At 72.5% G+C, this 56,357-nt stretch carries 51 protein-coding genes (2 of these 51 running past the window's edge); 24 read left to right on the top strand and 27 right to left on the bottom strand.

What is annotated here, in order from left to right; genetic code table 11:
• The 3 genes in view from ABD999_RS11705 to ABD999_RS11695 are tightly spaced (at most 12 nt apart) and all read left to right on the top strand, a layout consistent with a single transcriptional unit that may run on beyond the window.
• Positions 1-163, top strand: partial view of an RNA-guided endonuclease InsQ/TnpB family protein gene (locus ABD999_RS11705; RefSeq protein WP_345482684.1) — the final stretch only. It extends 1,133 nt beyond the left edge of the window; only the last 163 of its 1,296 coding nucleotides appear in the window; its start codon lies beyond the left edge, outside the window; its stop codon occupies positions 161-163.
• Positions 163-711, top strand: a complete 549-nt coding sequence (locus tag ABD999_RS11700; protein ID WP_271275117.1) for a cupin domain-containing protein — start codon at positions 163-165, stop codon at positions 709-711. Before ABD999_RS11705 ends, ABD999_RS11700 begins: the two co-directional genes overlap by 1 nt.
• Positions 712-723: 12 nt before the next feature.
• Positions 724-1,314 carry an HD domain-containing protein gene (locus tag ABD999_RS11695; protein WP_271275118.1) on the top strand — a complete coding sequence of 197 codons (591 nt, stop codon included), beginning with the start codon at positions 724-726 and terminating at the stop codon, positions 1,312-1,314.
• An 8-nt stretch (positions 1,315-1,322) separates the two neighbouring features.
• Here the strand turns inward: ABD999_RS11695 and ABD999_RS11690 are convergent, their stop codons facing one another.
• Positions 1,323-3,152, bottom strand: a complete 1,830-nt coding sequence (locus ABD999_RS11690) for a glycoside hydrolase family 15 protein (protein WP_271275119.1) — start codon at positions 3,150-3,152, stop codon at positions 1,323-1,325.
• A 218-nt stretch (positions 3,153-3,370) separates the two neighbouring features.
• Here ABD999_RS11690 and ABD999_RS11685 point away from each other — a divergent pair, with 218 nt between their 5' ends.
• From ABD999_RS11685 to ABD999_RS11670, 4 genes are read left to right on the top strand one after another with little or no spacing between them, the layout of a single operon-like run.
• Positions 3,371-3,784: a TOBE domain-containing protein gene (locus tag ABD999_RS11685; protein WP_271275120.1), complete on the top strand. Its 414-nt coding sequence runs from the start codon at positions 3,371-3,373 to the stop codon at positions 3,782-3,784.
• 9 nt (positions 3,785-3,793) lie between these two features.
• Complete coding sequence (gene modA, locus ABD999_RS11680; protein WP_271275121.1) at positions 3,794-4,582, top strand: molybdate ABC transporter substrate-binding protein; 789 nt, start codon at positions 3,794-3,796, stop codon at positions 4,580-4,582.
• 6 nt (positions 4,583-4,588) lie between these two features.
• On the top strand, positions 4,589-5,422 hold the full coding sequence (locus ABD999_RS11675; RefSeq protein ID WP_148030922.1) for an ABC transporter permease: 834 nt from the start codon (positions 4,589-4,591) through the stop codon (positions 5,420-5,422).
• Positions 5,419-6,450: an ABC transporter ATP-binding protein gene (locus ABD999_RS11670; protein ID WP_271275136.1), complete on the top strand. Its 1,032-nt coding sequence runs from the start codon at positions 5,419-5,421 to the stop codon at positions 6,448-6,450. Before ABD999_RS11675 ends, ABD999_RS11670 begins: the two co-directional genes overlap by 4 nt.
• Positions 6,451-6,544: 94 nt before the next feature.
• Here the strand turns inward: ABD999_RS11670 and ABD999_RS11665 are convergent, their stop codons facing one another.
• From ABD999_RS11665 to ABD999_RS11650, 4 genes are all read right to left on the bottom strand, one after another.
• Complete coding sequence (locus ABD999_RS11665; RefSeq protein WP_271275122.1) at positions 6,545-7,300, bottom strand: hemerythrin domain-containing protein; 756 nt, start codon at positions 7,298-7,300, stop codon at positions 6,545-6,547.
• A 152-nt stretch (positions 7,301-7,452) separates the two neighbouring features.
• Positions 7,453-8,694, bottom strand: coding sequence for an MFS transporter (locus ABD999_RS11660; RefSeq protein ID WP_271275123.1), 1,242 nt, complete (start codon positions 8,692-8,694; stop codon positions 7,453-7,455).
• Positions 8,691-9,782 carry a PLP-dependent cysteine synthase family protein gene (locus tag ABD999_RS11655; RefSeq protein ID WP_271275124.1) on the bottom strand — a complete coding sequence of 364 codons (1,092 nt, stop codon included), beginning with the start codon at positions 9,780-9,782 and terminating at the stop codon, positions 8,691-8,693. The genes ABD999_RS11660 and ABD999_RS11655 overlap by 4 nt, the downstream gene beginning before the upstream one ends.
• Before the next feature lie 56 nt (positions 9,783-9,838).
• On the bottom strand, positions 9,839-10,276 hold the full coding sequence (locus ABD999_RS11650; protein WP_271275125.1) for a hypothetical protein: 438 nt from the start codon (positions 10,274-10,276) through the stop codon (positions 9,839-9,841).
• Positions 10,277-10,519: 243 nt separating this feature from the next.
• Here ABD999_RS11650 and ABD999_RS11645 point away from each other — a divergent pair, with 243 nt between their 5' ends.
• A complete protein-coding gene (locus tag ABD999_RS11645; protein ID WP_271275126.1) occupies positions 10,520-11,830 on the top strand; it encodes an aminotransferase class V-fold PLP-dependent enzyme in 1,311 nt (436 codons plus the stop codon).
• A gap of 80 nt (positions 11,831-11,910) precedes the next feature.
• Here the strand turns inward: ABD999_RS11645 and ABD999_RS11640 are convergent, their stop codons facing one another.
• From ABD999_RS11640 to ABD999_RS11625, 4 genes are all read right to left on the bottom strand, one after another.
• Positions 11,911-12,789 carry a universal stress protein gene (locus ABD999_RS11640; RefSeq protein WP_148030927.1) on the bottom strand — a complete coding sequence of 293 codons (879 nt, stop codon included), beginning with the start codon at positions 12,787-12,789 and terminating at the stop codon, positions 11,911-11,913.
• Entirely contained in the window at positions 12,786-15,482 is a 2,697-nt protein-coding gene (gene fdhF / locus ABD999_RS11635; RefSeq protein ID WP_271275127.1) for a formate dehydrogenase subunit alpha, read from the bottom strand. Before fdhF ends, ABD999_RS11640 begins: the two co-directional genes overlap by 4 nt.
• Positions 15,479-17,086, bottom strand: a complete 1,608-nt coding sequence (locus ABD999_RS11630) for an NAD(P)H-dependent oxidoreductase subunit E (protein ID WP_271275128.1) — start codon at positions 17,084-17,086, stop codon at positions 15,479-15,481. Before ABD999_RS11630 ends, fdhF begins: the two co-directional genes overlap by 4 nt.
• Before the next feature lie 155 nt (positions 17,087-17,241).
• Complete coding sequence (locus ABD999_RS11625; protein WP_271275129.1) at positions 17,242-19,965, bottom strand: cation-translocating P-type ATPase; 2,724 nt, start codon at positions 19,963-19,965, stop codon at positions 17,242-17,244.
• Between the two features lie 202 nt (positions 19,966-20,167).
• Between ABD999_RS11625 and ABD999_RS11620 the strand changes: the two genes are divergently transcribed.
• Positions 20,168-21,016, top strand: coding sequence for a universal stress protein (locus tag ABD999_RS11620; RefSeq protein ID WP_271275130.1), 849 nt, complete (start codon positions 20,168-20,170; stop codon positions 21,014-21,016).
• Positions 21,017-21,531: 515 nt separating this feature from the next.
• On the top strand, positions 21,532-21,843 hold the full coding sequence (locus tag ABD999_RS11615; protein WP_148030932.1) for a hypothetical protein: 312 nt from the start codon (positions 21,532-21,534) through the stop codon (positions 21,841-21,843).
• A gap of 12 nt (positions 21,844-21,855) precedes the next feature.
• Here ABD999_RS11615 and ABD999_RS11610 read toward each other — a convergent pair whose 3' ends face one another.
• Positions 21,856-24,369 carry a cation-translocating P-type ATPase gene (locus ABD999_RS11610; RefSeq protein WP_271275131.1) on the bottom strand — a complete coding sequence of 838 codons (2,514 nt, stop codon included), beginning with the start codon at positions 24,367-24,369 and terminating at the stop codon, positions 21,856-21,858.
• Between the two features lie 179 nt (positions 24,370-24,548).
• Between ABD999_RS11610 and ABD999_RS11605 the strand changes: the two genes are divergently transcribed.
• The 8 genes from ABD999_RS11605 to ABD999_RS11570 all read left to right on the top strand — a co-directional run bounded on the left by ABD999_RS11605 (position 24,549) and on the right by ABD999_RS11570 (position 32,230).
• Positions 24,549-24,818: a metal-sensitive transcriptional regulator gene (locus ABD999_RS11605; protein ID WP_148030934.1), complete on the top strand. Its 270-nt coding sequence runs from the start codon at positions 24,549-24,551 to the stop codon at positions 24,816-24,818.
• Positions 24,819-24,895: 77 nt separating this feature from the next.
• Complete coding sequence (locus ABD999_RS11600) at positions 24,896-26,230, top strand: MBL fold metallo-hydrolase (RefSeq protein WP_271280315.1); 1,335 nt, start codon at positions 24,896-24,898, stop codon at positions 26,228-26,230.
• Positions 26,231-26,254: 24 nt separating this feature from the next.
• Positions 26,255-26,824: a rhodanese-like domain-containing protein gene (locus ABD999_RS11595; protein WP_271280314.1), complete on the top strand. Its 570-nt coding sequence runs from the start codon at positions 26,255-26,257 to the stop codon at positions 26,822-26,824.
• 43 nt (positions 26,825-26,867) lie between these two features.
• The gene (locus ABD999_RS11590; RefSeq protein ID WP_271280313.1) at positions 26,868-27,611 is read left to right on the top strand and encodes a sulfite exporter TauE/SafE family protein; all 744 of its coding nucleotides are present in this window, start codon (positions 26,868-26,870) and stop codon (positions 27,609-27,611) included.
• A 186-nt stretch (positions 27,612-27,797) separates the two neighbouring features.
• Complete coding sequence (locus ABD999_RS11585; RefSeq protein WP_148030938.1) at positions 27,798-28,481, top strand: GntR family transcriptional regulator; 684 nt, start codon at positions 27,798-27,800, stop codon at positions 28,479-28,481.
• Between the two features lie 148 nt (positions 28,482-28,629).
• Positions 28,630-29,808: a CaiB/BaiF CoA transferase family protein gene (locus ABD999_RS11580; protein ID WP_271280312.1), complete on the top strand. Its 1,179-nt coding sequence runs from the start codon at positions 28,630-28,632 to the stop codon at positions 29,806-29,808.
• Between the two features lie 37 nt (positions 29,809-29,845).
• Complete coding sequence (locus tag ABD999_RS11575; protein ID WP_219547145.1) at positions 29,846-31,000, top strand: acyl-CoA dehydrogenase family protein; 1,155 nt, start codon at positions 29,846-29,848, stop codon at positions 30,998-31,000.
• An 81-nt stretch (positions 31,001-31,081) separates the two neighbouring features.
• On the top strand, positions 31,082-32,230 hold the full coding sequence (locus tag ABD999_RS11570; RefSeq protein ID WP_148030941.1) for an acetyl-CoA C-acetyltransferase: 1,149 nt from the start codon (positions 31,082-31,084) through the stop codon (positions 32,228-32,230).
• An 80-nt stretch (positions 32,231-32,310) separates the two neighbouring features.
• Here ABD999_RS11570 and ABD999_RS11565 read toward each other — a convergent pair whose 3' ends face one another.
• The 9 genes from ABD999_RS11565 to ABD999_RS11525 form a co-directional block, all read right to left on the bottom strand.
• Complete coding sequence (locus tag ABD999_RS11565; RefSeq protein WP_148030942.1) at positions 32,311-33,006, bottom strand: ABC transporter ATP-binding protein; 696 nt, start codon at positions 33,004-33,006, stop codon at positions 32,311-32,313.
• The gene (locus ABD999_RS11560) at positions 32,993-33,781 is read right to left on the bottom strand and encodes an ABC transporter ATP-binding protein (protein ID WP_148030943.1); all 789 of its coding nucleotides are present in this window, start codon (positions 33,779-33,781) and stop codon (positions 32,993-32,995) included. Before ABD999_RS11560 ends, ABD999_RS11565 begins: the two co-directional genes overlap by 14 nt.
• Complete coding sequence (locus ABD999_RS11555) at positions 33,778-34,686, bottom strand: branched-chain amino acid ABC transporter permease (protein ID WP_219547143.1); 909 nt, start codon at positions 34,684-34,686, stop codon at positions 33,778-33,780. Before ABD999_RS11555 ends, ABD999_RS11560 begins: the two co-directional genes overlap by 4 nt.
• Positions 34,679-35,530: a branched-chain amino acid ABC transporter permease gene (locus ABD999_RS11550; RefSeq protein ID WP_271280497.1), complete on the bottom strand. Its 852-nt coding sequence runs from the start codon at positions 35,528-35,530 to the stop codon at positions 34,679-34,681. The genes ABD999_RS11555 and ABD999_RS11550 overlap by 8 nt, the downstream gene beginning before the upstream one ends.
• Before the next feature lie 137 nt (positions 35,531-35,667).
• Positions 35,668-36,153 (bottom strand): VOC family protein, encoded by a 486-nt coding sequence (locus ABD999_RS11545; protein WP_271280498.1) that lies wholly within the window; start codon positions 36,151-36,153, stop codon positions 35,668-35,670.
• An 87-nt stretch (positions 36,154-36,240) separates the two neighbouring features.
• Positions 36,241-37,422 carry an ABC transporter substrate-binding protein gene (locus ABD999_RS11540; protein WP_148030947.1) on the bottom strand — a complete coding sequence of 394 codons (1,182 nt, stop codon included), beginning with the start codon at positions 37,420-37,422 and terminating at the stop codon, positions 36,241-36,243.
• Positions 37,423-37,549: 127 nt separating this feature from the next.
• Entirely contained in the window at positions 37,550-38,539 is a 990-nt protein-coding gene (locus ABD999_RS11535; protein ID WP_271279678.1) for an aldo/keto reductase, read from the bottom strand.
• 26 nt (positions 38,540-38,565) lie between these two features.
• Positions 38,566-38,976 carry a MaoC/PaaZ C-terminal domain-containing protein gene (locus ABD999_RS11530; RefSeq protein ID WP_219548170.1) on the bottom strand — a complete coding sequence of 137 codons (411 nt, stop codon included), beginning with the start codon at positions 38,974-38,976 and terminating at the stop codon, positions 38,566-38,568.
• Positions 38,973-39,443: an FAS1-like dehydratase domain-containing protein gene (locus ABD999_RS11525; RefSeq protein WP_271279677.1), complete on the bottom strand. Its 471-nt coding sequence runs from the start codon at positions 39,441-39,443 to the stop codon at positions 38,973-38,975. Before ABD999_RS11525 ends, ABD999_RS11530 begins: the two co-directional genes overlap by 4 nt.
• A gap of 152 nt (positions 39,444-39,595) precedes the next feature.
• On the opposite strand from ABD999_RS11525, the gene ABD999_RS11520 reads away from it, so the two are divergent.
• Positions 39,596-40,534, top strand: a complete 939-nt coding sequence (locus tag ABD999_RS11520; RefSeq protein ID WP_271279676.1) for an LLM class flavin-dependent oxidoreductase — start codon at positions 39,596-39,598, stop codon at positions 40,532-40,534.
• Here the strand turns inward: ABD999_RS11520 and ABD999_RS11515 are convergent.
• Positions 40,531-40,992 (bottom strand): pyridoxamine 5'-phosphate oxidase family protein, encoded by a 462-nt coding sequence (locus ABD999_RS11515; protein WP_271279675.1) that lies wholly within the window; start codon positions 40,990-40,992, stop codon positions 40,531-40,533. The genes ABD999_RS11520 and ABD999_RS11515 overlap by 4 nt on opposite strands.
• Positions 40,993-41,182: 190 nt before the next feature.
• On the opposite strand from ABD999_RS11515, the gene ABD999_RS11510 reads away from it, so the two are divergent.
• Genes ABD999_RS11510 through ABD999_RS11500 form a run of 3 tightly spaced genes read left to right on the top strand, consistent with a single transcriptional unit; the run spans position 41,183 to position 43,886 of the window.
• Positions 41,183-42,124 (top strand): alpha/beta hydrolase, encoded by a 942-nt coding sequence (locus ABD999_RS11510; protein ID WP_271279674.1) that lies wholly within the window; start codon positions 41,183-41,185, stop codon positions 42,122-42,124.
• Positions 42,121-42,897: an SDR family NAD(P)-dependent oxidoreductase gene (locus tag ABD999_RS11505; RefSeq protein ID WP_271279673.1), complete on the top strand. Its 777-nt coding sequence runs from the start codon at positions 42,121-42,123 to the stop codon at positions 42,895-42,897. Before ABD999_RS11510 ends, ABD999_RS11505 begins: the two co-directional genes overlap by 4 nt.
• Positions 42,898-42,953: 56 nt before the next feature.
• Complete coding sequence (locus ABD999_RS11500; RefSeq protein WP_148030955.1) at positions 42,954-43,886, top strand: NAD-dependent epimerase/dehydratase family protein; 933 nt, start codon at positions 42,954-42,956, stop codon at positions 43,884-43,886.
• A 66-nt stretch (positions 43,887-43,952) separates the two neighbouring features.
• On the opposite strand, the gene ABD999_RS11495 is transcribed toward ABD999_RS11500, so the two are convergent.
• The 3 genes from ABD999_RS11495 to ABD999_RS11485 are packed head-to-tail and all read right to left on the bottom strand — an operon-like array spanning position 43,953 to position 48,098.
• Positions 43,953-45,911, bottom strand: coding sequence for an AMP-binding protein (locus ABD999_RS11495; protein WP_271279672.1), 1,959 nt, complete (start codon positions 45,909-45,911; stop codon positions 43,953-43,955).
• Between the two features lie 25 nt (positions 45,912-45,936).
• On the bottom strand, positions 45,937-46,932 hold the full coding sequence (locus ABD999_RS11490; protein ID WP_271279671.1) for a cyclase family protein: 996 nt from the start codon (positions 46,930-46,932) through the stop codon (positions 45,937-45,939).
• A gap of 32 nt (positions 46,933-46,964) precedes the next feature.
• The gene (locus ABD999_RS11485; RefSeq protein ID WP_271279670.1) at positions 46,965-48,098 is read right to left on the bottom strand and encodes an alpha/beta hydrolase family protein; all 1,134 of its coding nucleotides are present in this window, start codon (positions 48,096-48,098) and stop codon (positions 46,965-46,967) included.
• A gap of 327 nt (positions 48,099-48,425) precedes the next feature.
• On the opposite strand from ABD999_RS11485, the gene ABD999_RS11480 reads away from it, so the two are divergent.
• Positions 48,426-51,422: an AfsR/SARP family transcriptional regulator gene (locus ABD999_RS11480; protein ID WP_345482681.1), complete on the top strand. Its 2,997-nt coding sequence runs from the start codon at positions 48,426-48,428 to the stop codon at positions 51,420-51,422.
• Positions 51,423-51,491: 69 nt separating this feature from the next.
• Here the strand turns inward: ABD999_RS11480 and ABD999_RS11475 are convergent, their stop codons facing one another.
• From ABD999_RS11475 to ABD999_RS11460, 4 genes are all read right to left on the bottom strand, one after another.
• Positions 51,492-52,640: an amidohydrolase family protein gene (locus tag ABD999_RS11475; protein WP_148030959.1), complete on the bottom strand. Its 1,149-nt coding sequence runs from the start codon at positions 52,638-52,640 to the stop codon at positions 51,492-51,494.
• An 87-nt stretch (positions 52,641-52,727) separates the two neighbouring features.
• The gene (locus ABD999_RS11470; protein WP_271279429.1) at positions 52,728-53,915 is read right to left on the bottom strand and encodes an alpha/beta hydrolase family protein; all 1,188 of its coding nucleotides are present in this window, start codon (positions 53,913-53,915) and stop codon (positions 52,728-52,730) included.
• A 44-nt stretch (positions 53,916-53,959) separates the two neighbouring features.
• The gene (locus ABD999_RS11465) at positions 53,960-54,442 is read right to left on the bottom strand and encodes a flavin reductase family protein (RefSeq protein WP_261808478.1); all 483 of its coding nucleotides are present in this window, start codon (positions 54,440-54,442) and stop codon (positions 53,960-53,962) included.
• Complete coding sequence (locus tag ABD999_RS11460) at positions 54,439-55,590, bottom strand: acyl-CoA dehydrogenase family protein (protein ID WP_271279430.1); 1,152 nt, start codon at positions 55,588-55,590, stop codon at positions 54,439-54,441. Before ABD999_RS11460 ends, ABD999_RS11465 begins: the two co-directional genes overlap by 4 nt.
• 138 nt (positions 55,591-55,728) lie before the next feature.
• On the opposite strand from ABD999_RS11460, the gene ABD999_RS11455 reads away from it, so the two are divergent.
• Positions 55,729-56,357 carry the 5' portion of an SDR family NAD(P)-dependent oxidoreductase gene (locus ABD999_RS11455; RefSeq protein ID WP_271279431.1) on the top strand. The gene runs 265 nt beyond the window's last position, so 629 of the gene's 894 nt are visible here — the first part of the coding sequence; its start codon is at positions 55,729-55,731; the stop codon falls past the right edge of the window.

The following is a 56,357-nucleotide window of genomic DNA, read 5'->3' as shown; positions in this document are numbered from 1 at the left end:
GCGGGGAGGCTTGCCGTTGGGCGAGCCGGTGAACCGCGAACCTCAACCTGTCTCCTCTCAGCGTGAGACGGGTTGGAATCCCACGCCTTCAGGCGGGGGAGGATGTCAATCCTCCTGCCCGATCCCCGCTTCGTACGTGCGAAGCAGGACAGGAGAGCCGTGATGATCCGCGTACTGTCCGCCGGTGGGCTTCTGGCCGCGTCCGTCGCGTGCGCGCCCGCGGTGGAGCGCGCGACCGCCCAGCCGCCGGTGGCCGCCACGGTTTCGCGGCCGCCGTCCGAGACGCTGTCGCCCCTCCTGGAGCAGCCGCTGCCCAACGTCGAGGGCAAGACGTTCACCTCGGCGATCGTGGACTTCCCGCCCGCCGCACGCGCGGCGCCGCATCGGCACGGCCAGGCTTTCGTCTACGCGTACGTACTCGAGGGCACGGTGCGCAGCCGGCTCGGCGGCGAGCCGGTGCGTACGTACCGCCGGGGCGAGAACTGGGTCGAGCCGCCGGGCGCCCACCATGTGCTCACGGAGAACACCAGCCGGACGCGGCCGGCGAAGCTGCTGGTCGTCTTCGTCTCCGACACGGGAGACAAGCTCAAGGTCGACGACCCGCCAAGATGGGGCATCGGCCGGGCGGGCTCGGTCAGCGCGGTCCCCGCATCGCGTACCGACCGCCGCATGCGGCCGAGGCCGGACCTCGGCGGCCTGACGACCGGATGACAAGCTGGGCCCATGTTCCCGGAGACTCCCGCCGCCGTGGCGGCGCTGTCGGTGGCCAGGCGCTTCTACTCGCCCGCGCTGCTCAACCACTGCGTCCGCTCCTACCTCTGGGGGACGATGTACGGCACGGCGCACGGGATCGCCTTCGACGACGAGCTCTACTGCGTCTCGGCCCTGCTCCACGACATCGGGCTGACGGAGCCTTTCGACAGCCACAGGGCGCCGTTCGAGGAGGCCGGAGGACATCTGGCCTGGGTCTTCGGCGTGGCGGCCGGCTGGCCGGCGGAGCGGGCCGCCAGGGTCGGCGAGATCATCGTGCTGCACATGCGCGACGACGTGTCCCCGGCGACCGACCCCGAGTCCCACCTGCTGCAGGTCGCCACGAGCTGGGAGGTGGTGGGACGGCGGCCGGAGGAGTTCTCGCCGGAGGCCAGGGCGGAGATGCTCGCCCGCCATCCCCGGCTGGGATTCGGCGCGGAGTTCCTGGCGTGCTTCGAGGACCAGGCGAGGCGCAAGCCGGACAGCGCCACCGCCGCGTCGGTCGGGAACGACGTCGCGGGGCGGATCGCCGCCAACCCCCTCGAAGACCGCCGGCCCGCCTGACCTCGCCGTCAGCCGAGGGCGTGGTCGAGGTTGAAGGCCGCGCTGATGAGCGCGAGGTGGGTGATGGCCTGCGGGAAGTTGCCGAGCTGCTCGCCGGTGTGGCCGATCTCCTCGGCGTACAGGCCCAGATGGTTGGCGTACGTGAGCATCTTCTCGAAGGCCAGGCGGGCCTCGTCGACGCGGCCGGCGCGGGCCAGGGCCTCGACGTACCAGAAGGAGCAGATGGAGAACGTGCCCTCCGAGCCCCGCAACCCGTCGGAGCTGACCGCGGGGTCGTAGCGGTATACCAGAGAGTCGGAGACCAGCCCGTCGCCGAGCACGTCGAGGGTGGACAGCCACTTGGGGTCGGTCGGGGAGACGAACTTGGCCAGCGGCATCATCAGCAGGGAGGCGTCCAGCACGTCCTCGTCGAAGTGCTGGACGAACGCCCGCAGCTTGGCCGACCAGCCGCGCCGCATGATCTCCTGGTAGATCGCGTCGCGTGCCTCGCGCCAGCGCGGGATGTCGGCGGGCAGCCCGCGCTGGATCGCCACCCGCATGGCGCGCTCGATGGCCACCCAGCACATCAGCCGTGAGTAGACGAAGTTCTTACGGCCGCCGCGGGTCTCCCAGATGCCCTCGTCGGGCTGGTCCCAGTGCAGACAGACCCAGTCGACCAGGGTGCAGAGCTCGTCCCAGCGGTCGCTGGCGATCGGGTCGCCCCACTTGTTGTAGAGGTAGATGGAGTCGATGAGCGCTCCGTAGATGTCGAGCTGGAGCTGGTCGGCGGCGGCGTTGCCGATCCGCACCGGGGCGGAGCCCCGATAGCCCTCCAGATGGCCGAGTTCATGCTCGGGCAGGTCGCTGCGCCCGTCGATGCCGTACATGATCTGCAGCGGGCCGGTGCCGCTGTCGCTGCTGAGCGGCACGTGCGTGGACAGGAAGCCCATGAAGGCCTCCGCCTCCTTGGTGAAGCCCAGCCTGAGCAGCGCGTACACGCAGAACGCGGCGTCGCGGATCCACACGTAGCGGTAGTCCCAGTTGCGCTCGCCGCCGAGCTGCTCGGGCAGGCTGGTCGTCGGCGCGGCGACGATCCCGCCGGTCGGGGCGTAGGTGAGCAGCTTGAGCGTGAGCGCGGAGCGGTGGACCACCTCGCGCCACCGGCCGCGGTAGCGCGAGGACGACAGCCAGTGCCGCCAGTAGCGGACCGTGGCGGTGAACTCGTCCTCGGCCTCCGCGATCGGGCAGCCGCGCGCCGCCAGGTCGCCGCCGACCCGGTCGAGCGCGAACACCGCCTGCTCTCCCTCGCTGAGCTCGAACTTCGCCCACGCGTCCTGCCCGTCGGTCTCCATCGGCACGCTGGCGGTCAGGGACAGCGACAGCGACGCCGACTCGAACAGCACGCGATCCTCCTGCGGGATCACGGTGTGCGGCTGCCTCGCGTAGTCGAAGCGGGGCGCGACCCGGGCGCGGAACGGGAGCGAGCCGCGGACGCAGGACACCCGGCGGATCATCCGGTGCCGGTCGGCCTCGCGCGAGTCGTCCGCGATGGGCATGAAGTCCTGGATCTCGCCCACCCCGTCGTCGGCGAAGAAGCGGGTGATGAGGACGTTGGTGTCGGGGAAGTAGAACTGTTTGGTCCTGGCCGGGGTGTCGGCGGCCAGCTCGAACGAGCCGCCCCGGTCGGCGTCGAGGATCGCGGCGAACACGCTGGGCGCGTCGAAGCGCGGGCAGCAGTACCAGTCGATGGTGCCGTTGGTGCCCACGAGCGCGACCGTCCGCAGGTCGCCGATGAGACCGTGGTCTCCGATCGGCAGGTAGCGGGAGTCGCCTGAGTGACCGGGTTCTCCAGCAGTCATGGCCGCCCTTTCTCCCTGTCTGTCCCTCAAGGTAGACATGTTGGGTTCGTGACGGCCTCTGAGGTTCGCCAAGGGGCGGCAGATCTTCCTCGGGTGTTCTCGCCGGCCCGGTCACGCCGGGGATCTCGTGGATGCCATGGCAGATCCGTAGAGAGCGCCGCTGTTGCGGTGGAAGACCGGTATTCAGGTTGGCATGTGCGAAGGGTATGGTGAGGGCTGTGACGACGTTCCGGATCAGTGAGGCCGCGGCGCTGCTCGGGGTCAGCTCCGACACGGTCCGCCGGTGGGTGGACGCGGGCCGGCTGCGGGCGGAGCGCGACGAGCACGGCCACCGGAGGGTGAACGGCGCCGATCTGGCCGCCTTCGCCCGCGCCCAGGTCGAGTCGGTCGGCGACGGCGGCCGCACGTCGGCGCGCAACCGTTTCCGCGGGATCGTCACCGAGGTGGTCCGCGACGCGGTGATGGCGCAGGTGGAGATCGCCGCGGGGCCGTTCCGGGTGGTGTCGCTGATGAGCCGCCAGGCCGCCGACGAGCTGGGCCTGGAGCCGGGGGTGGTGGCGGTCGCCGTGATCAAGTCCACCAACGTCGTCGTGGAGATCCCCGGTCACGAGCGCGTGGCCAGTCATCTGTGAGGAGCCCCCTTGGTCTTTCGTCTTTCCCGGTGGGCGGTCGCCCTGCCCGTCGCGCTCGCGCTGGGGTTGTCGGGGTGCGGCTCCGGCGCCACGTCCTCCGCTTCGGAGGCGGCGTCCGGCGGCGACGCGAAAGAGGTGACGGTGTTCGCGGCGGCGTCGCTGACCGGGACCTTCACCGAGCTGGGCAAGGCCTTCGAAGCCGCGCATCCGGGCACGACGGTCCGGTTCAACTTCGGCTCCAGCGCCACGCTGGCCCAGCAGCTCGTCCAGGGCGCCCCGGCCGACGTGTTCGCGGCGGCGAGCCCGGCCACGATGAAGACCGTCACCGACGCCGCGCTGGCCGGTGCGCCGGTCACGTTCGTGCGCAACAAGCTGCGGATCGCCGTCCCCGCCGACAACCCCGCGCAGGTGGACGAGCTCAAGGACCTGGCCGACCCCGAGGTGAAGGTGGCCCTCTGCGCGGAGCAGGTGCCGTGCGGGACGGCGGCCGCCAAGGCGCTGGACGCGGCCGGGCTGAAGGTCACCCCCGTCACCCTGGAGCAGGACGTCAAGGCCACGCTGACCAAGGTGCGGCTGGGTGAGGTGGACGCGGCGCTGGTCTACGCGACCGACGTGATCGCCTCGGACGGCAAGGTGACCGGCATCGAGTTCCCGGAAGCGGACCAGGCGATCAACGACTATCCGATCGCCACCCTGGCCAAGGCGCCGGCCGGTGAGGCGGCCCGGCAGTTCGTCGACCTGGTGCTGTCGCGGCAGGGCAGGGACGTGCTGACCGAGGCCGGCTTCGAGGCGCCCTGATCAAGGATGAGTTCTTCCGCGCCGGAGCGCCTCGACCTGCCGGGCCCGCGCCGTGAGGTCTCCGGGCGGCTGCCGTGGATGCTGGTGCTGCCCGCCGTGGTGGGGCTGGTCTTCCTGGTGCTGCCGCTGGCCGGGCTGCTGATCCGTGCCCCGTGGCCGACGCTGCTGGAGCGGCTGGCCGAGCCGCAGGTGCTGGAGGCGCTGCGGCTGTCGCTGGTGTCGGCCACCGTCGCCACCGTCGTGTGCCTGCTGCTCGGGGTGCCGCTGGCCTGGCTGCTGGCCCGGGTGGAGTTCCCGGGCCGGAGGCTGGTGCGGGCGCTGGTCACCGTGCCGCTGGTGCTGCCGCCGGTGGTGGGCGGTGTCGCGTTGCTGCTGGTGCTGGGGCGGCGCGGGCTGGTCGGGCAGTGGCTGGAGGCGAGCTTCGGGATCACGCTGCCGTTCACCACCGCGGGGGTGATCGTGGCCGAGGCGTTCGTCGCGATGCCGTTCCTGGTGATCAGTGTCGAGGGCGCCTTGCGCGGCGCCGACCGGCGCTTCGAGGAGGCCGCCGCCACGCTCGGCGCCTCCCGCTGGACGGTGTTCCGGCGGGTGACGCTGCCGATGGTCATGCCGGGGGTGGTGGCCGGGGCGGTGCTGTGCTGGGCGCGGGCGCTGGGCGAGTTCGGCGCGACGATCACGTTCGCCGGTAACTTCCCCGGCACCACCCGCACCATGCCGCTGGCCGTCTACCTGGCCCTGGAGACCGAGCCGGAGGCCGCGATCGTGCTCAGTCTCGTGCTGCTGGCCGTCTCCGTGGTCATCCTGGCCAGCCTGCGCGACCGGTGGGTGAGCGCGCCATGACCCTGCGCGCCCGCCTGGTCGTCAACCGGCCCGCGTTCACCCTCGACCTCGACCTCCATGTCGCCGCCGGGGAGGTGGTCGCGCTGCTCGGCCCCAACGGCGCGGGCAAGACCACCGCGCTGCGTGCCCTGGCCGGGCTCACCCGCATGTCCGGCGGGCAGATCAGCCTGCGCGGCCGGCCGCTGCACACCCTGCCCGCCGAGAGCCGCCCGATCGGCATGGTCTTCCAGGACTACCTGCTCTTCCCCCATCTGTCGGCGCTGGACAACGTCGCCTTCGGGCCGCGCTGCCAGGGCGTCTCCAAGGCCGAGTCGCGCCGTGCCGCCGCCGCCCTGCTGGAGCGGGTCGGCCTGGCCGACCGCGCGAGCGCCAGACCGGCGCAGCTGTCCGGCGGGCAGGCCCAGCGGGTCGCGCTGGCGCGGGCGCTGGCCGTGCGGCCGGAGCTGCTGCTGCTGGACGAGCCGCTGGCCGCGCTCGACGCCCACACCCGGCTGGAGGTCCGCTCCCGGCTCCGACGCCACCTGGCCGACTTCGACGGCGCGACGGTCCTGGTCACCCACGACCCGCTCGACGCGATGGTGCTGGCCGACCGGCTGATCGTGATCGAGCACGGCGCGATCGTCCAGCAGGGCGCCCCGGGCGAGGTCGCCCGGCGTCCGCGCACCGACTACGTGGCCCGGCTGGTCGGGCTCAACCTGTATCGCGGCGCCGCCGACGCGGGCCGGGTCAAGGTCGGCGAGCTGCTGCTGCACACCTGCGAGCAGCTCGACGGGCCCGCGTTCGTCGCCTTCCCGCCCGCCGCCGTGGCGCTCTACCGCTCCCGCCCGGACGGCAGCCCGCGCAACCTGTGGCGGGCCACGATCGACGGCATCGAACGGCACGGCGACAACGTCCGGGTGCACCTCGACGGGCCCGTCACCGCGTTCGCCGACATCACCCCCGCGGCCGTGGCCGACCTCGACCTGACCCCGGGCCAGCGGATCTGGGCCTCGGTCAAGGCCACCGAGACCCACGCCTACCCGGCATGAACGACCACGCGCGCCACGACTGCGACGGGGGTTCGCCCTCACGGGCGTGCCGACTCAGTCCTGCCTGTGCCGGAGCATGTCGCTCTCAGCAGGGTCATACGCGAGGCGTGAACTGGTTCAGGTCATAGATCCCGAGCGTCTTCTCGATGTCGGCCACCTGCCCGACGATGCCGGTGAAGCCGGCCGCGCCGAAACGGCGGTGCTCCTCGTCTTCGAAGGTCTCGGCCATCTCGGTGAATTCCCTGGGCGGGATGACCTCGCGCATGGCGGGGAAGACCACGGTGTCCTCGCGTGCCTCGTGGGGCTCGTACATGCGGATGAAGGCGGCCATGTCGGCGGTCAGGTCCCGGCGGGCCCGCTGGGGGGCGGGTTTGGTGGTGACGTCCAGGATGCGGCCGGTCAGCACGCGGCCGCGCTGGTGCTGCCGGACCAGGATGGGCACGGTGTCGGTCAGTTTGCCGGCCTTGACCAGGCGCGGGAAGACGTAACGTTCTTCAAGTTGCTCGTGGTACTCCTCGATGAAGGTGCGGATGATGCCGGCCCCGGCATGCAAGGGCCGGGCGGGCACCGGCTCGCCGGCGTTGATCCGCCGGATGCCCTCCCGGTAGATCAGCAGGATGCGTTTGAGCACCCCGTGCTCGCGCATGAGGTCTTCTGGTGGCGTGACCGGCACCTCTTGGGTCTGCTCCGTGCTGGGGGCAGGGGTGGATGTCGCGGCGCCGCCGGCTTGCCGGATCGTCCCGCACGCGGTCAGCACCGCCGAGCCACAGGCCAGGGCGACGGGCAGGCTGAGCATCTCGCGGCGGCGCACGCTCGGTGTTTCGCGGTCGTCCCACGCTTCGTCGCTCATCTTCGGTCCCGGCCCCCCAACCAGCCCGATACGGCCGGCTGGACCGCATCACCCCAGATGCTGCCCAGCCACCGGTGATCCGACGTGACAACGGAGGTAATGCTTCCCTCTGTCCGGGCCGGCCGCCCGGCGCTCCCCGCCGGCGGTCGTGGTCAGCCGGCCGGGACCCGGCCGGCGACCGGTAGCCGCTCCCTCCGGTCCAGCCGCCTGACGGCCGCCGCGGAGGCCAATCCCGCGGCGGCCAGCAGCGCCCACGGCAGAGCTGTCATGCCGTTGGAGCGGCCCGCGTCGACCAGGGCGCCCGCCAGCAGGTTGCCGGCCAGGATCCCGATGCCGGACAGCAGGTTGTACACGCCGTAGTAGGTGCCGATCAGCCGGTCTCCCGCCAGGTCGGCGATGGTGGCCATCTCGAACGGGAAGGCGGCCAGCGTCCCCAGGGTGAGCAGCAGCGTGCACGCCACCAGAGGCAGCAGCGCCCAGCCCGGGGGCAGGGCCAGGTGCGCCGTCGCCGCCGGGGGCAGGAACGCGACCCCCATGAGGGCCAGGCCCCGGCTGATCGCCTGTCCCCGGCTCCACCGGGCCGAGCACCAGGCGGTCAGCCGTACCTGCCCGGCGATGCCGAGCAGCGCCGACAGCGCGTACAACGCCATCACGCCGCTCTCGCCGCCGCCGACCCGCTCCACCTCCAGCGGCAGCGCCAGGTACATCTGGAACGACAGCGCGTAGGAGGCGATCATCGCCGCGGCGAAGGAGACGAAGGCCCGGTCGCCGAACGCCCGCCGCCAGTCGCTCAGCACCGGCTGATGCTCACCGGCGGGCCCGCGCCGGGCCGGCAGGCACAGGCCCTGCATGACGGTCAGCACCGCGAAGATCCCCGCGGCGGACAGGCACACGGCGGCGAAACCGGCGTTCAGCAGGGCGATGCCGACCAGCGGGCCGAGCAGGATGCCGCCCTGGTAGAACACGTTGAACACGGCGAACGCGGCCACCTTGCGCTCACCCGCCTCGCACGCCAGGTAGGCGCGGGCCGCCGGGTTGAACAGCGCCCCGGCGACCCCGGTCACGGCGGCCGCCACGAGGAGCCACGGCAGCGAAGTGGTCAGCCCGAACAGGGCGAACCCGATCGTACGGAGCGCGCACCCCAGCATGATCAGCGGCTTGTAGCCCAGCCGGTCGGCCAGGGTGCCGCCGATCAGGAACAGGCCCTGCTGGCTCAGGTTCCGCAGGCCCAGGACGAGCCCGATCGTCCAGGCGGCCAGACCGGCGCCGGTCGACAGATGCTGGGCGAGGTAGGGCATGAGCATGTAGAAGCCGAGGTTGATGCCCGCCTGGTTGATCTGCAGGAGCTGGATGGGCCGGTCGAAGGAGCGGAACTCGGCCAGGGTGCGCCTCATCGCCCGGCTGCCAGCGGGGCGCGCACGCCTGTGCAGCGCGTCCAGCGGTGGACTTCCCGCTCGTCCGGAGCGAGCAGCAGGTCCGGCTCGCCGGCCGGGACGGCGCCGAGCAGGCCGTGGGCCCGGCAGTAGTCGTCGTCGTAGATGCTCTCCCAGTAACGCCACGGCCCGTCCGGGAAGATCGCGACGATGGTCCGGCCGGGCTGCGCACGGGCCAGCCACCGGGCCACGAGGGCGACGGCGCCGGTGCTCCAGCCGCCGGAGACGTAGTGCAGGGCGGCCAGGGTGCGGCAGGCCCAGACCGCTTCGGCGGGGGCGACCCAGTGGACCTCGTCGAAGGCGTCGTAGGCGACGTTGCGCGGGTAGATGCTGGAGCCGAGCCCGCGCATCAGCCGCGGCCTGGCGGGCTGGCCGAAGATGGTCGAGCCCACGGTGTCCACGCCGACGAGGCTCAGGCCGGGGAAGTGGCGGCGCAGCACGCTGGAGATGCCCGCGCTGTGCCCGCCCGTGCCGACCGAGCACACCAGCGTGTCGATCTGGGGGACCTGGTTCAGCAGTTCGTGGGCCAGCCCGGCGTAGGCGTCCACGTTGTCGGGGTTGTTGTACTGGTCGGGACAGTAGGCGCCGGGGCTCTCCGCGAGGAGCTGCCGCACCCGTTCGCGGCGGGCCTGCTGCCAGCCGCCGACGGCGCAGGGCTCGGTGACCATCTCCAGCCGTACCCCGTAGGAAGCCAGCAGCCGGCACATGAGCGGCTCCATGCCGGGGTCGGCCACGAGCACGACCGGATGGCCGAACACGATGCCGGCCAGCGCCAGGCCGAGCCCGAGCGTGCCGCTGGTCGACTCGACGACGGTCGCGCCCGGCTGGAGGTCGCCGCGCGCCCGTGCCCGGCGCACCATGTGCAGCGCCGGGCGGTCCTTGATGCCGCCCGGGTTGAAGCCTTCGAGTTTGGCCCAGAATCCTCCGCCGCCCGGCACGAACGGCTCGGATATGAAAGTCAACGGCGTATTGCCGACCGAGAGCGGCAGCGTCGAATATCTACCGGACGGCGCCTCTTTCAGGCGCGCGGAAACAGCTTGCGATGACATGATGGAGATCCCCGAAATGAATGGACGGTTGACGGCTCGTGAAAAGGCCGCGCGTCCTATATGCGCATCACACAGAGATCTTCCTGACAGGACGTGGGGCGGCCCGCCACGGCCGCCGGGGCCGTGCCGCCCACGGCGGCGGGAGGGGAGACGACGATCGCGGCCGGCATGGGCGCGCCGGTCGGCGGGCCGGCCGGATGGGTCGCCGAGCCGTCCTGCTCCGTGCTGTGCCTGTGTCTCTCGGGCAGCTGGTGATGCCAGCAGTGCGCACGGTGCTGAGCTGCGGCGACGTGCCCCTGGTCCGCGACGTGACCGCCGTCGCCGAGCTGGGCGCTGTGGCTGGCCTGCTCCGACAGCTCCAGTGCGGCGCAGGCGCCGCCGTGGGCGAAGACCGCGACGATCAGCCAGACGATCGCCAGCAGCGCGTGCGACACGAGCCGCCCGGCGCGAGATCCGGCCGGGCGGCGCGAAAGGGTCGTCCGTGTCGCTGACATCACCTGAAATAGTGCCCGGAAGGCGGCCGGGCGCGCTCGGCAGGAGCAAACTTTCCGGTAAAGCTACCGCCGGTCACAGGTTATGGCGGGCTTTCTCGCGCGAGCGCGACCGGTCATTCGTCTTATCTGCGCGACACGGCGCCGATGGTTTGCCCTGTCCACCCGAATATCGGCCACACTGGACAGCGCGGCGGTCCTTCTCGTCCGCCGTCCGTCAATTCCCGCTGATATCAGGAGTGCGCCATGGCCCTGTCCAGACGACGGATCGTCGCCGGCTTCGGCGCCATGGCGGTCGGCGCCGTGGCATGCCCCTATGACCGGGAGCGCGCGTACGCGCCGGCGACCCTGGCCGTGCCGACCGGCGTCGCCCCGGAGCGGCTCGCGCGCGACGAGCGCTTCTGGGCGACCGTCGCGCGGCAGTTCCGGGTGAGCCCGGACTTCGTGAACCTGGAGAACGGCTACTACGGGGTCATGCCGGAGCCGGTCCGGCGGGCGTACCACCACAACGTCGACCATCTCAACCAGCACAGCTCCCACCTGCTGCGGACCACCTACAAGCCGCGGGCCGACGAGGTCCGCGACCGGATCGCCGCCCTGCTCGGCGTGACGAGGAACGAGATCGCGCTCACCCGGGGCGGCACCGAGGCCCTGCAGAACCTGATCTCCGGCTACCGCCGCCTGCGCCCGGGCGACGCCGTCATGTACGCCGACCTCGACTACCACAGCGGGCAGTACGCCATGAACTGGCTGCGAGCCCGGCGCGGCGTCACCGTCGAGCGCATCGTCATGCCCGAGCCCGCCACCCGTCAGGCGGTGCTCGACACCTACGAGCGAGCCCTGCGCCTGCACCCGAAGGTGCGGCTCCTCTTGCTCAGCCACATGAACAACCGCACCGGCCTGGTCACCCCGGTACGCCAGATCATGGCCATGGCGCGTGAGCGCGGCGTGGACGTGATCGTGGACGCCGCCCACTCCTGGGGCCAGCTCGACTTCAGCATCGCCGACCTCGACGCCGACTTCGGGGTGTTCTCGCTGCACAAGTGGATGGGCGTGCCGCTGGGCGCGGGGTTCCTCTACATCCGCGCGGATCGCCTGGCCGACATCGATCTTCTGTACGACGACGAGACCTACCCGGCGTCCGACATCCGCTCACGGGTGCACTCGGGCACCATGAACGTGGCCCCGTTCCTGACCGCTGACGCCGCCCTGGACTTCCACGAGACCCTGGGCGCGAAGGTCAAGGAGGCCCGCCTGCGTTTCCTGCGCGACCGCTGGGTCCGCCGGGCGCACGAGCTCGGCGCGCGGGTCCTCACCCCGGACGAGCCCGGCATGTACGGCGGCATCACCGCGTTCCGGCTGCCCGGCCGCGACTCGGAGGCTGACAACGTCGCGATCGCGGACGAGCTCATGACCAAGCACCGGATCTTCACCGTCGCCCGCAGCGGCATGAGCGGCGGCGACGCCGTCAGGGTCACCCCCGCCCTGTTCACCTCCACCGACGACGTCGACCGCCTGGCAGCGGCCCTGAGCGACCTCGTCACCCGGCCTCGGTGAACGCCTCCGCAGGTCAGGGCGTCAGCGCGAGCCGTACGGCCAGGCAGCGTGCCTGACAGATACCCCAGATGACGGCAGGGTCACGGGGCCGGTGGGACCACCGCGACCGGGCACCTGGCCTCGCGCAGCGCGGTCTGGGTCACCGGTCCCAGCAGCAGGCAGGCGGGTGACTCGTTGCCGCGGCTCCCCAGCACGAGGAGCGTCGCGTCCTGGGCCGTCTCGATCAGCGCGCGCTGGGGCCGCTCGGCCACGAAGGCTGTCATGACCGGCACCTCAGGGTGCCTGCGGGCCAGCTCCGACGCGACCTCGCGGAAGCGGGCCTCCGCCCCCCTGCGCAGCGCGTGCGAATCCACGAAGGGCAGCGGATCCTGCCAGGCCGACGAGCCGCACTCGGTCCAGCAGCAGAGTGCCTGCACCGTGCCGCCGCGCAGGGCGGCCTCGTCCAGGGCGAAGTCGAAGGCCGCCAGGCTCGGGGGCGAGCCGTCGAGCCCGACCACGATCCGGACCTCCGGGCTGCTCGGCGGCGGGACGGGCCGTACGATGACGACCGGCCGCGCGCTGTGCGCGGGCACCTGCACGGCGGCCGACCCCACCTGCAAGCTGTCGAACCCGCCCTGCCCGCGGGATCCGAGCACCGTCAGCTCCGCGTCGCGCCCGGCCTCCAGGATCACCGCCGCCGGCGTGCCCTTGCCGAGCAGTTGCAGGACATTCACGTCGGGAGCCAGCTCCCGGGCACGGCGGACGCCCTCCTCCACGACGGTCAGGGCGACGTGCTCGATCTGCGCCATGATCTCGTGGGTGACGGGCCGGAAGGCGTAGGGCCAGTGCAGGGCATGGCAGACCAGCACCGGCAGCCCTCGGATGCGCGCCGCGTCGAGCGCCCAGCTCAGCGCCTGGTGGCTCCCCGGCGAGTCGTCGTAGCCGACCAGTACGGGCCGACCGGCGTATCCATCGCTCATCGCCGCCTCCGGAGAAGTTCTGTGTCCTTCGTCAGCGCCGTCAGCCGCACGGCGGTGACCTTGTATTCAGGGCAGGAGGTCACGGTGTCCGCCCGGTCGGAGGTGAGGGCGTTGACCCCGCTGGAGGGGAAGTGGAAAGCGCAGAAGACCTGGCCCGGAGCCACGTCGTCGCTGAGGCGGGCGATCAGGGAGGCGCTGCCGTGGCGGCTCTCCACCCTGACCCGGTCGCCGTCGCGCAGGCCGTGCCGGGCCGCGTCGTCCGGATGGACGTCGAGCCGGTCGACGGGGTCGAGCCGCAGATTGTCCGTACGACGGGTCATCCCGCCGGAGTTGTAGTGCGCCCAGCGCCGTCCGGTGACCAGGACCAGAGGGTAACGGTCGTCGGGCTGCTCGCCCGGCGGCAGATAGGGCGCGGCGCTGAGGTGGGCGAGCCCGTCGGGGGTCGCGAACCGTTCCCGGTAGAGCGAGGACTCGCCGGGCCGGTCGGGGTCCGGGCACGGCCAGCAGACCGCGCCTTCGCGGTCGAGCCGTACGTGCGACAGCCCCGCGAAGGCGGGGACCAGGCGGGCGCACTCGTCCAGAGCGTCAGCCGGGGTGGGGCACCCCAGGTCGGCGCCGAGCGTCGCGGCGAGCGCGTGGATGACCTCGAAATCGGTGAGCACCCCTTCCGGCGGGCGGAGGGCGGCGCGCACCCGCTGGAAGCGGCGGTCGAAGTTGACGAAGGTGCCTTCCTTCTCCAGCCAGGACGCGACCGGGAACACGACGTCGGCCCTGCGGGCGGTCTCGGACAGGAACAGCTCGCTGCAGACGACGAGCGGGCAGGCGTCGAGCGCCTCGGCGACGAGGGTGCTGTCGGGATCGGTGGCGCAGACGTCCTCCCCGATGACCCACAGCGCGCGGAGCTCTCCCGACCGGGCGGCGGCGAACATCTGCGGGATGCGCAGCCCCGGCCGCGGGGGAACCGGGGCGCCCCACACCTCCTCGGCCCTGGCCCGCGCGGCGGGGTCGGTCACCTTCCCGTACCCGGGCAGGAGGTCCGGCAGCGCGCCCATGTCGGAAGCGCCCTGGACGTTGTTCTGGCCGCGCAGCGGGTTCACCCCGAAGCCGCGGCCGGTCCCGACCGCTCCGCGCAGGATCGCGAGGTTGGACAGGGTGCGCACGCCGTCGGTGCCGTGCAGGTGCTCGGTGACGCCCAGCCCGTAGACGATCGCCGGCCGCTCCGCCCGGCCGAAGAGGCGGGCGGCCGCGACGATGTCGCCGGCGGGGACGCCGGTGACGGCGGCGGCCCGCTCCGGCGAGTAGTCCTCCAGCAGCGCGGTGAGCTCGGGCAGGCCGCTCGCCCGGCGGCGCAGGAACTCCTCGTCGACCAGGCCCTCGGCGAGCATGACGTGGGCCAGCCCGTGGAAGAGCGCGACGTTGGTGCCGGGCCGGGGCCGCAGGTGCACGTCGGCGTAGCGGGCCAGGCCGACCGCCCGGGGGTCCGCCACGACGAGCCGCGCCCCGCGCAGGATCCGCTGGAGCAGCCGCGCGCCGACCACCGGATGCGCCTCGGCCGGGTTGGCGCCCACCAGCAGCAGGCAGTCCGCGGTCTCCACGTCGTCGAAGCTGTCGGTGCCGCCGGACAGGCCGAACGTCGCGGTCAGCCCGGCGGCCGAGGGGGAGTGGCACAGCCTTGAGCAGTTGTCGACGTTGCTGGTGCCGATCACGACCCGCATGAACTTCTGGAGCAGGTAGTTCTCCTCGTTGGTCGCCCTGGCCGAGGAGATCGCCGCCACCGCGCCGGGGCCGCCCGCGGCGACCGCGGCCCGTAGCCCCCGGGCGACGTGGTCGAGCGCCTCGCGCCAGCTCGCCGGCCGCAGCCGGCCGGCGCGGCGCAGCAGCGGCCCGGTGAGACGCTCGGGCGAGCGGAGGAAGCCGTGGGCGAACCGTCCTTTGACGCACGCGTGCCCGCGGTTGACCGGGCCGTCGTGGGCGGGCGACGCCGCGATCACCTCGCCGTCGCGCGTGAGCACGTCCAGCGAGCAGCCCACCCCGCAGTAGCCGCACGTGGTGCGGGTGCGGGCCGCCTCCGGCGCTCGGCCGCCGCCGGGCAGGCCGGGCTCGGTGAGCGCCCCGGTGGGACAGGTGTCGACGCAGCCGCCGCAGGAGACGCAGTCGGACTCCGCCCACGGCCCTCCCGTGCCGGGCGCCACCACCGTGTCGGAGCCCCGTCCGGTCAGGGTGAGGGCGAAGGTGCCCTGCACCTCGGCGCACATGCGCACGCACCGGCCGCAGGCGATGCACAGGTCGCGGTCGAGGTGGACGTACGGGTGGCTGTCGTCACGTCCCCGGCCGCCGGTTCCCCGGGCCAGGTCCGGGGCTATCCCCAGCGAGTGACAGAGTGTGGCCAGCTCGCTGCCGCCGTCGAGAGCGTACGGCGGCAGCGCCGAGACGATCAGCTCGACCGCCTCGCGGCGCGACGTCCGCAGATCCTCGGCGGCGACCTCGATGCGGGCGCCGTCGGCGGCCGGAGTGACGCAGGCGGCCACCACCGAGCCGCCGGATCTGACCAGGCAGGTGCGGCAGGAGCCCACCGAGGTCAGCCGGTCGTCGTCGCACAACGTGGGCAGCTCGCCGCCGGCCGCGCGCACGGCGTCGAGCATCGAGGCGCCGTCCGCCACGTGCGCGGTCACCCCGTCGACCAGAACCCTCACCGGTCCCACCCCGCCAGCCGGTCGCCGTAGGCGCGGGCGAGGCTGCGCACCGCCGCCGGCACGCGACGTCCGAAAGCACACAGGCTGGCCTCGCCCATGACGCGCAGCAGCCGCGCGTACTCGTCGCCCGCCCGCGCGGCGGTCCGGGCGATCTCCAGACCCCGGCGGGACCCCACCCGGCACGGCGAGCACGCCCCGCAGCTCTCCGCGGCGGCGAACTCCCACACGTGCCGCAGCACGTCCTCGGGCTCGACGTGCTGGTCGAAGGCGACGAGCCCGGCGTGTCCGAGCGCCGCGCCGCGACCGGCCAGGGCCGCCTCCGACAGCGGCACGTCGAGTTCGCCGGCGGCGAGGAAGCCGCCGAGAGGCCCGCCGACCTGCACCACGGCCAGCTCCGAGCCCTCGCGCAGGCCGCCGCCCAGCTCCTCGACGATCGCGAGCACGGACGTGCCGAGTTCGACCTCGTAGCAGCCCGGCCGGGCGAACCGCTCGGACAGGCAGACCAGCTTCGTGCCTGTCTCCGAGGACGTGCCGCGCGCGGCGTAGGCGTCTCCGCCCCGCTGGACGATCCACGGGACCGCGGCCAGCGTCTCCACGTTGTTCACCACGGTCGGGGCGTCCCACAGGCCCTGCCTGGTCGGGTACGGCGGGCGCGGCCGGGCGCAGCCACGCCCGCCTTCGAGCCCCGCGACGAGGGCGGTCTCCTCGCCCGCGACATAGGAGCCCGCGCCCTCGGCCACCTCGATGTCGAGATCGACGCCGGTGCCGTGGATCCGCCGTCCCAGATGCCCGTCGGCGCGTGCCCGCTCCACCGCGGCCCGCATGCGGGCCAGCGCCCGCGGATACTCCGACCGGACCAGCACCACGCCGCGGCGGCCTCCGGCCGCGTGACAAGCCAGCGCCAGCCCTTCCAGCACCCGTCCCGGATCGGCCTCCATCAGCAGCCGGTCGGCGTACGAGCCCGGGTCGCCCTCGTCGCCGTTGGCCACCACCACGGTGTCGGGCGAGCCCTGGGCGGCGGCCCACTTGGCGGCCACCGGGAAGCCGGCTCCTCCGCGCCCGCGCAGCCCGGAGGCCGCCACCTCGGCGAGGACCCGGTCCGGGGCGAGCGTCCGCACCACGCGGGGCCACACCTCCCAGGGATCCTCTCTCCCGACGACGCCGGCCAGCACCACCGGAGCGCCGGTGGCGTCGGCGGCGGGTATCGGGGGAGCGTGGGCCCGCGCGCGGCCGGAGAGCTGGGCGGCCGGATCCGGGCCGGTGCACGGCGTGTCGCCGTCGAGGCAGGCCGGGCTCGCGTAGCAGTAGCCGAGGCACCGGACGCTCTGCAGCGAGACCCGCGCCTGCGCGTCCACGTGGTCCGCCGCGACGCCGAGCGCCTCCTCCACCTCCTGGACGTGGCGGCCCGACCCGGCCGCGAAGCAGGCGGCGGCGGTGCAGACCCGGACGTGACGGCGACCGCGGGGAGCGGCCAGATCGGCGTAGAAGGTGGCCGGTCCGAGCCCCGCCGCGGCCGGCAGGCCGAGTCGCCGGGCCACTTCGGGCGCCCGCTCCTCGGCGGATCCTTGTCCGGCTCTCGCCGCCTCGGACAGGGAATCCAGCATCCGCGGACGCCCGCGACGCTCGGCCAGCGCGCGAAAAGCGTCGAATCTGCTGGTTGAACCCACATTCCCATCATGAACCCGTGCCGGTGACTGTCCTACGAAGGCGCTGGTCATCATTGGGCAAGGGCACATTCACGGAACCGCCGCGAGGCCGATCACAGCGGCTGGGCCTCCCGGCGGCGCAGCAGCCACCGGCGGATCTCGTCGGCGCCCCAGACGATCAACGGGAACGGGGCGACGAAGGCGAGCATGTCCATTGTCAGGGCGGCGGTGCCCAGCAGCGCCTGGAACGGCGGGGTGTAGATGAGCACGGCGGCCAGGGCCAGCTCGAAGGCGATGCCCCACAGCAGCAGGGGGTTGGAGGTGACGCCGACCGAGCGCAGGGAGGCGCGTTCGGTGCGGGCCGCGAACGCGGTGCCGATCTGGCACGTGATCATGCCGAGGAAGGTCATGGTGGTCGCCTGCCGGTAGGCGTGGTGCAGCGGGCTCCCGGGACCGGTCGGATCGCCCGGGTGCCAACCGGCTTTCAGGAGTACGTAGAAGAACCCGGACATGGACAGGACGGCGCAGATCACGCCGAGGAACAGCCAGGCGCGCAGCAGCATCGAGGTGCGGATCACGCTCTCCGAGCGCTCGCGCGGCGGGCGCCGCATGAGACCGGGCTCGGCGGGTTCGCGGCCGAGCGCGAGCGCGGGCAGGGTCTCGGTGCCGACGTCGAAGGCGAGCAGCTGCAGCACCGTGAGCGGGAGCGGGACGGCCCCGCCCGCCAGGGCGAACACCAGAAACGGGACGATCTCGGGGGTGGTGTGGGCGAAGATGTAACAGATGAACTTGCGGATGTTGTCGTAGACCTGCCGGCCTGACCTGATGGCGGCCACGATGGTGGCGAAGTTGTCGTCGGTGAGCACCATCGTGGCGGCTTCCTTGGCCACGTCGGTGCCCGAACGCCCCATGGCGACGCCGATGTCGGCGCGGCGCAGCGCCGGCGCGTCGTTGACTCCGTCGCCGGTCATCGCCACCACGTGCCCCTCGGCGCGCAGCGCGTCGGCGATCCGCAGCTTGGCCTCGGGCGAGCTGCGCGCGAAGATCAGCTGACGGTGCTCGCGCAGCAGCGCGTCGAGGTCGTGCTCGCTCATGGCGTCGAGCCGCTCGCCGGTGACGACCACCGGGTGCTCGCCGGCGATGCCCACCTGCTGGGCGATCGCCGCCGCGGTCAGCGCGTGGTCACCGGTGACCACGATGATGCGGATGCCGGCGGCGTGGCAGTACGCGACGGCCTCGGCGACTTCGGCCCGCGGCGGGTCGTGCATCGCCACCAGGCCCAGCAGGGTCAGTTCGCGTTCGGCGTCCGCACGCTCCTGGGGCGCGGGCCGTGCCGGATCGAGGCGGCGTGCGGCCAGGGCGAGCACGCGCAGGCCCCGGCGGGCGTGGGCGTCCACGACCTGTTCGACGTCGTGGCGCCGGGCCGCGGTGAGAGGCCGGACCTCGCCGCCTTCCATGATCGCGGTGCAGAGCGGCAGGACCGTCTCGGGAGCTCCCTTGGTGTCCACCCACGTGCCGCCGTCACGTTCGTCGACGGTCGACATCCGCTTCAGCACCGGGTCGAAGTGGAACAGGCGCAGCCGCCCGCCGGTCCGGCCGGGTGCGCCGAGCCGGTCGGCGGCGGCGAGCATCGCCATCTCGGTCGGGTCGCCCGTCAGGGTCCCGGCGAGGTCGCGCTGGGCGTTGTTGCACGCCACCATGACGGAGAGCAGCCCTCCGAGCGCCGGGTCTCGGGCGTCCCCGGCCGCCGGGCCGTCCTCCGGCTCGTAGGTCCCGGCGGCGGTCCAGATCACGGTGACGCGCATGCGGTTCTCCGTGAGCGTGCCCGTCTTGTCGGTGCAGATCACCCCCGTCGCCCCCAGCGTCTCCACCGCGCTCAGCCGCTTGACCACCGCTCCCCGCCGCGCCAGGTCGCGCACGCCCAGGGCCAGCGCCAGGGTGATCACCGGCAGCAGGCCCTCCGGCACGTTGCCCACCAGCAGCCCCACGGCGAACACCGCGGCCTCCGGCACCGGCAGGTGCGCGCCGAAGGTCGCCAGCGGGACGAAGGCCGCCCCGGTGACCACCGCGATCGCCGCGATCAGCCACGCCACCTTGCGGACCTGCCGCTCCAGCGGGCTCTCCTCGCGCTGGACGCGTTCCGACAGCGCCGCGATCCGCCCCAGCTCGGTCCGCATCCCGGTGGCGAACACCACGGCCCGCGCCCGGCCCTCGGTGCACATCGTCCCGGAGAACACCAGGTCGCGAGCCCGCAGCAGGCTCACCCCGGTATCGAGCAGCTCCGCGGACCGGAAGACCGGCATGGCCTCGCCGGTCAGCATCGACAGGTCGATCTCGACGCCGCCCTCGACCAACCGGGCGTCCGCCGAGATCCGGTCCCCCTCGTCGATCACCAGGACGTCGCCGGGCACCAGCTCGGCGGCGGGCACCACTGCCGGACGCCCGTCGCGCAGCACTTTCGCCTGCACCGGCAGGTACGCGGCCAGCGCCTCGACCGCCCGCTCGGCCTGCAACTCCTGGACGAACGCGAACGCCGCGTTGATGACGATCACCACCACGATCGCCACCGCCACCGGGATGATCCCCGCCACCCACGCCAGAGCCGCGGCCGCCCAGAGCAGCAGCGCCAGCGGGTGGGTGAACTGCCGCACCAGCTCCCCAGGCCACCGATGACCACCACGGCGGTGGAGCTCGTTCGGGCCGTACTGGACCAGCCGCCGCGCCGCCTCCCGCGAGGTCAGACCGGACCGGGCGCTGCGCAGATCACGCAGCAGCAGCTCCAGCCGCTCAGTCGGATCGACCTCCCGGCCCTGGGCTGGCTGCTCCGCCTGGCTCATCGATCACATCCCCCGCACTGGATCACCTTCCTGCCCGGCTCCCTCCAGGGGCCCGCGAAGATGGGTTGATACCCAGAACGTGCGTGGCGGGGGTCTGGAGAAGGCAATCCGCGGGGCGGCCCTTGGGACGGAATCAACCGCATCAACCTGGGGAGATACGGAGAGGGGCAGCACGGTGGCCGGCTGAAGGGGAGGGCGTGTCATGGCGGGAAAGATCATGGCCGGAGTGGACGGTTCCGTACCGGCGACCGCGGCCGTCGAGTGGGCGGCCGCCGACGCGCACCGCCGCGGGCGCTCGCTCCACCTCGTGCACGTGCACGAGCACTGGCCGCTCGTCCTGGACGAGGCCGAGTCGCGGTACGGCGCCGATGCGCTGCGGGCCGCCGCCGCCCGGGCACACGAGGTGGCGTCGGACGTGGAGGTGACCACGGAGGTGCGGAGCGGCAACGTCGTCGAGCAGCTGATCACCGAGTCGGCCTCGGCCGAGTGCGTGGTCCTGGGCAGCCGGGGACGGGGCGGCTTCGCCGCGATGTTGCTCGGCTCGGTCAGCGCGGCCGTGGCGGGATACGCCGCCGTGCCCGTCGTCGTCGTGCGCGGCAGGGCCGAGGCGACGTACGGGCGGGTCGTGGTCGGCTACGACGGCTCGAAGTGCTCCCGGACGGCGATGAGGTACGCCATCGAGCAGGCGCGCGCCCGCCGGGCCCGTGTCCACGCGGTGTTCGCCTGGCAGGTGCCGATGTCCGTGCCGTACGCCGCCGCCTACGTCGGTGTCCTGGACAGCGCCTTCGAGGAGCAGCAGCGCAAGGCCCGCGAAGCGGTGACGCCGTGGCGGGAGGAGAACCCGGACGTCGAGATCACCGACGAGCAGGTGTGCGAGCATCCCGTCGCGGCCCTCATGAAGGCCTCGGCCACGGCCGATCTGGTCGTGGTGGGCTCGCGTGGCATGGGCGGCTTCGCCTCGGCCGTGCTCGGCTCGGTGAGCCGCGGCGTGCTGAACCACGTCACCTGCCCGGTGGCGGTCGTCCGGCCCTCGGCGGCGGACGACAGGTGACACGGCCGGTCACAGCTGCTGACCGGTCTTCGGGTCGTACTGCACCTCCACCGCCACCACCTGGTCGGTGGGCAGCACCTCGACCCACTGGTCGAAGACCTCGTACGGCTTCGCCGGGCGGAAGCCGCCGGCGAGGGGGTCGAAACCGGTCTCGAAGACCTCCTCCGCGGCGAGGGGTTGCCGATGAGCGTGTTGGACTGCTGCAACTGGGACGCGAGGATGTCCAGGACTTCTCCCACCTTCTTGCCCTGATAGGCCGGGGGGTCGCCTTCCTGGAACTCGTACGGGAGGTCGAGTGCCGCCTCTCCCTCGACGTTCGCCTGCCGGAGCCACTCCAGTGCGGCGATCTCGCGTCCGGGCCGTACGGGCAGGACCGCCTTGGCCCACGCGGCGTTGAGGAACTCGTTGCGGCGGGCGTCGCCGTCGATCTGGATCAGCCAGCCGAGTGAGCTCCCCAGGGGCGCGGGCTGTGTCTGCTCGGTGATGAGGTAGTCGACCCGCCACTCGTCGGTGGCGTGGCCGCCCGGATCGATCGCGTTGGTGCGGTCGGTGTGGGAGTACCAGCCCGGGGCCACGAAGTACAGCATCTCGTCCACGTCGAAGATCTGCCGGAGCAGCTCCGACCCCAGATACTGGTTCTCGAACAGCTCGAACGGCTTGAGCTTGTGGATCAGGCTGCCGTAGATCACCTGGCGTTCCTCGCTGCGCAGGTCCTGCGACGGCCGCGGGCGTTCTCCGACGCGGCGCTCAGGCCGAGCCCCTACGACGCGCACCACACGGTGCCCGCCATCGCCTTCGGGCACGCCGCGCGGTTCGCCCTTCCCTGACTCCGGTGGCAGTCAGCGGACGGCTTCGGGCACGGGCTCGCGGTGCAGGATGCGGTCCAGCCGGGCGGCGGCGTAACCGAGGACCGACAGCGCGGTCACGACGAGCAGGTCTCCGGCGGCGAGGGGTTCGGTGCTGAGCAGGTCGCGGAGCAGCGGCACATACAGGCCGGCGAGCTGCAGCAGCAGCGCTCCGGCCACGGCGACCAGCAGCGCCGGGTTGGCGAGGGAGCCGGGGCGCGCGCGGGACCCGAGCGCGACGCCGAGTTGGACGGCGCCCAGGGTGAAGAACGCCATGCTCTGCCAGGGACGTCCGGTGTGCAGGGCCCAGACGGCGACGCCGAGCGTGACGACGGTCAGGACGACCGCGATGCGGATCACCCGCTGCCACAGGCCCGCGCCGAGGATACTCTGGTCCGGCGGGCGCGGCGGGCGGCGCATCGCGGCCGGTTCGGCGGGCTCGCCGCCGAGCGCGACGCCGGGCAGGCCGTGGGTGAGCAGGTTGACCCAGAGGATCTGGGCGGGCAGCAGCGGCAGCGCGAGCCCGAACGCCGGGCCGATCAGCATGACGGCGATCTCGGTGGCGCCACCGGACAGGCCGTAGACCAGGAAGCGGCGGATGTTGGCGTAGACGCGGCGGCCCTCGTCGACGGCGGCGACCACGGTGTCCAGGTCGTCGTCGGCCAGGACCAGATCCGCGGCCTGGCGGGCGACCTCGGTGCCGCGTCCCCCCATGGCGACGCCGATGTCGGCGCGGCGCAGGGCGGGGCCGTCGTTGACGCCGTCGCCGGTCATCGCGACCACCTCGCCGTCCGCCCGCATGTCCTCGATGAGGGCGAGCTTCTGCTCGGGGGTGGCGCGCGCGTACACGGAGGCGCCGGAGTGTCCGTCGGAGGTGGCGAGGGCGCGGCAGTCGACGACCGGCTCGCCAGGGCCGATGATGCCGAGTTCGGTGGCGATGGCGCCGGCGGTGCCCGGATGGTCGCCGGTGATCAGGATCGGCCGGATGCCGGCGCGGCGGCAGGCGGCCATGGTGCCGGCGGCGGCCCGGCGGGGCGGGTCGAGGATGGCGACCAGGCCGAGGAGCCGCAGCCCTTCCTCCGGCACCTCCTCGGGGATGCCGGGCAGGTCGGCCTCGGCCACGGCCAGGACCCGGTAACCCTCGAGGGCGAGGCGCGCCGCCTCGGCGGCGGCGTCGTCCAGGAGCGCACGGTCGTCGGCGAGGGCCGGCGCGCGCAGCAGCACCTCAGGCGCGCCCTTGCAGATCACCTTCGACCGGCCCTCGGGCAGCCGGTGCAGGGTGCTCATCCGCTTGCGGACGCTGTCGAAGGGCCGTTCGGCGAGGCGGGGGTAACGGCGGTTCAGCTCGCCGCGGTCCAGGCCGAACTTGGTGGCCGCGGTCAGCAGCGCGGCCTCGGTCGGGTCGCCCAGGGCCCGCCACTCCTCGCCGTCGCCCCGTATCAGCCGCGCGTCGTTGCACAGCGCGGCGGCCGTCAGCAGGCCGGCGAACGCCTCGGGCGCCGCGTCGCCCTCGACCTCCCCGTCCGGCCCGTAGCCGGTCCCGGTGAGCGCCGCGCGCGCGGCGGGTGTCCACAGCCGGCGCACGACCATCTGTCCCTCGGTGAGGGTGCCGGTCTTGTCGGTGGCCAGGACGGTGACCGAGCCGAGCGTCTCGACGGCGTGCAGGCGGCGTACGAGGGCGCGCCGCGCGGCCATCCGCCGGGCACCCAGCGCCAGGCTGAGAGTGACCACGGCGGGCAGCGACTCCGGCACGGCCGCCACCACCAGGCTGATCGCGGTGATCACCATCAGCTCCAGCGGCTGCCCGCGCACCAGGCCCAGCGCCCCGACCACCACGCACAGGAACACCGTCGCCCCGGCCAGCAGCCGCCCCACCCCGACCAGCCGCCGCTGCAGGGGCGTCAGCCCGGCCGCCGCCACCATCAACGCCGCGATCCGCCCGGTCGCGCTGGCCGCGCCGGTCGCGCTCACCTCGCCCCGGCCGCGCCCGCGCAGCACCACTGTGCCCGCGGCGATCTCGTCACCGGGGTTCTTGTCCACCGGCACCGACTCGCCGGTCAGCGCGGACTCGTCGATCAGCAGGGCCGCGGCCTCTCCCAGGCGGGCGTCGGCCGGGACGATGTCGCCTTCGGCCAGCACCAGCACGTCGCCCTGGACGACCTCGGCCGCGGGCACCTCCCGCTGGGCGCCGTCCCTGACGACCCGGGCCGTGGGCGCGGTGAGCGTGGACAGCGCGGTTATGGCCCTGTCGGCGCGCACCTCCTGGGTCACGCCGACGCCGGTGTTGACGACGATCACCAGGAGGATGACGGTCATGTCCGTCCAGTCGCCGGTGAACGCGGTCAGCGCGGTGGCCACCAGCAGCACGACGATCAGCGGGTCACGGAGCTGCCCGGCCACCCGCCGCCACAGCGGCGTGGGCGGCTTGGCGGGCAGCAGGTTGGGCCCGTCGCGGTCCAGCCGTACGGCCGCCTCCTCCGACGTCAGCCCCGGTGATGCCAGCGTCATCGGTTCACCCATCTCTCCCGGCTCGCACGACCTCTCCCTCATCTTCGCTGGTCACAGTCGGGTGGCCAGGGCCGAAGGTCACACAGTCCGGCCTCGATGACCTATTCCCAGGACCCCCGGGACCTACGTGCCCGAGCCCGATTTGCGGAGAAGGGTACCCCTAGGGGTATGCTGCGGGCATGGAGCTGAACGAGAGCATGGTGGGCGACGCGCTGACTCGACTGAAGCGGGCGCACGGCCAGCTCGCCGGGGTGATCGCGATGATCGAGGCGGGGGAGGACTGCACGAAGGTGCTCACCCAGCTCGCCGCCGTTTCCAAGGCGCTCGACCGCGCCGGGTTCAAGATCGTCGCCTCCGGTCTGCGGCACTGCCAGGACGCGCAGAACCGCGGCGACCAGCCGCCCATGAGCGTGGCGGAGCTGGAGAAGCTCTTCCTCGCCCTCGCCTGAGACCCGCGGCCACGTCGTGGCCGCGTTTTTCTGACTCTCCTATACCCCCAGGGGTATTTGATGGGAATGGACGCACGATGGACATCACCTCTTTCCGGACGCCCGGCCTGGGCGACCAGACCTACCTGCTGACGTACGAGGGCAAGGGCGTCCTCGTCGACCCGCAGCGCGACATCGGCCGCTTCCTGGACGCCGCCGCCGAGCGCGACGTCGAGCTGCGGTTCGTGCTGGAAACCCACATCCACAACGACTACGTCTCCGGCGGCGAGCAGGCCGCGCTGCGCACCGGCGCCGAGCTGGTGCTGCCGGCCGCCGCGACGCCCGCCTACCGGCACACGCCCGCCTTCCACCTGGAGGACATCGACGGCGGCGCCGGCCTGACCCTCCGGCCGATCCACACGCCCGGCCACACGCCCGAGCACACCAGCTACCTGGTGCTCGTCGACGGCGAGCCGGTGGCGCTCTTCTCCGGCGGCAGCCTGCTGGTCGCCTCGGCGGGCCGGCCCGACCTGCTCGGCCCCGAGCGCGCCCGCTCCCTGGCCCGCCTGCAGCACGGCTCGCTGCACCGCCTGGCCGCGCTGCCCCCCGGCGTCGGGCTGTACCCGACCCATGGCGAGGGCTCGTTCTGCACCGCCAGCGGCGCCGGCCGGTTGACGTCCACCATCGGAGCCGAGCGCGAGGGCAACCCGATGCTGGCCATCGACGACCCGGAGGAGTTCGCCGACGCCATGCTCACCGCTCCCATGCCCATCCCGGCCTTCTACCGGCACATGGGCCCGGCCAACACGCTCGGCGCCCCGCCCATGCCGGCCGTGCGCGTCCCCGAGCTCGACGCCGCGCCGGAGGGCTCCCACGTCGTGGACATCCGCCCGCGCGGGGTGCAGGCCCGCGGCATGCTGCCCGGCTCGGCCGGCATCGAGCTGGACGAGGACTTCGGCAGCTGGACCGGCTGGCTGCTGCCGTACGCCGAGCCGATCACGCTGGTCGCCGAGCCCGGCCAGGACGTCACCGAAGCCGTCACGCAGCTCGCCCAGATCGGCATCGACACCGTGCGGGGCGTCGTCCGGCATCCCGGCCCGGACGCCACGCAGACCTACGAGCTCGCCGGGCTCGACGTCTTCGTCAAGCGGCTCGCCCAGCCGCGCGCGCAGCTGCTGGATGTCCGGATGCCCAGCGAGCGGGAGCAGGTCCGGCTGCCGGGCACGGTGGAGCGCTTCCTGCCCGACCTGTTCGTCCAGGGCGTGCCCGCCGAGCTCGACCCGGAGCGACCCGTACTCGTCGCCTGCGCCTCCGGGCGCCGCGCGGCCATCGCCGCCGGCTTCCTCGCCGGCCGGGGATACCGGCCGGTCGCGCTCAACGGCGCGGGCATCGCCGAGGTCGCCGACGCCCTCCGCCAGCACCACACCGCCTGACAACCTTCCCAGGAGAGAACCTTCGTGTCCCACATCGACACCGCCACCGCCCGCGCACTGATCACGACCGACCCCGGCGTCCTCGTCGTGGACGTCCGCACCCCGTCCGAGTTCGAGTCCGCCCACATCGACGGCGCCGTCAACCTGCCGCTCGACCAGGTGGACGCCCACCTGCGACGCATCGTCCAGGACGCCGGCGGCCGCATGGTGCTCGTCTGCCAGTCCGGCGGCCGGGCCGAGCGGGCCCGCAAAGCGCTCAGCGAGGCCGGACTGCCCGGCGTGGCGGTGCTGGACGGCGGCATGAACGCCTGGATCGCCTCCGGAGCACCCGTCAACCGCGGCCGGCCGCGCTGGCCGCTGGAGCGGCAGGTCCGGCTCGTCGCCGGGAGCATCGTGCTCGTCTCGGCCGTGACCAGCCTGTGGGTCCCGGCCGCCGTGTTCGTCGCCGCGTTCGTCGGCGCGGGCCTGACGGTCGCGGCGCTCACCGACACCTGCGCCATGGGCATGCTGCTGGCCAAGCTGCCCTACAACCGCGCCGGCGAGGTGGACGTCGAAGCCGCCGTCGCCCGTCTGCGCGGGCCTTCGGCCCCTTGACCAGGCGCTTTCTCATGTCCTTTACATACCCCCGGGGGTATCTGTGATCGCCTTGACTCTCGCCGCCGCCGTCGTGGTGGGCATGACGCTCGGACTCTTCGGCGGCGGAGGGTCCATCCTCACCGTTCCCCTGCTGGTCTACCTGGCAGGTGTGCCGGTCAAGCAGGCCATCGCCATGTCGCTGTTCGTCGTGGCCGTCACCAGCGCCGTCAGCGCCGCCGGCCACGCCAGGGCCGGGCGCGTCCGCTGGCGCACCGGGCTGATCTTCGGCGCCGCGGGCATGGCGGGCGCGTACGGGGGCGGCCTGATCGGCCCGCACCTGCCCGAGACGCTGCTCATGGTGGCCTTCGCGGCCATGATGCTCGCCACCGCCGTGGCCATGATCCGTGGCCGTCGTGTCACCCGTGCGGTCCCGCGAGAGCTGCCCGTCCCGCACGTGGTCGCCGAAGGCGCCGTGGTCGGCCTGGTGACCGGGCTCGTCGGCGCGGGCGGCGGCTTCCTGGTCGTGCCCGCGCTGGTGCTGCTCGGCGGCCTGCCCATGGGCGCGGCGGTGGGCACCTCACTGGTCGTCATCGCCATGAAGTCGCTGGCCGGCCTGGCCGGATACCTGCACTCCACGCCCGTCGACTGGTCCCTGGCGCTGTGGGTGACCGCGGCGGCCGTGGCCGGCGGGCTCGTCGGCGGCGCCCTCGCGGGCCGCCTCGACGCCGACCGGCTGCGCAGCGGGTTCGGCTGGTTCGTCCTGGTGACGGGCGTCGTCGTCCTCGTCCAGCAGGCGCCGCTGTAGGCGGATGGAGCACCCTGGCGCCGGCGCCGGGTGGCTGCTTCTATAGAGACGAAACCCCTGGTACGGCGACCGTATCCGCTCGGGTCGGCCGGATAATATAGCCGATCGGGGTGTCGTGCGGGACGCTGCACGTCTAGGATCTTCAGCGCGACACGCGCCGGGGGAGCCGAGACGAGAGGTGGTGCGATGGGCGCCAGGGCGGCAGAGGCGGGGCGGCCGCAGCTCAGCGACGACGCCGCCGCCTACGTGCGAAGCATGATCATGTCGGGGCAGTGGCGCCCGGGCGACTCCGTCCGGCCTGAGGCGGTTGGCCAAGCGCTGAGCATCTCCGCCACCCCGGCCCGCGAGGCGCTGCACGTGCTGCGCGTGGAGGGCTTCCTGGAGCTGCTGCCCCGGCGTGGGTTCCAGGTGGCGCGGCTGACGGGGCAGGACATCCGCGACCTGTTCGAGGCGCACGCGCTGATCTCGGGGGAGCTGGCCGCCCGGGCGGCGGTCCGGGCGACCCCTGACGAGCTCGACGAGCTCGACGCCCTGCATCACGAGCTGCTCGCGGCGGCGTACCGTAAGGACCTGGCGCTGCTGGAGGAGAAGAACCACGCCTTCCACCGCCTGATCAACCTGGTCGCGGACGCCCGCAAGATCACGTGGGTGCTGACCCTGACCGGGCGGTACATCCCCACCCGCTTCTACTCGGAGATCGAGGGGTGGCCGCAGGCCACCCTGCACGACCATTCGAAGATCCTGGAGGGCCTGCGCGCCCGGGACGCGGAGGCGGCGCGGGCGGCGATGCACGATCACATCGCCAACGCCGGGGATCTGCTGGCCAGGCAGTTCGACAAGCGCGCGGCGGGCGAGCAGGACCCCGCCTAGCCCGTTCATGGAGCCAGGTGTCGGCCGGGCTCTATAGAGTTTCGCGCCCTCGTGTGTGGGCGGAACTCCTGCTCGGCAACGAGATTCATGAGACATCTGGTGATTTGAGCATAAATAATATATTTTATATCGGGACGAAAGGGGAGACGTGCTGCCACTTACAGGGATCACCGTGGTCGCGCTCGAACACGCGGTTGCCGCGCCGTTCGCGACGCGCCAGCTCGCCGACCTCGGCGCCCGGGTGATCAAGATCGAGCGGCCCGGCTCCGGCGACTTCGCCCGGCGCTACGACGAGTCGATCAACGGACAGTCCAGCTATTTCGTCTGGCTCAACCGTTCCAAGGAGTCGGTGACGCTGGACGTGAAGTCGCCGCGCGGCCGGGAGATCCTGCACGAGCTGGTCGGCCGGTCCGACGTGCTGGTGCAGAACCTCGGGCCGGGCGCGGCCGACCGGCTCGGCCTGTCGGCCGCCGCCGTGCGGGCACGGGACCCCCGCAAGATCGTGCTCGGCATCACCGGGTGGGGCAGCGACGGCCCGTGGGCCGGCCGCAAGGCGTACGACCTGCTCGCCCAGTGCGAGGCCGGCCTGGTCTCGCTCACCGGGTCGGCGGACGAGCCCGCCCGGGTCGGCATCTCGGTCGCCGACATCGCCGCCGGGATGTACGGCTTCAGCGCCGTCCTCGCCGCCCTCTACCAGCGGCGGCTCACGGGCGAGGGCGCCACCCTGGAGGTCTCGCTGTTCGAGGCCCTGGCCGAGTGGATGGGCCAGCCGGCCTACTACACCGCCGGGAGCGGCCGCCAGCAACCGCGCGCGGGCGCCCGGCACGCCACCATCGCCCCGTACGGGCCGTTCACCGCCGGAGACGGGCGCACGGTCCTGATCTCGATCCAGAACGAGACCGAGTGGGTGCGGTTCTGCGCGGAGTTCCTCGGCGCGCCCGAGCTCGCCACCGACCCGCGCTTCGCCACCAACACGCTGCGCGTGGCCAACCGCGACACCCTGGAGGCGATCGTGGACGCCCGCTTCGCCGCTTTCGGCGCGGCCGAGGCCTCCGCCCTGCTCGACCGCGCCGGGATCGCGAACGCCGGCGTCAACACGGTCGGCGACTTCCTGGACCACCCGGTGCTGCGGGAGCGCAAGCGGTGGCGGGACGTCGACACCCCCGGCGGCGCCATCCGCGCGCTGCTCCCCCCGATCTCCCTCGGCGACGAGGAGCCGCGGATGGACCCGGTGCCGGCCGTCGGCGAGCACACCGCCGCCGTCCTCGCCGAGCTGGGCCGCTCACCGGGAGAGATCGCCGGCCTGGCCGACGAGAAGATCATCTGACGCGGGGCGGCACCGCGAGATCAGCGAAGGAGTACCGATGACGTTGAACGCCGAAGAGACGGCCATGGTCGAGGCGGTGCGCGACTTCGTCGACCGCGAGGTACGGCCGGTCGCGAGGGAGCTGGAGCACGCCAACGCCTATCCGGGCGAGCTCATCGACCAGATGAAGCGGATGGGCGTCTACGGTCTCGCCATCCCCGAGCCGTACGGCGACGTCCAGGTCTCCACCCCGTGCTTCGCGATGATCACCGAAGAGCTGGCACGCGGATGGATGAGCCTCGCCGGGGCCATGGGCGGGCACACCGTGGTGGCCAGGCTCATCCTCGCGTACGGCACCCAGGAGCAGAAGGACCGCTACCTGCCGCGGATGGCGACGGGCGAGCTGCGCGCCACGATGGCGCTCACCGAGCCCGGCGGCGGCTCCGACCTGCAGGCGATGCGCACCGTGGCCAGGCGCGACGGCGACGGGTACGTGATCGACGGCACCAAGACCTGGATCAGCAACGCCCGCATGTCGGGTCTGGTGGCGCTGCTGTGCAAGACCGACCCCGCGGCCGAGCCCCGGCACCGCGGCATCTCCGTCCTGCTGGTGGAGAAGGTGCCGGGGGTCACCGTCACCGCCGACCTGCCCAAGCTCGGCTACAAGGGCGTGGAGAGCTGTGAGGTGGTCTTCGACGGCGCGCGGGTCCCGGCGGACGCGCTGCTCGGCGGCGTGGAGGGCGCCGGGTTCACGCAGATGATGCGCGGCCTGGAGATCGGCCGCATCCAGGTGGCGGCGCGGGCGACAGGGGTGGCCAGGGCCGCGTTCGACGACGCGCTCGCCTACGCCCAGCAGCGGGAGTCGTTCGGCAGGCCGATCTGGCGGCACCAGGCCGTCGGCAACCACCTCGCCGAGATGGGCACCAAGCTGACCGCCGCCCGCCGGCTGCTGCTGTACGCGGCCGAGCGCTACGACTCGGGTGAGCGCAGCGACATGGAGGCGGGCATGGCGAAGCTGTTCTGCTCGGAGGTCGCGATGGAGATCGCCCTCAACGCGATCCGGGTGCACGGCGGCTACGGCTACTCCACCGAGTTCGACGTCGAGCGCTACTTCCGCGACGCCCCGCTGATGATCGTGGGCGAGGGCACCAACGAGATCCAGCGCGACGTCATCGCCCGGCAACTCGTCGAGCGCGGCGGCCTGCCCTTCTGACGGCGGCGCCGTACGGGCCGGGTAACGCCGGACCGTCATCCGGCGCACGCCGGGATAACGCCGCGCTCGTAGCCTCCCGGCATGGCTGAAGCTTTCATCATCGATGCCGTCCGTACCCCGGTGACCAAGCGGGGCGGGCCGCTGAGCACCGTCCATCCCGCCGACCTCGGCGCCCACAGCATCCGCGCCCTGGTCGAGCGGACCGGGATCGACCCGGGACTCGTCGACGACGTCGTGTTCGGCAACGTGGACTCGGTGGGTCCGCAGTCGTTCGACATCGCCCGCACCTGCTGGCTCGCGGCGGGGTTCCCGCTGCACGTGCCGGGGGTGACGATCGACCGGCAGTGCGGATCGGCCCAGCAGGCCGTGCACTTCGCCGCGCAGGCCGTGATGAGCGGCACGATGGACCTCGTCGTCGCCGGCGGCGTGCAGAACATGAGCATGGTGCCGCTGATGTCGGCGGCGAACGCGGGCCGCGCGCTCGGCTTCGACGACCCGTTCTCCACCTCGCCGGCGTGGACCGGCCGGTTCGGGGACGGCGAGGTCAGCCAGTTCCGTGGCGCGGAGATGATGGCCACCCACTGGGACATCTCCCGCGAGCAGATGGAGGAGTTCGCCGTCGAGTCGCACGAGCGGGCGCTGCGGGCGAACGCTGACAAGCTCTTCGAACCGGAGATCGCGCCGCTCGACGGCGTCGGCGCCGACGACGGCCCGCGCGAGCCGAACTGGGAGAAGATCAGGTCGCTGCCCACGCTGCTGCCCGGCGGGCGCATCACCGCGGCCTGCGCGAGCCAGATCAGCGACGGCTCCGCGGCCCTGCTGATCGCCGGCGAGCGCGCGGTGAAGCACCTCGGGCTGACCCCCCGGGCGCGCATCCACCACATGAGCGTGATGGCCGACGATCCGATCATGATGCTGTCCGCCCCGATCCCCGCGACGGAGCGGGCGCTGCGGCGGGCCAAGATGACGCCGGACGACATCGACGCCGTCGAGATCAACGAGGCGTTCGCCCCCGTGGTGCTCGCCTGGCTGAAGGAGACCGGCTTCGACCCGGCCAGGGTCAACCCCAACGGCGGGGCGATCGCGCTGGGCCACCCGCTCGGCGCGACCGGCGCGCGGCTGATGACGACGCTGCTCAACCACCTGGAGCGCACCGGCGGCCGCTACGGCCTGCAGACGATGTGCGAGGGCGGCGGCCAGGCCAACGTCACCATCATCGAACGCCTCTGAGGCAGAGCGAGGAACGAAACGGCCGGGCCGGCGGGATCACCGCCGGCCCGGCCGTTCCCACCTGGCCACCTGAGGTCGCGTCAGGCCAGGTAGGTCTCCAGCAGCCGGTTCTCGTCGAGGTCGGCGCTGTTGCCGGAGGTGACGACGTCACCGACGACCATCACGTAGGCCCGGTCGGCCACCTCCAGCGCCAGCCCGGCGTTCTGCTCCGCCACCAGCACGGCGGTGCCGGTGGCCACCACCCGCTTCAGCGCCTCCAGCACGTCCCCGACGATGCGCGGCGCGAGCCCCATCGACGGCTCGTCGATCATGAGCAGGCGCGGCTTGGCCATGAGCCCGCGCGCGATCGCCAGCATCTGCTGCTCGCCGCCGGAGAGCACGCCGCCGAGGTCGTCGAGCTTGCGCCCGAGCACCGGGAACAGGTCGATCATCTCGGCCATGCGCTCCTCAACCCCGCCGCCGGGCAGCCGGTAGCCGCCCATCAGCAGGTTGTCCCGCACGGTGAGCGTGGACAGGATGGCCCGTCCCTCGGGCACGTGGCTGACGCCGAGCCGGGCGATCCGGTGCGCGGCCGTGCGCCCCATCACCCGGCCGTCGATCTCGACGGTGCCGGCGGCGGGCCGTACCAGGCCGGAGATGGTCCGCAGCAGGGTGGTCTTGCCGGCTCCGTTCGGGCCGACGATGGCGACGGCCTCGCCGGTGCCGACCGTGAGGCTCACCCCGTGCAGCGCCTCCACCGCGCCGTAGCGGGTGACGAGGGATTCAACGACCAGCATCGGGTGCCTCCACTGCGTTACGGTCGTGGGTGCCGAGATAGGCCGTCTTGACCCGTTGGTCCTGCCACACCTCGGTGGGCCCGGCCTCGGTGAGGACGCGGCCCCAGTCGAGCACGACGACGCGGTGGCAGACCTCGGTGACGAGCCGGACGTTGTGGTCGACGAGCAGTACGGTCACGCCCTCGTCGTTGATCGAGCGGATGAGCTCGCCGATCTCGTCGGACTCGGTGCGGTTCATCCCGGCGGTGGGCTCGTCGAGCAGCAGCAGCCGGGGTTCGGTGGCCATCGCGCGGGCGATCTCGACGCGCCGCCGCATGCCGTAGGAGAGCTCGGCCACGTCGGCGTCGATCACGCCGGTGAGTCCGACGCGGTCGATGAGCCGCCGGGCCACCTCGTGCTGCTCGGCCTCCTCCCGCCTGCGGGTCCTGCCCATCTGCCAGCGGCGGCCCTTGAAGGACAGGTGACGGCCGATGAGGACGTTCTCCAGGACCGTGCTCTCCTCGAAGAGCTGCAGGTTCTGGTACGTGCGGGCGACGCCCGCGGCGGCGAGGCGGTGCGGGCGCAGGTCGGCCACGTCCGCCCCGGCGAGCCGGATGGTCCCGGTCGTCGGCTTGAGATAGCCGCTGATGAGGTTGACGACGGTCGTCTTGCCGGCGCCGTTGGGCCCGATGAGGCCGCAGATGGCGCCCTGCCGCACGGTGAACGAGACGTCGTCCACGGCCTTCATGCCGCCGAAGTGCTTGCTGACCCCGGACAGTTCCAGGAGTGCGGTCATGGGCTCGCCACCTTCTCCGCAGGTTCGTCGATCTTGGGAGACGGCGGGTTCCCGCGGTCCCGCCATCGTCGTCGCAACCCCCGGTAGAGCGACCGGTCGGACAGGCCGTTCGGCGCCACCAGCAGCACCACCACGAGCAGCACGCCGTAGACGATGTCCTCCCAGTGGCCGCCGGCGACCTGCAACAGGTCGCGCAGGATCGTCAGCCCCCAGGTCAGCAGGACCGGCCCTGCCCAGTGCCCGTTGCCGCCGACGAGCACGTACGTGAACACGATCACCAGCGTGGCGAAGCCGTACTGGTCGGGGCTGATCACCATGGTCCGGTGCGCCTCCAGCGCCCCCGCGCAGCCGGCGATCGCGCCGGCGGCGGTGAAGGCCACGAACCGCACCCGGAACACGTTGATGCCCAGGCCCTCGGCGGTGCGCTCGTCCAGCCGCACCGCCTTGGCGGCCCGGCCGAAGTGGGAGCGGTGACCGAGCTCCAGCACGAGGAAGGCCACGGCCAGGGCGATGATGAGGTACTCCGTTTTCACCTCGACCGGGATGCCGGCGATGCCGTTCGGCCCGTTGGTGAAGTCGCTGATCCGGATCAGCACGACGATGGCCTGCGCGAGCGCGAGGCTCCCGAGCGCCATGTAGATGCCGCGCAGCCGCAGCACCGGCGGCGCGAACAGCGCGCCGATCGCCCCCGCGAGCAGCGTCGCGGCGAGGAGCCCGACGGCGAACGGCAGCTCGGTCTTGGTGGAGACGAGGGCGGCCGTGTAGCCGCCGACGGCGGCGAATCCCATCGGGGCCAGCGACATGATGCCGACCCGGAACGTGACGTGCACGCTCACCACGAGCAGGGTGAGGATGAGCGCGGTGTCCAGCCGGAAGAGCTGGAGCGGTTCGAGCCAGTCAAACACGTGCGGCCTCCTTCTTGCCGAAGAACCCGGACGGCCGCGCGACCAGCACCGCGAGGATGGTCGCGAACGCGATGATCTCCCGGAACACGCTGGACACGTACGAGGTCGCGTACACCTCGATGACGCCGAGCACCAGGCCGCCGACGATCGCGCCCTTCACCGAGCCCATGCCGCCGAGGATGATCACCGCGAAGGCGACCAGCAGGAGGCCGTCACCCGATGAGTAGGACACCTGAGCCGCCGACGCCGCCACGAAGATGCCGGCCACGGCGGCGAGGCCGCCGGCGACGAAGAAGCAGATCGAGAAGACGAGCTGGCTGTTCACGCCGAGCAGTTCGGCGGTCTCCCGGTTGTGGGCGACCGCCCGCACCGCCCGCCCCGACTTGGTGCGGTTCAGCCAGAAGGCGAGTCCGGCCATCGCCACGATCGCGATCGCCAGCATGACGACCTGGAGCCGCGGCACGTTCTGCCCCGCCACCTCGAAGGCCCCCACCGGGAAGCCCTGCCGGGGGAACGCCTCGGTCTGCGCGTCGGTGTAGGTGCGCAGGATCGTGGTGAGCACGAGCGAGACGCCGATCGTCGCGACGACGAAGGAGAACTCGGGCGCCTTGCGGGCCCGGAGCGGGGCGAGGACGGCCAGGTCGAGGAGCACCGACAGCACGCCGGCCGCCACCATGCCCACCAGGATGGCGAGCGGCACCGGCACTCCCAGGTGCAGGGCCGCCAGGGCGGCGAAGCTGCCCCAGGTCAGGATCTGCGCATGCGCGAAATTCAGGATGCCGAGGACACCCCACACCAAGGTGACGCCTACGCCCAGCAGGGCGTAGGTACTTCCCAAGGCCAAGCCGTTAATGGTCTGCTGCACACCATCCTCCGCTCCCTCTCACAGCCTTGGGGGACCAGGCTGACTTCGGTGTGACGAGATAGGTGCCCAGCGTTCCGTCAGCTCGTTAACGCCACCGTTACGTCCCGATACGGGCGTTAACCACGGCCGGATCCGAGCTCCGGGAACTCCATGAGGTTCAGCATGGTTCCGTCCGGGTCGCGGATCGTGAGCACGTGGCGGTGCCGGCCCGGCATGGGGGTGAGCGTGACCGGCCCGGCCACCACGGGCACGTCGTGCTCGCGGATCCGGGCGAGGGTGGCCGTCATGTCGCGGACGCGCAGGCCCAGCCGGGCCAGGCCGGGCTGCTTGGCCGTACGGGGGACGGGCTCGCCGCGCTCGTCGGCGAAGCACAGCAGGTCGAGGTAGGTCGCGGCGTCGTCGTCGCTCCAGGTCAGCAGCGCGGCCTTGCAGCGCACCGAGCCCGTGACGTCGAGGATCGCCTGGAAGTCCGCGGCGGCGTCGAACTCGAAGACCTGCCCGATCAGGCGGGCGCCGAGCACGCGGGTGTAGAAGTCGAACGACCGGTCGAAGTCCGCGCAGACCACGTTGGCGTGGACGAGGTGGGTGATGCCCAGGGTCATGGTGGAGGTCCTCTCTCCGTGCGAGTGACGACGCCGCCCCGGCACGCTGGTGGCGTGCCGGGGCGGCGGCTTCTCTGAAGGGACGGGTTATTTGCAGGCGGCGGCCGTCTGCGGGTCGAAGAGCGTGATCTTGCTGTCCACGATCTGCAGCTTGGTGCCCTTGACGCTGGCGGTGCGGTTGTCGGTGAAGCCGATCTTGCCGAACGGCGTGTCGATGTCGCTCAGCCCGGCGAGCGTGTCCCGGACGGTCTTCTTGTCCGTGGTGCCCGCCTCCTTGAACGCGTGCGCCATCGACCAGAGCGACGCGTAGCCGGCCGCCTCGAACACGGTGGCGGAGCGCTTCTCGCCGTGCTGCTTCCAGTAGTCGAGGAAGTGCGCGTTGTTCCCCTCGGTGCTCTGGCCGTTCCAGGCGGTCACGTACACGAAGCACTGCATGGCCTGGCCCGCCTGCTCCATGGTGGCGTCGCTCACGTCCGGCGCCATGAACACCGGGCCGTCGTAGCCGATCTCGTCGAGCTGCAGGTAGATCGTGCTCATCATGCCGGGCAGGGGCATGGTCACCAGCACGTCAGGGTTCGCCTGCTTGAGCTTGGTGAGCTGGGCCCGCACGTCGGTGTCGGTGCCGACGAAGGTCTCCTCGCCGACGGTGGTGATGCCCGCGGCCTCCAGCGTCTCCTTGCGCTTGCCGATGACGATCTTGGCCGCCTCGGAGTCGCTCTGGTACAGGTACGCCGCGGTCTTGAGCCCGGTGAACGTCTCGGCGAACTCCTTGTCGGCGGGCGGCATCACGTTCGCCATGTCCGGATAGAGACGGAACATGTAGTCGCCGACCTCGGTGACGCCGGCCGCGGAGAGCCCGACCGCCATCGTCGGGATGCCGTTCTGCTGGAGCTGCGGCCCCGCGGCGAGGAACGACGGGGTGAGGGTGAAGCCCACGACCGCGTCGACCTTGTCCGCCGCGAGCTTGAGCACCGCCTGCACGGCCTCCTGCTTGTCCGCCTTGGTGTCGATCTCCACGAGCTCGATCTTCGAGCCGCCGAGGAAGCCGGTGTCGTTGATCTCCTTGGCGGCGAGCCGCACGCCGTCGCGCTCGCTGGTCCCCACGCCCGCGATGCCGGCCGCACCGCTCAGGTCGAGCGGGACGCCGATCTTGATGGTGGAGGGCAGCCCGGCCGCCTGCGCGGTGTCGCCGCCCTCGTCACCGCCGGAGCCGCAGGCCGCCGCCAGCAGTGCCGCACAGAGGATTATCCCGAGTTTGCTCTTTCGCATATCAACCTTCCGGGGGGTCGACGACTCCGGCGGAGTCACCAGCATGTGACGGCGATGCGTCAGGGGGACCTGATCCTGCGGAGACCTCGTTAACGGGTCCGTTACGCTCGGTCGCCGCAGGGCGGGTTCACAGGCCGAGCAGGTTCTCGGCCGGCCGGTTCGCGGTCGCCAGGATCTCCGCGGCGCGGGCGAGGGTCTCGTCGTCCAGGTCGGCGGACAGCCCGCTGAGGCCGTCCGCCACCTCCGCCGCGTCGCGGCAGCCGAACAGCGCGACATCGGAGTACGGCTGGCGCACCGTCAGGGCCAGGACGAACGCGGCGAGCGAGAGCCCCAGCGGGTCGGCGAGCGCGCGCAGCCGCCGGGCGATCGCCAGATTGGCGGCGAACGCGTCACCGGCGAAGAACACGTTGCCCGACGTGCCGGAACGCCCCTCGCGGCGGCTGCGGCCCCGCCAGTCGTCGGGGTCGAACTCGTGGTCGTCGGTGAAGTCCTCCGACAGCAGGCCGTGCACGTACGAGCCATAGGTGATGCGCAGGCCGCCGCGCTCGCCCGAGGCGGCGAGCTCGTTCAGGTAACGGTGGTCGAGCAGGCTGAAGCTGTACTCGACGGCGGTCGGGATGCCGGTGGCCAGCGCCCGCCTGGCCGCCTCGGCGCCGAAGTTGCAGAAGCCGACGTCGCGGGCGAGCCCTTCCTCCTTGAGGCGCAGCAGGTTCTCCATCTGCTGCTCGGGGGTGAGGGCCGGATCGAACTGGTGCAGCAGGTAGACGTCGACGTGGTCGGTGCGCAGCCGGGTCAGCGACTCCTCCATGAACCGGCGCAGCGCGTCATAGGAGGAGTCGCAGACCAGGGTCAGCAGGTTGGTCGGGTCGGTGTAGCGCACGCCGCCCTTGGTGCACAGCCGCACCTCGTCGCGCCGGCCCTGGAGGATCTCGCCGACGATCGCCTCCGACCGGCCCGAGCCGTAGAAGTGCGCCGTGTCGTAGAAGCGCACCCCCGCCTGGTACGCGGCCTCGACCGCGCCCCGGGCCGCGTCCTCGTCCACCTGTCCGTACCCTTGCGCGATCATGGTGCCGCTGCCGAATCCGACACGGCCGATCAGCGGGTTTCCATCCGGCATGACAACGTCTCCTCGATCCGCGGAGGTCATTTCGCTTCTGCGGACGCGCGCACGACGGCGTTCCCCGTCATCACCACCGCGTCCTGCCCGTCGGTCACGGTCAGCGCGACCGCGGCCGTCCCGTCGCCGTGCACCGACTCCACCCGGGCGCGGGCGGTGAGCGTCGCCCCCGGGAACACCTGGGCGCGGAACCGCGCCTCGTACCGCAGCAGCGACTCGGGCCCGAACCAGTCGGTCAGCACCCGGCCCGCCATGCCCATCGTGAGCATCCCGTGCGCGAACACCGACGGGTAACCGGCGGCCTCCACCGCGAACCGCTCGTCGGTGTGCACCGGGTTGAAGTCGCCCGAAGCTCCCGCGTACTGGACGATCCGCGTCCTCGTCAGATCGCGGACGAGCACCAGCTCCCTGGTGTCGCCCGCCGTCACGGCCGTCATCCGCCCGCCCCCACCGTGGTGGAGGTGGTCACCGTCACCATCGTCGCGGTGACGACGGGCTCGCCCTCCTGGTCGCGGTACTCCGTGATCTTCTCGGTGAAGGTGAGCGCGCCGCCCCGCCGTCCCTCCTTCCGCCAGGTCCTGCCCGGACGGTCCACCGCGCTGAGCACGTCACCCTCGCGCACCGGCCGGTGGTACTCGTACCGCTGCTCGGCGTGGAGGCCGAGACCCGCGCCGTCGGCGGGGGGCGCTCCGGAGGGCGTCGCGCCCGAGCCCAGCCAGGGCTCGTCAGGCTTCGGCCGGACGGCGCTGTCCGGGTCGTAGTGGTCGGCCGCCCAGACGAACGTGGGCGGGGCGATCGCCGGAGTGCCGGTGATCGCGCCGTGGTAGGCCGGGTGGGGATCCCCGACGGCCCGCGCGAACATCATGATGTGGCCCCCCTCGACCGGGAACCGCTCGACTGCCATGCTCGTGCCTCCTGGTTGTCGGCCGTGACTCTCCCGCCTCGCCGTTCGCCCCGGGGTTACGAGCCCGGTTCGTAACGTCGCAGGTAACGGCGCGCCCGGCACGCTGGCGGCCCTCTGTCCGCGACGGCGACGCCCTCGCCGAGGAGGTCCACGTGCCCGCCGCCCCACGCCCGCGCATCGGGCTCAACCTGCCGCTGAGCTTCGCCGGCGCCGCCCCCGCCGCCATCGCCGCCTGGTTCGGCGGCGTCGAGGCCACGTCCGTCGACGCGCTGTGGACCCTCGACCAGCTCGCCGGGCGCATGCCCACTCCGGAGCCGATCGCGCTGCTGGGCTTCGCCGCCGCGCACACGACCCGCGTACGGCTCGGCATCGCCGTCCTCGTCGCCCCCGGCCGGGGCCCGATCGCGGCGGCCAAGCAGCTCGCCTCGCTCGACCACCTCACCGGCGGCCGGCTCGTGGTCGGCGTCGGCAGTGGTGACCGCCGTCTGTTCCCCGCGCTCCGGCTGGGCGACTGGGAGGACCGGCCTGGCGCGGTCCTGGACGAGTTCCTGACGGCGGTGCACCGCCTGTGGACCGGGACCGGCGTCACCCACGACGGCCCCATCTGGCCCTTCGCCGACGTCACGGTGACCCCGCGCCCGGTCGCGCCGCCCCCGCTGTGGGTCGGCGGCGGTTCGGTCCCGGCGCTGCGCCGGGCGCTGCGCCTCGGGTCCGGCTGGGTGGCGGCCGGTCGGCAGCCCACCGCCCGCTTCGCGGAGCTGGCCGTCCGCCTGGACGAGGTCGCCGAGCAGGAAGGCCGAGCCCGCGACTCCTTCAGCGTCGCCAAGCGCGTGTACCTGCTGGTCGAGCCCGACCGCGCCCGCGCCCACCGGACGATCGACGCCTGGTTCGGCGCCTTCTACGGCACCCCAGACCACGGCCGCGAGGCCACCGTCCACGGCGACGTGGCGACCTGCGCGGAACAACTCGCCGAGCTGGCCGGCCTCGGCGTCACCGACCTGATCCTGCACCCGCTGGACGAGTCGCCGCGGCACCAGGCCGCCGTGCTCGGCGGGCTCCTGCCCGCGATCACGGCGGCCTCGACCGGCTAACCGGCTGGCCGGCGCGCCGCCGAACGGGCGAAGTCCCAGCTCGCCCAGCGGTCGGCATGCACGACGATGCCGACCCGCGCGCCCGACAGCGCCATCTCCCGATAGTCGGGCCTGCCCCGCTCCGGGAAGTTGCGCGAGACGATCGCCTCACCGATGCGCAGCATCCCTTCGTCGTGCTCGACGAGCTCCGCGCGGCCGGTCACCGACAGGCCCTTCAGGCTGCCGTAATCCTCTCCCGAATCCACCAGGCACGCCACGCGCGGGTCGTTGCGCAGGTTGCGCGCCTTCACCGACGTACGCTGCGTCCACATCACGATCTCGCCGTCGAGCACCCCGAACCACATCGTGGCCAGATGCGGCGCCCCGTCCGGATCCAGCGTCGCGAGCTGCAGACTCTTACGCGACAGCAGGTAGTCCAGCCGTTCACCCGGCTCGATCGGCAGCGGCCTGTCACCCATGGCGGGCTCCTTTCTCCCGCGCCCACTACAGCCGCCAGGGCATACCCCGGGGCGGCGGCACACGGCGTAACGCGGGAGGTAATGGGGGATCGCGTTACGTGTCAGCGGTGAGCCCTCATTCCACGAGCACCGCATCCATGAGCACCATGTCGACGAGCCCCGCCCTGACCCGGACGGGAGCCCTGCCACGATGATCGTCCCGGCCGACAACGAGATCCGGCTCGACCTCCCGGACGGTCCGCGGGTCGACACCGAGATCGTGCACTTCTACAGCGACGGCCTAAGGCTGACTGGCGTCCTGGTCACGCCGCGGGAGCGGGCGGGGGCCATGCCCGCCCTCATCGCCAGCCACGGCTGGAGCGGCGCGGTGAACTTCCGCGTCCTGCCGCTCGCCGGCCGCCTCGCGCGGCGTGGCTACGCCGTGCTCGCCCTCGACCATCGCGGCTTCGGCCGCAGCGAGGGCGCCCGGCTGCGCTGCGACCCGTACGAGCAGGTCCGCGACGTCTCCAACGCCGCCACCTACCTGGCGGGCCGGCCGGAGATCGACGGCTCCGCGCTGGGCGTGATCGGCGCCAGCTTCGGCGGGGCCATCGCGGTCGCCGCCGCGGCCGCCGACGAACGCCTCCGCGCCTGCGTCGCCCTCGTCCCGCTCGCCGACGGCCGGCGCTGGCTACGCGATCTGCACGGCTCCGAATCCTGGCCCGCCTTCCTGGACCGGGTCGCCAGGGACGAGGCGGAACGGGCGCGCACCGGCCTCGGCGAGCGGGTGCCGCTCGGCACGCTCATGCCGCTGCCGCCGAGCCCGGCCGCCGACGCCGAGGCCGCGCTCATCGCCACCGCCTATCCCGAGGGCTACCCGCTGGAGAACGCCCGGCTCGCCCTCGGCTTCTCTCCCGAGCAGCTGGTCTCCGCGATCGCCCCCCGCGCCCTGTGCCTGATCACCCCCGGCGACGACACGGTCATCCCGGCCGAGCACTCCCTCGCCCTGCACGCCCGCGCCGGCGAGCCCAAGGCGCTGCACCTGCTGCCGCACGGCGGTCACGGCGGCCCCATGGGCGAACTGGTCGACACCACCGCCGACCTGGCCGGCGCGTTCCTCGCCGAGCACCTGCCGCCCGGGGCGGCGTCATGACCGGCCCCCTCGACGGCCGGGTGGCCGTGGTCACCGGCGGCGGCTCCGGCATCGGCCGCGCCACCGTCGAACGCTTCGTGGCCGACGGCGCGCGCGTGGTGCTCGCCGATTACGCGGACTCCGCGGCCGGAGCGGCCGCCGAGATCGACCCCTCCGGTGCGCGGGTGGTCTTCCAGCGCACCGACGTCCGCCACGCCGACCAGGTGGACCGCGCGTTCCAGGTCGCGATGGACCGCTTCGGCCGCTGCGACATCGCGGTGAACAACGCCGGCGTGATCGCCGGCGGATCCCTCCACGAGGACGACGCCGACGACGAGTTCGACCAGGTCTGGCGCGTCTGCGTCGCCGGCGTCTGGCACGGCTGCCGGTCCGCCGTGGCCCGCATGCGCCCCAACGGCGGCGGCGTCATCCTCAACACCGCGTCGACGGCCGCGCTCTGGCCCACCCCGGCCTTCCCCGCGTACGGCCTGGCCAAGGCCGCGGTCGTCCACCTGACCCGCTCACTCGCCGCCGCGTACGGCCGCGACGGCATCCGCGTCAACGCCGTCCTGCCCGGCCCCACCCGCACCGGCATCTTCGCCGCCGCGACCGGTGACCTTGACATGGCGGACCTGGCGGACCTGGAACAGCGGTACACCGCGACGATGTCGCTCGGCCGCATGATCGAGCCGGAAGAGACCGCGTCCGCCTTCGCCTACCTCGCCTCCGACGCGGCGCGGTCGGTCACCGGCGCCGCCCTGCAGATCGACGGCGGTTTCCGGCCCGGCGGCTGACGCCCGGCCACCCCAGCATCCCGCGTTCCCCCGCCTCACCCATCAGGAGACCCGCAATGACCTATCTGGTCACCGGCGCCACCGGATTCATCGGCTCGTACGTCGTCGACCGGCTGCTGCGCGACGGCCACCCGGTGATCGCGCTCGACCGCCGCCCCGACTGGGCCCGCGAGCCGGCCGCCCCCGACCCGTCCGCTCTCACCTTCGTCGAAGGCGACGTCACCGACTTCTCCCTCGTCGCCGACCTGGTGAGCACCCACCGCGTGGACCGGATCATCCACCTGGCCGCCGAACTCCACGACCGCTCCGCCGGCCAGCGCGGCCAGTGCATCCAGTCCAACGTCGTCGGCACCTACAACGTCCTGGAAGCCGCCCGCCTGCTCGGCGTGTCACGCACCGTCCTGGCGAGCAGCGCGGCCCTCTTCAGCCCGGCACACCACGACCCCGCCCGCCCCATCGCCGAGGACGCCCGCATCCACGGGGGCGACGTGTACGAAGGCAGCAAGATCTTCGGCGAGACCATGGGCGAGTACTACCTGCGCACTCTCGGCGTCACCAACACCTCCATCCGCATCGGCCTCGCGTACGGCGCCGCCTGCCTCATCGGCACCGCCCGCCGGCTCGTCGACGAACTGGTCACCAAGCCGCTCGCCGGCGAGCCGGGCAGGCCCGCCTACCACGGCGGCTCGATGATGAACATGGTCTACATCCACGACACCGCCGACGCGTTCGTCCGCGCGAGCGAGGGCCCGGTCCCGTCGAGCCACGTCTACCACGTACGCGGCGACTACCGCAGCATCGGCGACATGGTGGAGGTCGCACGCAAGCTCATCCCCGGCGCCACCATCGAACCCGGCGACGCCGACCACCGCTGGCCCATGAACTTCGACGACTCCCTCTTCCGCCGGGAGTACGGCTACACGACCCGCTGGTCCCTGGAGGACGCGCTCGCCGACATCGTCAAGGAGAAGCGCTCCGAGACCGCCTGACCACGAGACGAACCCCGCGTCGCCCGAACGGCGGCGCGGGGTTCGTTGTCGAGGATCAGGCCCTGTTCAGACGCTGTCCCGGCGCGGGAAGCCGGTCAGCGGTTCCCGGCTCTCCAGGGCGGTGACGTCGCCGGGATCGGCGCCGATGTAGACGGCGCGGGCGACGCGGCGCATCACCTTGCCGTTGCGGGTCTTCGGCAGGGCCGCGACCGCGTGGACGGCCTTGGGACGGGTGGCCTTGCCCTCGCGGGCCACGATCGACTGCTCCAGGCGCGGGAGGACCTCGGCCGGGTCGGCGTCCCCGGTGAGGACGACGAAGCAGACGAGGGCCTCGCCCTTGAGGTCGTCGGGGACGCCCACCGCGGCGGCCTCCACGACGGCGGGGTCGTCGACGAGGAGGGACTCGATCTCGGCGGGGCCCACGCGCTTGCCGGCGAGCATGATGGTGTCGTCGGAGCGGCCGAGCAGGAACCAGTGGCCGTCGGGGTCGACGTAGGCGAAGTCGCCCTGCTGCCAGTTGCCGGGGAAGCGGCTCCAGTAGGTGGACAGGTAGCGTTCCGGGCCGTCCCACAGGCCCTTGGTCATGCCGGGCCAGGGGGCGCGGACGACGAGTTCGCCGACCTGGCCGCGGACGGGGCGGCCGTCCGGGTCGAAGACGTCGGCGGCCATGCCGAGCGAGGGGGCGGAGAAGCCCGCCGGCTTGATCGGGCGGTGCACGGAGCCGCTCACGATGGAGGCGCCGCATTCGGTGCCGCCGCTCATGTTGACGATGGGGGTGCGGCCCTTGCCGACGTGGCGGAAGCACCACCACCAGGGCTCCAGGTTCCACGGCTCCCCGGTGCTGCAGATGACCCGCAGGTCGGGGAGCGCGTGGGCGTCCGGCCACCGGTCACCGAGACCGGCGAGGACCCGGATGAGGGTGGGGGAGACGCCGAGCGCGGTGACGCGGTGACGCTCGACGACCGACCAGAGGCGGTCGGGGGTGGGATGGTCGGGCGTGCCCTCGTACAGGACGGCGGTGCCGCCGTTGGTGAACGCGGCCGTCACCACGTAGGCGCCCATGACCCAGCCCATGTCGGTGACCCACATGAGGCGCTCGCCGACGTCCATGCCGAAGCCGTGCCGGGCCTCCTGCGCGAACTTGAACGGCAGCCCGGCATGGGTGTGCAGGCAGCCCTTGGGCCGGCCGGTGCTGCCGGACGAGTACAGCAGGACGCAGGGGGTCTCGGCGTCGAAGACCGGGGTCTCGGTCATCGGCTCGGCGGCGGCCGTCGCCTCGTCCCACCACTCGTCGCGGCCGGGCACGAGCGGGATGTCGCGGCCGAGACGGCGGACCACGAGCACGGTGCGCAGGCCGGGGGCGTCGGCGGCGGCCTCGTCGGCGGTCTCCTTGAGCGGCACGAGCTTGCCGCGCCGCTCGAACCCGTCGGCCGTGACCATGAGCTTCGCCCCCGAGTCGAGCAGCCGCTCGCGGACGGGTCCGGGGCCGAACCCGCTGAAGAACGGGGCCACGACGGCGCCGATCTTCGCGGCGGCGAGCATGACGACGGCGGCCTCCGGCACCATCGGCAGGAACAGCGCGACCACGTCGCCGACGCCGACCCCGCGCGCGGCGAACGCGCCGGCGGCGCGGTCGATCTGCTCCTTCAGCTCGCCGTAGGTGAGGGTGCGCACCGCGCCGTCGTCGCCCTCCCAGACGATCGCCTCGGCGCCGGCGCGGCCCTCGTCGATCCAGCGGTCGACGGCGTAGTCGGCCCAGTTGAGTCCGCCGCCCTTGAACCAGTGCGGGAACTCGGGGCCGTCGGACAGGTCGAGGACCTTCTCGTACGGTCGCCGCCAGCGCAGCCCGACGTCGTCCGCGGCGGCGGCCCAGAACCATTCGGGATCGGCGGCGGCGCGGTCGGCGACCTCGTCGACCGAGGTGAGGCCGTGCCGGGCGGCCATCCGGCCGAGCGGGGTGCCGGGGAAGGCGGCGGGGTCGGGCTCCCACGCGATGGGGAGCCGGTTCAGCTCGTCGACGTTCACGGGAATCTCCGGAAGGCGGGCGGGGTCATTTGATCGCCAGCGGGTTCAGCGGGGACCCGACCGCCTTGGTGAACGGCAGCGGCCCGGCGGCGAACATGAACTCGTAGACGCCGTCGGCGGCGCAGTCGTCGGCGAGCTTCTCCAGGTCGAAGATCTCGCCGATCAGCAGGCCGGCGTTGACGAGCAGCACGATGTGCACCGGCTGGAAGATCTCGTCGGTCTCGTTGGGCCGGACCTCCATGCCCCAGGTGTCGGTGGCGACGCCGGCGATCTCGTTGCCGCAGATCCAGTGCGCGGAGTCCAGCGAGAGGCCGGGGGCGTCGCCGGCCGCGTAGTCGCCCCACGAGCCCCGCGCCCGGCACATGGCGATGTGCCCGGTGCGGACCAGGACGAAGTCGCCGCGGCCGACGGTGACGCCCTGCGCCTCGGCGCAGGCGGCGAGTTCGGCGCTGTCGATGCCCTGACCGGGCTCCAGCCACGGCACGCCGCGGTGGCGGGGGATGTCGAGCAGCACCCCCCGGCCGACGACCTTCTCGGTGGTCAGCTCGATGCCGCACTTGCCCGCTCCGGTGCTGGAGACGTGCTCCTGGCCGAAGCCGTTGTACATCTTGCCCTCGTAGAACACGTGCGACAGGGCGTCCCACTGGGTGCCTGACTGCAACGGCATGTAGACGGCGTCGTCGGCGTAGCGGAGCCTGGCCATGTGGTCCTGGGCGCCGATGGCGGCGTCGCCGCCGTCCTGCAGCATGAGGTGGATCGGGTTCACCCGGCCGCCCCAGCCGTTCTGCGGGCCGTCGCCGTCGTACGGCAGCGCGCAGGAGATCACCTTGCCCTGGCGGACGAGCGCGGAGGCGGCGACGACCATCTCCGGCTCGATGTAGTTGAGCGTGCCGATCTGGTCGTCGGGGCCCCACTTGCCCCAGTTGCGGTATCGCTCGCACAGGGCGTGGACGTCGTCCAGCGTCACCTTTCCGCGGCCGTCCCCGGCGGTGCCGGTGCTCACGTCAGTGTCGGTGCTCACGTCAATGTCTCCCCATCGTCGCGGAACGGGACTCAGGACTGCGCGGGCAGCGTGCCGAAGCGCTGGGCGAACCAGTCGGCGATGAGCTGCCGGGCGGGGTCTGGCTCGTCGGTCTGGCAGTGCTCGGCGCCGCCTTCCGCGACGGTGAAGATCCGCAGGGTCTTGTCGGCCGAGCCGGCCGCCTCGTACGCCTTGTGCGCGTCCTCGACGGCGACCTGGCGGTCGTTCTCGCCGTGCACGATCAGCAGCGGCTGGGTGAGCTTGGGCAGCACGTCGACGAGCGTCCACTGCCGCACCCGCTCCAGGCCGGCCTCCATCGTGTCGGTGCCCATCACCCAGGGGAGCTGGAACCACGGCACCGAGACTGTCTTGGACCGGGTGGCCCAGCGCTTCTCCCAGGTGGCGCCCCAGTCCCAGATGCCGCCCCAGGCCGCGCACGCCTTGATCCGCGGCTCGAACGCGGCCGACCGCGGCGCGTAGTAGCCGCCGAGGCTGATGCCCATGACGCCGATGCGGTCGGCGTCCACGTCCGCGCGGGTCTCCAGGTAGTCGATGACGGCCCCGGTGGGGACCTCGTAGTCGGGCCGGGAGGGCACGTTCCGCAGCCGGAGCGGCTCGCCCACGCCGGGGCTGTCCATCACCAGGCAGGTGATGCCGCGGCGGACGAACTCCTCCTCGACGAAGCCGTACAGGATCTCCTTGGTGACGTCGAAGCCGCCGTAGAAGATCACGACGGGGGCGGGCTCGGCGGTGCGGGCGGGGATGAGGTAGCCGGGCAGGACGCCGTCGGGAGAGGGGACCTCGATGCGCTCCACGTTCAGCGGCGCCAGCTCGACGGCCTTCTCGAACGCGTCGAGCGCGGCGCGGTAGCTGGCCGTCTTCTCGGGGCCGGGGGCGATCTGCCGCTCGCCGCTGGCGTGGTAGACCGAGGCGCGCAGATAGCGCAGGCCCGCGCTGCGGCGCAGCCCCGCCTGGAGGTCCTTCTCGGCCTGCTCCTCCTGCTGGCCGGCCATGCCCGCCCACGCCTTGCCCCAGGCCTCGGGCTCGGGCTCGCCGTCGCGCAGCGGCGCGAGCCAGCGGTGCATCTCACCGAGCGAGCCGCCCGCCATGAGGGCGAGGTTGAAGGCCGATGACCACATGTAGTTGTCCGGGAAGTAATAGAACACCGTGCGGGCTCCGTTCACGTGCGGTGGGGGCAGAGGGCTCCACGAGCCACCTCATCCGGCCCGCGTTACCACCGTCGTTATGGCCCTGCCGGGATCCGGAGAGGCGGTCCGGGTGACGCCCGGAGAATGCCCGGGTGGCACGATCGGTGCCTGGCGAACGACCGCCCTAAGTGATCTCTATGGGGATATATCGCCCAAATGACATTAAATGGCCAAGAAGTCTTGACTTTGGTCGTCCCGTACCACTTTATGGAGAGACCACACCGCCGTAACGCGGGGATTTCGGCGGCCTTGCGTGACGTTACACTTCCGTGAACTGAGGTCGGCATGATCTTGAGTCACAAGGTCCTCCCCCCGGGACTACCACGTGGCACCATCGCCCGAGACCGCCTTGACGAGCAGTTCGCCACCCTCCTCGATGTCTACGAGACCATCGTGATCTTCGCCGCGGCAGGGTCCGGCAAGACCGTCCAGACCCGGATGTTCGCCGCGCGGTTCGGCTGGCCGCTCGCCTGGCTGACGCTCGACGCCGGCGACCGCAGCCCGTCCCGGCTGATGACCTACCTGGCCAAGGCCCTCGCCGAGGTGAACCCCGAGGCGCCGCGCACGGTGGAGACCGCGCTGGAGGAGGGCTTCCCCGCGGCCGAGGTCGCGGCGATGCTCGCCGAGGGCATCCACGACACGTCCCTGCTGCTCGTCCTGGACGACTGCGAATGGCTGGTGGAGGCGGACGAGGCGGTCGACGCGCTCGGCGTCTTCCTCGACTACCTGCCGCCGAACGTCCGCACGATCATCCTCAGCCGCGAGGACCTGGGCGGCCCGATCGGCCGCATGATGCTGCAGGGCCGGATCGCCCGGGTGAGCGGCGAGGACCTGGCGCTGAGCATGGACGAGGCGCGCACCCTGCTCGCCGCGCACGGCCAGGGCGGCCGGGACCCGGCGCCGCTGATGGAGGCCACGAAGGGCTGGATCGCCGCGGTGGCCTTCGACATCGTCCCCGGGCTGCAGTCGGGGAACGGGCCGGACGTGCTGGCCGGCTTCGTCTCCCGGGAGATCCTCGCCCGCCTCCCTGAGGAGGAGCAGGACTTCCTGCTGCGTACGTCGATCCCGGCCGGCGTCACCGCCAGGGCCGCCGTCGCACTCTGCGGCGAGAAGGGCTACCGGCTGTGGCAGTCGCTGGGCTCGCGGCACCTGCCGGCGACCAAGGTCGACCGGGCGCTCGTCTACCACCCCCGGTTCCGGCAGCATCTGCGTGAGCAGTTGCAGGCCCGCCTGCCCGGGGAGCTGCCCGAGCTGCAGAGCCGCTACGCCCGCCTGCTGGAACAGTGCGGCATGCACGAGGACGCCGTCGAGACCTACCTGGAGGCGGGAGAGCTGGAGAAGGGCGCGGACGCGGCCGAGCGCGCCGTGGCCGCGCTGGCCGCGCGCGCGGACTGGCAGGTGCTGCTGCGCTGGCTGGAGGCGTTCGGCCCGGCGGCGGTCGAGTCCCGTCCGGTCCTGCTCGGCGCCGCGCTGCGGGCGCTGTACGGGGTGCGGCGCATCCCCGAGGCCCAGGCGCTCATCCTCCGGCTGCACCAGGAGGGCGTGCTCAGCGACGTCGCCAAGGCCGACCCCGGTGCGGTGGCGTTCGTCGGTTACGCCATGCAGTGGCGCCCGGCCGATGCCCTGGAGCTGGTGCGCGGCTACGAGGGCGACTTCCGGGCCGAGGCGGTCCGCTACGAGCTGGAGGCGGTGGCGGGCCGCGAGCCGGTGGCGCCGCCGCCCGGCCGCGACTGGGTGGACAGCGAGCGCGTCTACTCGTGGGGACTGCTCGTGCAGGGGCGGCTCGACCAGCTCCTGCGGATGCTCCCCGACGAGGGGGACTGGCCGCCGCGCTCCTTCTTCCGCACCCCCCACCCGCTGCTCGCCCTGGTGTGGCGGGGCGAACTGGCACTCGCCCGCGAGCTGCTCGACGAGGTGCCCGAGGCGATCAAGTTCGGCGCCCACACCGACCTGTGGTTCTTCCACGAGGCATGGCTGCTGTGGGCCGAGGGGCACGTCGAGGAGGCGCTGGCGGCCGCCGAGGCCGCGGTCGACCACAGCCGCAGGACCCTGTTCGGCTGGGAGCCCTGCTTCGAGGTCGTGGTCGGCGTCCTGCAGCTCGCGCTGGGCCGGGTGGACGACGCCCGCATGACGCTCGCCGACGCGATCAGCCGTTCGGCGGCGAGCGGCAACCGCTGCTACGCCGAGTGGGGCCAGACCTTCCAGGGGCTCGCCTACCTGCGCATCGACCGGCCGGAGGACGCCGCCCGGGTGCTGCGCACCGCCACCGAGGCGATGCGGGCGGCCGGCCGCACGCTCATGCTGCCGTTCGCCGCGGCCTACCTCGCCGAGGCCGAGGCCCGGCTGGGGCGTGCCGAGGCGGCGTCGGCCGCGGTCGAGCTCGCCTACGCGACCGCCAGCTCGATCGGCTGCCTGTTCGTGCTCAAGAACGCGCTGAACGACGTACCGGGCGTGCTGCGCCGCCAGATCGAGAACGACGCCGGCGGCACCCGCTGGCGTCAGCTCGTCGGGCAGCAGCCGCCGGAGGTGCGCAAGCGGCAGCCGGCCGTCCCCTCCGAGCGGGTGATCGTCGTGGACGTGCACACGCACGGCCCGGTGGTCGACCTGATCGTGGACGGCGTGCCCCGCTGCTCGCGCCGCACCAAGGTGCTGGAGCTGGCCGCCTATCTCGCGCTGCACCCGGAGGGCGTGGAGCGGCACCGGCTGCAGGAGCGCCTGTTCCCCGACGCGGACCCGCGCCGCGGCGGCAACTACTTCCGCCAGGTGGTGCACAAGCTGCGCCAGGCGACGGGGGTGAACCTGTCCAGGACCGCGCACGGTCACGTCCGCTGGGCGGACGGCCTGTACGTGGACAGCACCGACCTGCGCTTCGAGCGGATGATCGGCGAGGCGTACCGGCTGCGGGGCGAGGAGCGGCTGGACTGCATCGAGTCCACGCTGGAGATGGTCGAGGGACCGTACCTGCCCGAGAGCGAGCTGGAGTGGGCCGAGGAGCGCCGTCACGAGCTGGAGGTGATGATCGTGAACGCGGCGGTGGACGCGGCCCAGGTGGCGGTGTCCCTGGGCTATTTGGAGCGTGCCAGGCAGGCGGCCACGTTCGCGATCAACCGCGACCCGTTCTGCGAGTCCGCCTACTGCGTGCGGATGCGGGTGGAGGGGGCCCTGGGCTCACCGCACGCGGTCCTGGCCGAGTTCCAGCGGCTCACCACGGCTCTGGCCGAACTCGGGGTCGAGCCGACCCCGGCGACCCGGCAGCTCGTCCGCGAGCTTCGGGCGACCTGACCGCGGGCCCGACCCGCGCGAAAACGGTGCGGCGGCGGCCGGAGGGGGCCGCCGCCGCACCGTTCGCCGTCAGGAGCTGACGAGGCGGGGGATGTCGAGGCCGAACAGGTCGATCGCGTTGTCGTGGGTGATCGCGGACACGACGGCGTCGTCCACGTCCTGGAAGTCGTGGGCGACCTGCTCCTGGGCGAAGGGGAAGTTGCCCTCGGTGTGCGGGTAGTCGCCGGCCCACATCAGGCGCTTCTCGTCGAGCATGGGCAGGGTGAGGATGCCGGGGCGGTCGTCCTCGAAGGTGGCCCAGAAGTTGCGGTTGAAGTACTCGCTGGGCTTCATCGACAGCTCGGGCACGGTCCAGCGGTGGTGGTCGGTGAACATGTGGTCCATCGTGTTGAGCTGGAAGGCGATCCAGCCGATGCCGCCCTCCACGAGGATGAACCGCAGGTTCGGATGCCGCTCCGGCACGGCCCCGTAGACGAGCTGCATGAACACCCAGCCCAGGCTGATCTTGTTGCCGATGGCGGTGGTCCAGAACACGCCGGGCGTGGTCTTGTCGTTGAAGATGGCGACCTGACCGGCGGCCTGGTGGAACCCGACGGGCACCCCGATCTCCTCCAGCACCGCCCACAGCGGCTCCCAGTGGGCGTCGCCCCAGGCCATGCCGGGGACCGCCTGGGGGAGGAGGAAGGTCTTGGCGCCGCGCGCGGCCCAGCGCTTCGCCTCCTCGATCGCGGGCTCGACCGGGCCGTTGCCCACGGGGAGCGCGACGGCGCCGATCAGCCGGTCGGGGGCGTGCGAGCAGAACTCCTCGAACAGCCAGTCGTTGTAGGCGCGGACGCAGGCGACCTTGAGGTCGAAGTCCGGGATGCTGTGCACGATCAGCCAGCCCGGATAGACGACCTCGGCCCGGACGCCCTGGCTGTCCTGGTCCTCCAGGCGCGCGACCGGGTCGTACGCGCCCGCCCGCTGGTCCTCGAAACGGTAGCCGGTGGGCTTGGTGATCACACCGTTGATCTTGGTGTTGATCATCGCGCCCTCGGTGCCGACCGGCTTCGGCGACATCCCCGTGTTCGGCACGATGAAGTAGTCGCCCTGCTCGGTGGACTGCACCTGCGGGGCCTGGTGCTGGAAGCGTTGCGGCAGCCTCTTGAGCCAGAGGTCCTTCGGCTCCACGACATGGGAGTCGACCGAGATCAGCGGACGGGGGTTACCGGTAGACATCGTGAGCTCTCTCCAGGTGGTGGGCGGTCGTCGGATCTGTTCCGGCTGGTGCGGGGCACGCTAGGCGGCGCACCGTTAAGCCGGTCGTTATCGGGAGGTGGCGGACGCGCCGAGCCGGTCGGCCAGCCACCGGTTGATCTCGGGTACGGCGATCGACAGGTTGTCCATCTGGCAGTGCTGCGCGCCGCCCTCCTCGGCGGTGAAGATCCGCAGCGTCTTGTCCGGCGAGCCGCACGCCTCGAAGAGCAGGTGGGCGTCGGACACCGGCACCTGCTGGTCGTCCTCGCCGTGCACGAGCAGGAACGCGCCCTTCATCCGGGGCACCACGTCGGCCAGCCGGAAGCCTTCCAGGACCTTCAGCGCCTCCTGCGTGGAGCCGGTCCCGGTGGACCACACCAGGTGCTCGCCGGGCACCGGGAGCTGCTTGGCGAACGCGGCCTCGATGCGCTCGCTCCAGACCCGGTGGTAGTCCCAGATCGCGCCCCAGGCGGCGCACGCCTTGAACCGGGGGTCCATGCTCGCGCTGCGCGAGGAGTAGTAGCCGCCGAGGCTCAGCGCGAGCACGCCGATCCGCTCCGGGTCCACGTCGTCGCGGCCCTGCAGCCAGTCGGCGGCCGCGCTGCCGGCCACCTCGTAGTCGTGCCGCAGGGAGACGCCGCGGAAGCGCACGGCCTCACCGACGCCGGGGCTGTCCAGCGACAGCACCGAGACGCCCCGGGCGAGCAGGTCCTCGACGCCGAGGAACCAGTTGTGCTCCTTGTTGCCGTCGAAGCCGCTCATGAACAGCACGGCGGGCGTCCGCTCACCGGGCGAGCGCGCGGCGGAGACGAAGATGCCGGGCAGCGCGGTGTCCTCGTACGGGACGTCCACGTACTCGACCCGGTACCGGTCGTCGAGCTCGGCGGACAGCCGGAAGCAGTCGACCATCGCGCGGTAGGCGTCGAGCGCCTCGTCGTCCTTGGGGAAGCGGAACCGCTCGGCGGCGAAGTAGTAACTCGTCGCCCGCCGGTAGTGCGCCATGGCGGCGCGCCGGTCGCCGAGCTCCCGCGCCTCCTCGGCGAGCGCCCGGACCTGGTCGCCCATGGCGCGCCACTCGCGGAACCAGCGCTCGTCGTCCCCCACGTGCCCGGCGAGCCGCCGGCATACCCTGTCGACCTCGCCGACCTCGGCGCCGCCGGCCGGGATCACGGCGAGCACGAGCATGACGTTGTACGACCATCGGTAGTCCTCGGGAAACTGCGCGTGCCATTCGGCCTGGCGGATCGCGGCTACCACGTGTGTCCTCCTGTACGTTCCGGGTCAGTGATCGCGGGTGGGCGTCAGAACAGCCGGTAGGCGCTGCGGTAGAACAGCAGCGGCGCGGCCTCGGTGTCGGCGTCGAGATCGAGCACGCGGCCGAGCACCACCGTGTGGTCGCCGGCCTCGTACGTCTCGACGATCTTGCATTCGATGTGCGCGTGCACGTCGCGCAGCACGGGCGCGCCGGTGATGCCGGGGGTGTGCGTCACGCCCGCGAACCGGTCGCCCTTGCGGGCGAACGCCCGGGCCAGCTCCTCCTGGCCGGCCGCGAGCACGTTCGCGCAGAAGTGCCCGGCGGCGCGGATCGCCGGCCACGTGGACGAGGTGTGCGCGGCGCAGAACAGCACCAGCGGCGGGTCCAGCGACACCGACACGAACGAGTTGACCGCCATGCCCACCGGCGGCCGGCCGGGCTGGGCGGCGGTGATCACGGCGACGCCGGTCGCGAAGCAGGCCATCACCCCGCGCAGGTCGTCGCGGGCGATGCCCGGGAGCGTGCTCACAGTCCCACCCCGTCCGCGTACCGGGCCCGGTGCCGGTCGGGGTCGCCGAACAGCAGCGCCGACGACATCGCCCGCTTGACGTACAGGTGCGCCGGGTGCTCCCAGGTGAATCCGATGCCGCCGTGGACGTGCACGTTCTCCCCGGCGACCATCGTGTAGGCCTCCGAGCAGTACGCCTTGGCCAGGCTGGCGATCACGGGCAGCTCCGGCAGGTCCTCGCCGGCGGCGTACATCGCGTAGTGCGCCGCGGACCGAGCTGTTTCGACCGCCATGAGCATGTCGGCGCACTTGTGCTTGATCGCCTGGAACGACCCGATCAGCCGGCCGAACTGGCTGCGCACCTTCGCGTACTCGACCGCCATCTCCAGGCACCGCTGCGCCCCGCCGACCTGCTCGGCGGCGAGACCGGCGGCGGCCAGGTCGAGCACCCGCTCCAGCACGGGCCCCGCGCCGCCCTCGGGCCCGATCAGCCTGGCCGGGCTGCGGTCGAACTCCAGCACCGCCTGCCTGCGGGTCTGGTCCATGGTGGGCAGCGGCTTCCTGGTCACCCCGGCGGCCTCCCCGAAGACCGCGAACAGCGACAGGCTGGCGCCGGTCCTGGCGAAGACCAGCAGCAGGTCGGCCACGTGCCCGTCCAGGACGAACGACTTGACGCCCGTCAGCCGCCAGATGCCGTCCTCCACGGCCGCGCGCGCCTCGACGTCCTCGCCCCACCACGACCCGGAGCGCTCGGTGAGCGCCACCGTGGCGATCGTCTCGCCGGCCGCGATGCCCGGCAGGAAATCGTCCTTCGCCTGCTCGTCACCGGAGTGCAGCAGCGCGTTGGCGGCGAGCACCACGGTGGAGAAGAACGGGGCGCACATCACCGCCCGGCCCATCTCCTCCAGCACCACGCCGAGTTCGAGGAAGGTCGCCCCCGAGCCGCCGAAGCGCTCGGGCAGGGCGAGCCCCTGCAGGCCGAGCTGCTCGGCCATCTGCCGCCACACCAGCGGGTCGTAACCCCGCTCGTCCTCCATGAGGCGGCGTACCTGTGTCTCCGGTGAGACGTGCTCAACGAACGACCGCACGCTCTCCCGGAAGTCCTCGTGCTCCTCGGCGAGGCCGGTGAACGACGCGGTCGCGTCGGCTAGCTGTTGAAGTCCGCTCATGTCAGGGGACGGTAGGCCGCGGGCGTGCACCGGCCATGAGCGGCGGAAGCCGTAACGCCCGCAGTAACTCCTCGCGCGCAAGAGTGCGGCTGGTGCCGACGCCGGTGCGTGCCCCGCCCCGAGAAGGAGGAAATTGCCGTGGATCTCAGCTTCGACGGTCGTGTCGCCGTCATCACGGGAGCAGGTGGAGGGCTCGGCCGGGCCCACGCTCTCGAACTCGGGCGCCGCGGTGCGAAGGTGGTCGTCAACGACATGGGCACGTCCCTGTCCGGGGACGGGGTGGAGCAGGACCGCGCGGCGATCGTGGTCAAGGAGATCGAGGAGCTCGGCGGCATCGCGGTGGCCGACACGAACTCGGTCGCCACCGTGGCCGGCGGCCAGGCCGTGATCGACACGGCGCTGTCCGCGTTCGGCCGGGTCGACGTCATCGTGAACAACGCGGGCATCCTGCGCGACAAGACCTTCCACAACACCAGCACCGACGACGTGGACCCGGTGCTCGACGTGCACCTGAAGGGCGCGTTCAACGTCACCCGCCCGGCCTGGGCGCACTTCAGGGAGCAGGGGTTCGGGCGGGTCGTGGTGACCTCGTCGTCGGCCGGGTTCTTCGGCAACTTCGGCCAGTCGTCGTACGCCGCGGCGAAGCTCGCCCTGGTCGGCCTGATCAAGGTGCTCGCGATCGAGGGCCGCAAGTACGACATCAAGGCGAACGCGATCGGCCCGGTGGCGCAGACCCGCATGACCGAGGGCTTCGACAACCCGCTCGC

It is taken from the genome of Nonomuraea ferruginea (assembly GCF_039540635.1).
In the GTDB taxonomy this organism is placed as follows: Bacteria; Actinomycetota; Actinomycetes; order Streptosporangiales; family Streptosporangiaceae; genus Nonomuraea; species Nonomuraea ferruginea.
This window is presented reverse-complemented; position numbering and strand designations above follow the sequence as displayed.

What these genes read in the sequence shown, in the direction of transcription:
- ABD999_RS11700 (WP_271275117.1), top strand. Translation starts at nt 163, where the DNA reads ATGATCCGCGTACTGTCCGCCGGTGGGCTTCTGGCCGCGTCCGTCGCG.
- ABD999_RS11695 (WP_271275118.1), top strand. Translation starts at nt 724, where the DNA reads ATGTTCCCGGAGACTCCCGCCGCCGTGGCGGCGCTGTCGGTGGCCAGG.
- ABD999_RS11690 (WP_271275119.1), bottom strand. Translation starts at nt 3,152, where the DNA reads ATGACTGCTGGAGAACCCGGTCACTCAGGCGACTCCCGCTACCTGCCG.
- ABD999_RS11675 (WP_148030922.1), top strand. Translation starts at nt 4,589, where the DNA reads ATGAGTTCTTCCGCGCCGGAGCGCCTCGACCTGCCGGGCCCGCGCCGT.
- ABD999_RS11670 (WP_271275136.1), top strand. Translation starts at nt 5,419, where the DNA reads ATGACCCTGCGCGCCCGCCTGGTCGTCAACCGGCCCGCGTTCACCCTC.
- ABD999_RS11665 (WP_271275122.1), bottom strand. Translation starts at nt 7,300, where the DNA reads ATGAGCGACGAAGCGTGGGACGACCGCGAAACACCGAGCGTGCGCCGC.
- ABD999_RS11660 (WP_271275123.1), bottom strand. Translation starts at nt 8,694, where the DNA reads ATGAGGCGCACCCTGGCCGAGTTCCGCTCCTTCGACCGGCCCATCCAG.
- ABD999_RS11655 (WP_271275124.1), bottom strand. Translation starts at nt 9,782, where the DNA reads ATGTCATCGCAAGCTGTTTCCGCGCGCCTGAAAGAGGCGCCGTCCGGT.
- ABD999_RS11650 (WP_271275125.1), bottom strand. Translation starts at nt 10,276, where the DNA reads ATGTCAGCGACACGGACGACCCTTTCGCGCCGCCCGGCCGGATCTCGC.
- ABD999_RS11645 (WP_271275126.1), top strand. Translation starts at nt 10,520, where the DNA reads ATGGCCCTGTCCAGACGACGGATCGTCGCCGGCTTCGGCGCCATGGCG.
- ABD999_RS11640 (WP_148030927.1), bottom strand. Translation starts at nt 12,789, where the DNA reads ATGAGCGATGGATACGCCGGTCGGCCCGTACTGGTCGGCTACGACGAC.
- ABD999_RS11630 (WP_271275128.1), bottom strand. Translation starts at nt 17,086, where the DNA reads ATGCTGGATTCCCTGTCCGAGGCGGCGAGAGCCGGACAAGGATCCGCC.
- ABD999_RS11625 (WP_271275129.1), bottom strand. Translation starts at nt 19,965, where the DNA reads ATGAGCCAGGCGGAGCAGCCAGCCCAGGGCCGGGAGGTCGATCCGACT.
- ABD999_RS11620 (WP_271275130.1), top strand. Translation starts at nt 20,168, where the DNA reads ATGGCGGGAAAGATCATGGCCGGAGTGGACGGTTCCGTACCGGCGACC.
- ABD999_RS11610 (WP_271275131.1), bottom strand. Translation starts at nt 24,369, where the DNA reads ATGACGCTGGCATCACCGGGGCTGACGTCGGAGGAGGCGGCCGTACGG.
- ABD999_RS11605 (WP_148030934.1), top strand. Translation starts at nt 24,549, where the DNA reads ATGGAGCTGAACGAGAGCATGGTGGGCGACGCGCTGACTCGACTGAAG.
- ABD999_RS11600 (WP_271280315.1), top strand. Translation starts at nt 24,896, where the DNA reads ATGGACATCACCTCTTTCCGGACGCCCGGCCTGGGCGACCAGACCTAC.
- ABD999_RS11585 (WP_148030938.1), top strand. Translation starts at nt 27,798, where the DNA reads ATGGGCGCCAGGGCGGCAGAGGCGGGGCGGCCGCAGCTCAGCGACGAC.
- ABD999_RS11575 (WP_219547145.1), top strand. Translation starts at nt 29,846, where the DNA reads ATGACGTTGAACGCCGAAGAGACGGCCATGGTCGAGGCGGTGCGCGAC.
- ABD999_RS11570 (WP_148030941.1), top strand. Translation starts at nt 31,082, where the DNA reads ATGGCTGAAGCTTTCATCATCGATGCCGTCCGTACCCCGGTGACCAAG.
- ABD999_RS11565 (WP_148030942.1), bottom strand. Translation starts at nt 33,006, where the DNA reads ATGCTGGTCGTTGAATCCCTCGTCACCCGCTACGGCGCGGTGGAGGCG.
- ABD999_RS11560 (WP_148030943.1), bottom strand. Translation starts at nt 33,781, where the DNA reads ATGACCGCACTCCTGGAACTGTCCGGGGTCAGCAAGCACTTCGGCGGC.
- ABD999_RS11545 (WP_271280498.1), bottom strand. Translation starts at nt 36,153, where the DNA reads ATGACCCTGGGCATCACCCACCTCGTCCACGCCAACGTGGTCTGCGCG.
- ABD999_RS11540 (WP_148030947.1), bottom strand. Translation starts at nt 37,422, where the DNA reads ATGCGAAAGAGCAAACTCGGGATAATCCTCTGTGCGGCACTGCTGGCG.
- ABD999_RS11535 (WP_271279678.1), bottom strand. Translation starts at nt 38,539, where the DNA reads ATGCCGGATGGAAACCCGCTGATCGGCCGTGTCGGATTCGGCAGCGGC.
- ABD999_RS11530 (WP_219548170.1), bottom strand. Translation starts at nt 38,976, where the DNA reads ATGACGGCCGTGACGGCGGGCGACACCAGGGAGCTGGTGCTCGTCCGC.
- ABD999_RS11525 (WP_271279677.1), bottom strand. Translation starts at nt 39,443, where the DNA reads ATGGCAGTCGAGCGGTTCCCGGTCGAGGGGGGCCACATCATGATGTTC.
- ABD999_RS11515 (WP_271279675.1), bottom strand. Translation starts at nt 40,992, where the DNA reads ATGGGTGACAGGCCGCTGCCGATCGAGCCGGGTGAACGGCTGGACTAC.
- ABD999_RS11510 (WP_271279674.1), top strand. Translation starts at nt 41,183, where the DNA reads ATGATCGTCCCGGCCGACAACGAGATCCGGCTCGACCTCCCGGACGGT.
- ABD999_RS11505 (WP_271279673.1), top strand. Translation starts at nt 42,121, where the DNA reads ATGACCGGCCCCCTCGACGGCCGGGTGGCCGTGGTCACCGGCGGCGGC.
- ABD999_RS11500 (WP_148030955.1), top strand. Translation starts at nt 42,954, where the DNA reads ATGACCTATCTGGTCACCGGCGCCACCGGATTCATCGGCTCGTACGTC.
- ABD999_RS11480 (WP_345482681.1), top strand. Translation starts at nt 48,426, where the DNA reads ATGATCTTGAGTCACAAGGTCCTCCCCCCGGGACTACCACGTGGCACC.
- ABD999_RS11475 (WP_148030959.1), bottom strand. Translation starts at nt 52,640, where the DNA reads ATGTCTACCGGTAACCCCCGTCCGCTGATCTCGGTCGACTCCCATGTC.
- ABD999_RS11460 (WP_271279430.1), bottom strand. Translation starts at nt 55,590, where the DNA reads ATGAGCGGACTTCAACAGCTAGCCGACGCGACCGCGTCGTTCACCGGC.